Here is a 56,492-nt window from a genome sequence, read left to right as displayed (position 1 = left end):
CCGCAACATGGCGACCGTCGGCGGCAATCTGATGCAGCGCACACGCTGCCCCTATTTCCGCGATCCTTCGAATTTTGCCGCCTGCAACAAGCGCGAGCCCGGCAGCGGCTGTTCGGCGATCGGCGGCGTCACCAGGGGCCATGCGGTGCTCGGCACCAGCGAGGCCTGCATCGCCACCTATCCCGGCGATCTCGCCACCGCGCTGGTCGCCTTCGATGCGGTGGTCCATCTCGGAGAACGCCGCGTCTTGGTCGACGACTTTTTCCTGCTGCCCGGCACCACGCCTCAGAAGGAACACGCGATCGAACCGGGCGAGATGATCACCGCCATCGAAATCCCGGGATCCGCCGCCGCCCGCCGCTCGAGCTACGTGAAGGTCCGCGACCGGCAGTCTTACGAGTTCGCCGCCGCCAGTGCCGCCGTCGGCCTCGAACTCGAGGCCGACGGGCGCACCGTCCGCGACCTGCGCGTCGCGCTCGGCGGCGTTGCCACGAAGCCCTGGCGGGCGCGCGCCGTGGAAGAGGCGCTGAAAGGCAAGGTGCTGGAGCCTAAGGCTGTCCGCGCGGCCAGCCTGCTCGCCGTCGAGGGCGCCGTCGACCATGGCGCCAACCACTACAAGATCGAGCTCGCGCCGCGCGTCGTGGCCAGAGCGATCCTCAAACTGGGAGAAGCGGCATGACCGTTCACATCGCAAGACATGGCGACGCCTCCGACGGCGTGCTGGCACAAGCCGTCGGAGGCCGGCTGTCGCGCGTCGACGGCCCGGCCAAGATCACCGGCGCGGCCAAATACGCCGTCGAACAGCAGCTCGAAGACCTGGCCTATGCCGTGCTGGTCGACAGCACGATCGCGTCCGGCAAGGTGCGCGCCATCGATACGGCGCAGGCTGAGGCGGCGCCCGGCGTGCTGCAAGTGCTGACGCCGGACACCATCATGGCCCTGAAAACCGCGTCGGACTGGTTCGGCACGCCCCCGCCCGACAAGCCTTATTGCCCGCTGGCGCGCGACATCAGCTTTTCGGGCCAGCATGTCGCCGCCGTGGTCGCCGAAACCTTCGAACAGGCGGTTGCGGCAGCGGCCCTCGTCAAGGTCGGCTATGACGAGACGCCGGCCATCGTCGACCTCAACGATGCCAAGGCCGGCGACGGCATTCCGATCGAGGCCATGACCAAGGAATGGGGCGACGCGCAGGCTGCCTTTGCGTCCGCCCCGGTCCGGATCTGCGCCGCCTACAACACGCCGCGCGAATACCAGGCGCCGATGGAGCCGCACGGCCTGATCGCCCGCTGGGAGGGCGACCGGCTCACTGTTTGGGAGCCGAGCCAATGGCTCGACGGCATGGCGCGCACCTATGCCGAATGGTTCGGTGTGCCGTTCGAGAATGTGCGGCTGGTCTCGCCCTATATTGGCGGCGGGTTCGGCTCCAAGGCGCTGGCGCTCGGCCACGGCGCGGTTGCCGCGAGTGCAGCCAAAATGCTCGGCCGGCCGGTGCGCCTGGTGATGACGCGCCCGCAGACCTTCACCGGCTATGGCGGCCGCGCCGCGACGCGCCAGACGGTGGCGCTCGGCGCGGATGCGGAAGGAAAAATCCAGTCGATCGTGCATCGCGGCGTCAATGAAACGTCGATCGATGGCATGTGGGTGGAGCCGTTGGCCTCGGTTACCTCGATCATGTACGCGACGCCGAACTTTTCGTCCCGGCAGAACGTCGTGCGGGTGAATTCCGTGGTGCCGGGCGCCATGCGCGCGCCGGGCGAGAACCCTTCGGCCTTCGGCATCGAAAGCGCCATCGACGAGCTCGCCTATGAGGTTGGCATCGACCCGCTGGAGATCCGGCTGCGGAACTATGCCGAGCAGGACCCGGAAGTGAAAAAAGCCTGGTCCACCAGGCAGTTGCGCGAGGCTTTTGCCACGGGCGCCGAGCGCTTCGGCTGGGCCAGGCGCTCACCGGAGCCGCGTTCGATGCGCGACGGCAACCAGCTGATCGGCTGGGGCGTGGCCGCCGGTACCTATCCGGTGCGGCGCGCCTATGGCGAGGCGATCGTGCGCATCCTGGCCGACGGCTCGGTGGAGGTCGAAAGCTCCTCGATCGACATGGGCCAGGGCACCTACACCATCCTGGCGCAGACGGCGGCCGAGACGGTGGGCGTGCCGGCCGACGACGTCGTGGTGAAGCTGGGCGATTCCCGCTTTCCCCGCGCCGGCGTCGCAGGCGGCTCGCGCCTGGCCGGCGTCATGACCGGTGCCGTCTACAAGGCCGCGACCTCGGCGCTCGACCAGTTGGTCGGGTTGGCGATCAGCGACCCGCGCTCGCCCTTCCATGCGCTGCAGGCCAACACGCTGGTCGTCGCCAATGGCCGCATCACCGCACCGCGTGGCGACGGTCCCGATGTGTCGATCGCCGAGCTCCTCAAAAGTATCGGCCGCGACCGCATCGAGGCGACAGGCGACACCATGCCGGCCAATTCGAGCGCCGAGGACCGCTACAGGAACTACACCACCATCGCCATGGCGCTGCCGCACACCGAAGGCGACTATTCCCGTCACTCCTGGTGCGCGCATTTCATCGAGGTCCGGGTCGACGAGGATTTCGGCACGGTGCGCGTCTCGCGCGTCGTGTCGGCGCTGGATTCGGGACGGCTCTACAATCCGAAGCTGGCGGAAAGCCAGTGGAAGGGCGGCATCATCATGGGCATCGGCCAGGCGTTGCTGGAAGAAGGCATCATCGACCGCCGCCACGGCCGCATCGTCAACAACAACCTCGCCGACTATCTGGTGCCGACCAATGCCGACATTCCCGACATCGAGGTGATTTCGGTCGGCATCCCCGACCCGCACTCCTCGGTGCTCGGCGGCAAGGGCGTCGGCGAACTGCCCATCGTCGGCGTGGCGCCGGCGATCGCCAACGCGGTGTTCCACGCGACGGGGAAAAGGGTGCGCGACTTGCCGATCACGCTGGAGAAGCTGATCTGAGCGGTGGAAGCGAGTAATCTCCCCCCTTGAGGGGGAGATGGCCGGCAGGCCAGAGGGGGGCGGCCAGGCGCGATCCCGGCGAGCGAGCGCTTCGCGCCGGAGCCGCTCTGGAGGCGGTGAGCCGATCTCGCGCTGCGGACTACGCCTTCAGCCTCAATGCGCTGCCAGGGGCGTGCCTATGTCCGAGACGAGCTTGACGAGGTCGGCTTGGCGTCTCGTCCCGGTTTTGGCGAAGATACGATTGAGGTGTGTCTTCAAGGTGTTTTCGCCGATGCCGAGCGACAAAGCGCTCTTCGACGCCGACAATCCGCTGCCGATCCGCAGCAGGACCCGCGCCTCCGCGGGCGTAAGGTCGAACAGCGTGGTCAGGACGGCCTCCGGGAGAGGAGAAGCCGACGTTGTGGTCGATATGAAGACAGCCGCGCATGCCGGCCGGAAAGCCGCGCGCGCGGTTCCTTCGGTCAGCGGCAGCACATAGGCGACAGCGGGCGGCCGGCCTGGGGCCGAGACCGGCAGTCCTATGCCCCGGGCGCCAAGCGAAGCATCTGCGTTCGCGGCGCTGGCGATCGCTTCCAGCAGGGCGCGGGCGACCGCCGGATTCTGCGCCTGGAGCAGGCCGTTCCTGGAAAGAATCGGACCTTGCGCCGACAACATCCGTTCGGCAGCGCCATTGGCATGGAGGATGGCCCCGTTGGCGCCGGCAAGCACGACAGGCACTGCGAGATTGTCGAGCGCCTGGCGGTAAAGGCTGGCGGTAACGCGAGCCTGGTCGAGCAGGTCTCCGATCAGGGAAGCACGGCGCAGATGCGGCGAGAGCAACGCCAGGAAATGTTGGTCTTCGGCTGATATGATCCCCCTGTCGGCCCATGTGGTGCAACCCATGAGCCCGATCCGGTCCGATGTGTGGACGAACTTGGTGATGCAGGCTTCGCGCAGTCCCTGAGGTTTGGCCCAGTTCTGAAAAAATGCCGTCTGCCCGAGTTCGGCTTCGCTCATCAGCGACAGCGTCGCGACAGGCGTGTCGACATCGCCGACGACCGCCGTCTTCAGACCGGGAATTGCGTCAAAGTCATAATCTTGGAGCACGCGCATTTGCACGGGATCCCAGGGCGATTGAGCGGCGAAGCGGCCATGATTGTCGGCGGTGCTGGCGAGCGCGATGGTCGTATAGGCCGCGTCCATGGCGATCGTGATCCGGGTCATGACGCCGGCCCAGCCTTCCGGGTTCAAAACGCAATCGTAGATATCGCCGATAACGGAACCAAGGACTTCGCTGCTCAGCCTCTCCACCACGCCTCCAGACACACTGCGATCTCGCCTCGGAGAATTTTGTGGCGTCATACTTTTGGATGACGCCACTCCTGGCCGATCTCGATTAGGATTCAACTCGATTGCTTGACGCCAGCCGCCACTGTTGCCGGTTATTCTGCCGATTGAAAGTATGGCGATCGGTATTTTTTAAGCGCGGATACTTTATCGAGGTTTTCCATTGTCGCGAAAGACGGTGTTTTCATCGGCTCAGTTGCCGCCGCATCTTGGCGAACGCGAGCGATTTTCCCTGTGGCAGGACATCCACGTCGCGGAAATCTGGTCGGTGGAATACGGCATATCGGAAAACCTGCCCTTCGAGGCCTCGATCGAAGCCACGGCTGTCGGTTCACTGGTTCTCGGTCAGATGTCCGGAACGATCAAGCAGGCGACAAGGAAGGCGAGCAACATCGCCGAGGACGACAATGACGGCTATTTGCTGTTGATCAACAAGGCCGACACCCTCTTGTCGGGCGTGCAGGTCGGCCGCGAATATGCCGTCGGTCGGGGAGAAGCGGTCCTCGTCACGGCCTCGGAGGCGCTGAAAATGACCGGTGCCGACAGCAATATCTGGACCAATGTGGTGGTCCCACGCGCGGTCCTCATGCGCGCCTTCCCGCAGATCGACGACCGGCTGGGATTGAAGATCGGCGCCGACAACGAAGCCCTCGATCTTCTCAAGCGCTATTGCGAGCTTCTTGAAAGCGGCAGCCCGCTCGCCTCGGCCGATCTCATAACCCATGCGACGGACACGATCGTGGACCTGATCGGCCTGGTGACCGGGGCGAAAGGCCGGGCTGCCGAATTGGTCGGCCTTCGCGGCCTGCGCGCCGCCAGGCTGGAGGCGATCCTGGCAACGATTGCCGAGGATTTTGCCGATCCTGGCATCTCCGCCCAAGGTGTCGCGCAACAGCTCGGCCTGTCGGCGCGCTACGTCCATGATCTCCTTCAGGAAACCGGAGTGAGCTTCTCCGAGCGCGTTCTCGAACTGCGGTTGCAGAGCGCCCATAGGATGCTCTCTCAGAGACACAGCGACATGCGGGTCAGCGATATCGCGATGACGAGCGGGTTCAGCGATGTATCGTATTTCAATCGCTGCTTCCGTCGCCGTTTCGGCTATACGCCGACCAGCGCCAGATAGGTTGCGGCATTTTCTGTGGCCGGCCCTGGCGCGGCGTCCGATTCTCTCTTTGAGAGGCCGGTGGAGCGGCACCTGCGCGATCGTGGCGCAGAACTGCCACAGTGCGCGCAAAAGGCTCGGCTTTTCGCTCCAGTCCAATTCCAGTGCGGCCCTGCCCAAGACAAGCCCGAGCTCCAATGACATGTCAGCCTCAGGGTGAAATGACTATCATGTCAGGGGTTTGGATGCCGCAGAATGGTTTTGGTGGCCGCAGGGCTAACGCATGGAAATATCTGGCGCTGACGTCGACCGCGCTGGTCGGACTCGGCCAGCCGATCGCCGCGACGGCGGCCGATGCCTGGACCGGCACCACCTCCACGGATTGGTTTACCACCGGAAACTGGAACGCTGGGTCAGTGCCGACGGCGGCCGATATTGTATATATCAGCAATTCGACACCGAATCCGACTGTTATCAACGCTGGCAACGCTTTTGCCGACGATATTTACCTTGGCTTTGTAGCTTCTTCGGACGGCAGCCTTGTCATTTCGAACGGCACGTTGACGACCGACCGAGCATTCTTATCCTGGGGGGATAACTCCACTTCTGATGTCACCGTAACAGGTGCGGGTTCCTCGTGGACCAGCAGCAGTTTGGTGGTTGGTAGTTTCGGGCTGGCTACGCTCGATATCCTCAATGGCGGTGTCGTGACGGATGCTGTGGGTATTGTTGCGGGCGGCAGCAACGTTCAAGGCGTCGTAAAGATCGATGGCGCCGGCTCAACGTGGCTTAACACTGATAGCCTCACGGTCGGCAGTTCCGGCGTTGGTGCGGTAACGGTTTCCAACGGCGGCAACGTCATCAGCGACAGCGCCTATATTGGCCAATATTCAGATTCGATCGGCTCGGCGACGATCGATGATGCCACCTGGACAAACAATGGAACGCTCTATGTCGGCCATGATGGCGACGGCGCGTTGATAATCACCAACGGCGGTGTGGTTAGCAATGCTGATGCCATGGTGGGCTACAGCACCGATTCAGCCGGTAAGGTGATGGTCGATGGCATCGGCTCAACCTGGCTCAACAGCGGGAACTTGTCCGTCGGCGTCGACGGGACAGGTACGTTGATGGTCTCGAACAGCGGAAAGGTCAGCAATACTTCAGGTTATATTGGCGCCTCCGCGGGTTCGACCGGCAAGGTGTTCGTCGACAACTCGACCTGGACAAACAGCGGATCGCTGAGTGTCGGCGATTTCGGCACCGGCATTCTGGCGATCAGCCATGGCGGCGACGTCAGCTCCAATGGGGGGACTATTGGCGCGAATGCCGGCTCGACCGGCAGCGTGTTCATCGAAAATGCCGGCTCGACCTGGACCAACAGTTCCGACCTGGCTGTCGGCGATTTCGGCACCGGCACGCTAGCGATCAGCAACGGCGGCGCTGTCAGCAATAACAAGGCCTATGTTGGCAAGTCGGCGGGCTCGACCGGCATCGTGATAGTCGTCGACTCAACCTGGACAAACAGCGGGTCGCTGATCGTCGGCGATTTCGGCAAGGGCGCTCTGCAGATCACGCAAGGCAGTGCGGTCAGCAACAGTTGGGCAACTGTTGGCGCGAAGGCGGGCTCGACCGGCATCGTATTCGTCGACGGTGCCGGCTCGACCTGGACAAACAGTTCGGACCTGATCGTTGGCGATCAGGGCACAGGTACGCTGACGGTTTCGAACAAGGGCACGGTCAGCAATCAGAACGGCATTTTGGCAAATGTTGCGGGCTCCACCGGCACGGCGACGGTCGAGGGTGCAGGCTCGACCTGGGCCAGCGTAGCCCTTTTCGTCGGTTTCGCCGGCACGGGCGAACTGAACATCCTCAACGGCGGCGCGGTCAACAGTGGCCTGGGCTTCGTTGGTTTCGGTTCGGGTTCCGCCGGCACAGTGACCGTCGACGGCGGGGGATCGACCTGGACAAACAGTTCCAACCTGTTCGTCGGCGATCAGGGTACCGGCACGCTGAATATCTCGAACGGCGGCAAGGTTAGCGATACCACAGGCTATGTGGGCGCATTCTCTGGCTCGACCGGCACGGTGACGGTCGACGGCGGGGGTTCGGCCTGGAACAACAGCTCGGACCTGTTCGTAGGCGGTTTCAGCACGGGTACTCTGACGATCTCGAACAGCGGCACGGTCAGCAATGGCTGGGGCTATATCGGCTACGTTGCCGGTTCGACCGGCATGGCGGCGGTTGACGGCGCGGGATCGAAGTGGACGAACAGCGGGGACCTCTATGTCGGAGGCTTTGGCACGGGCACGGTGACGGTTTCGAAAGGCGGCGTGGTCAGCAATGGCTTGGGCTTGGTTGGCTACGCCGCAGGTTCGGTCGGCACGGTAGCGGTCGACGGCGCCGGCTCGACATGGGCCAGCAGCGGAGATCTCGATGTCGGCGTTAGTGGAACAGGCACGCTGACGATTGCCAATGGCGGCGCGGTGTCGAGCGGCGGCGTGGTCAACATCGCCGCCATGGCGGGCTCCGTCGGCACGCTCAACATCGGTGCGGCGAGCGGATCGCCAGCGGCGGCCGCGGGCACGCTCAATGCGGCGAGCGTCCAGTTCGGGCCGGGCGCGGGTGCGATCAACTTCAACCACACCGATACGAACTACGCCTTCGCGTCGGCGATCGGTGGCGCAGGCACGATCAACCAGATCGCCGGCGCGACGAACCTTACCGCCGATTCGAGCGGCTTCACCGGTGCCACCAATGTGGATGGCGGGCGGCTGGCCGTAAATGGTTCGCTGGCCAATTCGCTGGTGACGATCTTCGGTGGCACGCTGGGCGGCAACGGCACGGTGGGCGGTGTCATGGCGCGGTCGGGCGGCATCATCGCACCCGGCAATTCGATCGGCACGCTCAACGTCGCGGGCAATCTCGACCAGGCGGCGGGCTCGATCTATCAGGTCGAGCTGACCTCGACCGGCCAGTCCGATCTCATCCACGCGACGGGCACGGCGACGATCGCCGCCGGTGCGGTCCTCGACGTGATCAAGACCGACGCAGCACCTTACGTGGCGGGCACGCATTACACCGTGCTGCAGGCAGACATGGGCGTCACCGGCACCTACACGCTCAGCGGCCTAGGCCCGTTCACCGGCCTTTTCGCGAGTTACGACCCGACGCATGTCTATCTCGACGCGACGCAGGCAAAATCCTTCGCCGAGGTCGGCCTGACGCCAAACCAGATCGCCACCGGCGGTGGTGCCGAAAGTCTTGGCAGCGGCAATCCGCTGTTCGATGCGATATTTGCTTTGCCGAGCGAAGCAGCCGCCCAGGACGCCTTCGACCAGCTTTCCGGGGAAATCCACGCCTCGGCCAAGAGCATGCTGCTTGAAGACAGCCGCTTCGTCCGCGACGCCGCCAGCAATCGCATTGCTGCTGCCTTTGGCGATGGCGGCGCGGCGGCGCTGCCGGTCATGGCCTATGGCGAAGGTGGACCGGAAATGGTGGCGGCCGATACCGACCGCTTCGCCGTCTGGGGCCAGGTGTTCGGTTCGTGGAGCAACACCGACAGCGACGGCAATGCCGCCGCCTTCGATCGCTCGACCGGCGGCCTGCTGGCCGGCGCCGACACTTTGGTCGGCGGCTGGCGTGTCGGCGTGCTCGGCGGCTACGGCCATTCCTCCTTCGATGCCGACGACCGCGATTCGTCAGGCAAGAGCGACAGCTACCATCTCGGTCTCTATGGCGGCACGAACTGGGGCGCCATCGCCTTCCGCAGCGGTGCAGCCTATAGCTGGAGCAGCATCTCGACCAGGCGCTCGGCTACTTTCAACGGCTTTGCCGATCAACTGTCGGCGGACTACGACGCCGGCACCGCGCAAGTGTTCGGCGAACTCGCTTACAAGGCTGATGCCAGTGGCTTCCATTTCGAACCCTTCGCCAACCTCGCCTATGTCAGCGTGCACACCGACGGCTTCACCGAAACGGGTGGTGCCGCGGCGTTGACCAGCGCCAGCACAAACAACGACGCCACCTTCACCACGCTCGGCCTTCGCGGCGCGACCGACTTCGCGCTTGGCGGCATCGATGCCACCGCTCGCGGCATGCTCGGCTGGCGTCACGCCTTCGGCGATGTCACGCCGACCTCCGCTTTCGCCTTCGCCGGCCGCGATCAATTCACCATCGCCGGCGTGCCGATCGCCAGGGATGCCGCGGTGATCGAGGCCGGCCTCGATCTCAACATGTCGGCCAATGCGACGCTCGGCCTGTCCTATACCGGCCAGTTCGGCAGTGGCACGGTCGACCAGGGCGCGAAGGTCGATCTGGGCGTGAAGTTCTGAACGACGGTGACGAAACGGCTTTGCAGCACGAACCTGCACGCTGATCCGCCCTACTCCGGCGACGGCACCGGCGGCTTCGAGGTCAGTGCGGTGCCGGCGGCCGCGACGATGACGGCGGCGATGCCGGCCAGTTGCGGCGCGGTCAGGCTCTCCTGCAGGAACAGGAAGCCGGCCAGCGCGCCCAATCCTGGCTCCAGGCAGGTCAGCGTGCCGTAGATGCGGGCCGGCATCCGGGTCAGCGCCACCATCTCCAGAAAGAACGGCAGCGCGCTCGAGAACAGGCCGACGAGCAAGGCACTGACCAGGATCGACGGCGCGAGCAGGCCCGCTCCCGCCTGCGCCACGCCGAAAGGAAGCACCAGCACGGCGGCGATCGCCATGCCATAGGCGGTGGTGCGGGTGCCGAGTTCGGCGCCCGCCTTCTGCGCCAGCACGATGTAGAGGGCCCAGAAACCGCCGGCCGCCAGCGCCAGCATCACCCCGGTCGGATCGAGCGGCTGGAGCGAACGGATGAAGGGTGACAACAGCACGATGCCGGCGACCGCCAATGCGATCCAGGCAAAGTCGCCCGCCCGCCGCGAGGTCAGCGTCGCCACCAGCAGCGGTCCCGAAAACTCCAGCGCCACCGCGACGCCGAGCGGAATCGTGGCGAGCGCGGCGTAGAACAGGAGGTTGAGCGCGCACAGCGTCACGCCATAGGCGACCAGCCACGGCATGGTGGCGCGCGAAGGTCGTATCTGCCAGGGCCGCAGCACGGCGATCAGCATCAGCGCGCCGACGACCAGCCTCAGCGTCGTCGTGCCCTGCGCGCCGATCACCGGAAACAGGCTCTTGGCGAAAGTGGCGCCGATCTGGATCGACACCATGGCGCCCAACAGCGCCATCACGGGCAAAGGCGCCGCTTCGCGACCGGCAACCGGCGTCGATGTCACTTGATCCCGTCCTCCGTGCGCCATCAGGCAAACGCTGCGTCATGGGAGATAGGGCGAACCGGCCCGCTCGTCGTGAGGCAGGGCCGGCATGTCGATGGGGCAAGAAAGGGCCGGACGAGCCGGCCGCCCTCAGACGCGGCCGTTGCGCGCGTTCGGCAGTCTCGTGATCGCTGTCAGGACCAACAGCGCGGTGCCGCCCAGAAACGCCATGGCCCCCAGCGACCAGGCAATGCCGACATTGACGATGGCAAAGGCCAGCGCAAAGGGCGCGACGGCCGAAACGAGCAGCCGGGCCGATGTGACGCGCCCCTGCAGACGGCCATAGTCCGCACTGCCGAACAATGTCAGCGGCAGGGCGCCGATGACGATGCTGAAAAGCCCGTTGCCCATGCCGAAGACGACGGCGAAAACCATCGCGCCTGCAACGGAAGGCGCCGTGCAGTTCAGCACGACGACCCCGCTCGTCATCAGGCCGGCCGAGATGATGGCCAGCGTCAATGGCGGCAGGTTGATGCCGAAGATCATGTTGATGAAGCGGCTCAACACTTGTGACGGCCCGAACAGCGTTCCGACGACGGCAGCGGTCGCCCCGAGGCCAAGTCCGGAAAGCAGCGGCACCATATGCACCAGGACAGCGGCGCCAAGCAGGTTCTGCAGCGAGAAGGCGATGACCATCAACGCGAAGCCGAGCGGCCGCGCCGAGGCCGGAAGCGATCCCTGGACATGCCGTGGCGGCTCGGTCGCCGAGCGCCTGCTCTTGGCCAGCCCGTGCGAGAGCCAGGCGTGCAGCGGCAGGCAGACGAGCAGGTTCAGCCCCGCGAAGACGAGATAGACGGTTCGCCATGACATCTGCGCGTGCAGGGCCGAGGTGATCGGCCAGAACACGGTCGATGCGAAGCCGGCGATGAGGGTGAGATAGGTGATGCTGCGTTGCGCTGCACGCGGCCTTATCTGCACAAGGAGCGCGAAAGCGGCGCCGTACTGGACCAGGTTCGATGCCACTTCCAGCACGATCAGCGCCGCCACGAAGGCCCCGGCCGCCGGCGCGTAGGCACAGGCGGCGAGCGCAGCCGCGGCAAGGATCGAGCCGACGGTCATGATCTTGCCGGCGCCGAAGCGGTCGATCCAGTTTCCGAGCCAGGGCGCCGTCAGCCCGCCAACCAGCAGAGCCGCCGAGAGCGCGCCGAAAATCCATTCGGTCGGCCAGCCCAGATCGCTGGCCATATCGGCGGCGAGAATGCTGAAACTGTAGTACAGCGTGCCGTAGCCGATGATCTGGGTGACGCCGAGGGCGGCAATGGCGGCCAGCGGCGAGCGCTCCGGGACTTCGAGATCGGAAAGGCTTCGATCACTTGATGCCACGGTCATGGTTCACTACCTCGCCATCTTCCTTGGTGAAGCGGACCACCGGATGGTCGAGCAGATCGAGCACGAGCTCGGACGGACGGCACAGCCGCGTCCCCTTGGGCGTCTCGACGATCGGCCGGTTGATCAGGATCGGATGCCTCAGCATGGCGTCGATCAGCTGTTCATCGGTCCATTTGGCGTCACCCAGGCCGAGTTCGGCATAGGGCGTACCCTTTTCGCGCAGCAAGGCGCGCGCGGGAATTCCCATGGCGGCGACAAGCTGGCGCAAGCGGTCCCGGCTGGGCGGATGTTTCAGATACTCGATGATGTCAGGCTTCTCGCCGCTCGCCTGGATCATGGCAAGCGTGTTGCGCGAGGTGCCGCAGTCGGGATTGTGGTAGATCGTAGCGGTCATGGCTTGGCCTCGACGGCAAGAGGTTGGATTTCGGATTGCTGATGCGGCGCGGTCGGGACGATCGCCCGGGCTGTCGGCGCGACGATCACTGAACCGGTCCCTTCACATCGGCGGCGCAGCAGTCTGGAGCCAACGCCGAAGCGCGGATCTCCAGCCGGCCGGAGCAGCAATCCTCCATCAGGAAACGGATGAGGCCGCTCAACGTGTCATATTCGGCGCTGTAGACCATGGAGCGCGAAGCGCGCCGCACGCTGATCAGCCCTGCCCGCTCGAGCTCCTTCAGGTGGAAGCTCACATTCGAGGCCGAGACCTCGACTTTTTCGGCGATGGCGCCCGCGGCAATCCCGTCCGGACCGGCGATCACCAGATGCCGCAGGATGCGCAGGCGCGTTTCTTGCGAAAGAGCCGCAAAGGCGGAAAGGGCTTGACGTTCATCCATATTTCAACAATCCTAAAAATGTTGAAACAAGGATTACCGCACATGCTCGTTTCTGACAATCGGGAATTTGAACCCGCTGACGTCGTTGATCCCGACGACATCACCATCGCTGGCTTGCTGGAGTTTCTGGCGGGCTACGAGGACCGGCGCCTGGTGTTCTTCTACGACGGCCGGCCGGTGAGGCCTGGTTACCACGTCACCGAGGTGAAGGCCGGCCAGTTCGCTGCGCTGGACTGCGGTGCAAACCCGGAATCCTGGGCCGAGATCTTCGTGCAGCTCTGGGACGTCGAGGAGGACCGCACGCATATGCCGGCCGGGAAATTCTCGGCGATCATCCGCAAGGTGACGGAGCATGTCGGCCTCGACCATTCCGCCAAGCTTACTTTCGAAGTCAGCGACGGCGTGCGCCCGATGCAGCTCTACCGCGCCGCGCTTCCCCGGCTCGCCGGTGATGCGGTGCATGTCGAGCTTTCGCCGCGGCCGGCAAGCTGCAAGCCGCGTGACCGCTGGCTGGAGGAAGAGAGGAAAGCCAAGGCCTGTTGCGGACCTTCGGCCGGACCGGAACCTTGCTGCGGCTGACGTTTCGCAGCCAAGCAGATGGCTTGGCGCCGTCTTGACGGACGGCCTTCCGCTCCCTCAGTTCAGCGATTTGCGCCGCGGCGGCGGCGTGCGATCGCGTTGAGGCAGCGGGCGCGGAACGCTGCCCCGCAGCGGGACCTGCGGCCATGCCGGCGAAATGAGCTACGGCGTGGCGCGGAGGTTCCTGCGGATGCGCCGCCTGCCCGTTCCACGGGCTTTCTCCGCCACCACGGCGGCGATGTCGACCACGTCGGCCTCGCGCGATCTGCCGTTGGTGGCCTTGTGGAGCCGTTCGTAAGGCAGCAATTCCTTGATCCGGGCATTGAGCGACGCGATTTCAGCTTTGAGGTCCTCGCATTCCTGCCTCTGGACATCCAGCTGTATCTGTTCCGATGCTTGTTGCAGCGCAAGCTGCGAAAGATTGGCGTTCGCTTTCGAAAGGCTCGTCTTGTCGTTTTCGTTCTCGTCGGTGAGCGAGGACAACTTTTGATCGGCGATTTTCTTTTCGGCCAGGGTGTCGTTCAAGTCGGTCTTGAGCCTGGCGATCTCGGCTGTGGCCTCGCTGTTCTCGTGCGAGGCCCGCTCCAGCCGTGATTGCAGGTCCTGGATCTCGGAACGCAATCCGCGCATTTCCATCTGGCTGCGCGCGAGTTCAGCTTGCCTGTCGCCTTCCATCATGCTGGCCGCTTCGGTCATTTCCGACAGCTTTGCCTGGGCAGTCTCGAGTGACTTCTGGAGCCTTATCTCCTCCTTCTCGCTCTTGCCGAGCGCGGCCAGCAGTTCGGCAAGCCGCGCTGCTTCGCTGGCATGGATCGTCGAGAGCTCGTCGAGCCTGTGGCGCGTCTGGGTTTCCCGCTTCAGCGCCTTATCAAGCTCGATCGACAGGCTGACATGTTTTTCCCGCAGCATCTTGCTCTCGCGCAGGCGCCTGTTGGCCTCGACCGCCCTGGCCGTCAGCCGCTTGGCGATGTCGCCGAACTCCGCGTCGCGTTTTGCGCCCGCATTGGCCGTTTCGGCAAGTTCCAGCCTGGCCGCTGCGAGCGCTGCGCGAAGCGCCTCCCTGTCCTGGACCAGGCTTGTCTCGCGCTGTTGCAGCAATTCGCAGGCGCTTTCACGCTCGCGCAGCTTTCTTGCCGTGTCGTGCAGCTTTTCCGACAGCGTTCTTTGTTCCGCGACCAGGTCGCCATTTGCGAGCTCCAGCTCGTTGGCGCGAAGAATATCGGTGTGGAGGATGTTGAGGAACTCGCGCGTCAAATGGTGTGAGGTAGCGATCTCCGACAATTTGCCGTTGATCTCGTCCATATAGTTCCTGGCGTCATGGAACATCCCTTCGAAGGCACTCAATGCCGCCATCCGGGTCTGGGTATGGGGCGTCAGTCGTGGTGCGGTTTCGGTATCGTCGGCGTTGCCCGCGCCGTCCGGATTATCCGCATCATCCGCATTGGCCTCGGGTGCCGAGGCCTCGGCTCCTGGCGCGGAATCTGGGATATAGCCGCTGTCCGGCGGCGCGTCGTATTCGGTATCGAGGCTGGCATCCAGAGCGTCCGCCAGATCGGCCTGCAGCTCCTGGAGTGCATCATCTACGTCTTCGGCACGCTTGATCAGACCCTTGAAATTCATAACGAATGCCCTTTACGCATACCCCATTCAGTATTTAATAATTGGCTAATATGTATGCTTACATCCACTGATTGCGCAGGGGAAGCCCCCCATTAGGGGGAGCGTAAAGTTGGACATTTGGGGTTGGGATGCGGCGGGCGACCAGTGCCGCGGCCGTCTTTTTGCAGAATTGACGCACCCGATTTCTGGGTGGAATCTGATGCGGAAAATCCTGGATCCTACCTTCCCCTCGTGGAAGGTAGGACTGAGGCGCTGGCGCTGAAGGATGCTCGTCCTGTAGCGCCGCGCCAACTCCGCCCGCTGCTTGCAGCGACCCTCCCCACAAGGGGAGGGTAAAAGTCAGCCCGCCATGGCCAGCGGCACGGCGCTTTTGTTGGGGATCTGGATGTCGATTTCCAGCGTCGACATGGTCTCGCCGCGGTCCATCGAGATTTGCAGATAGTCCTGGTCGATCTGCACGTGCTTGGCGATGACGGCCATGATCTCCTCGCGCAGCACGGAGACGAGATCGGGCTGGCCACGGCTGCGGCGTTCGTAGGCGAGCAGCACCTGCAGCCGCTCACGCGCCACGGGCGCGCTGGAGCGCCGCTTGAAGAGGTCGAGAATGTTCATGCCGCCCTCCTTCCGAGCAGCCTGTCGAGGAAGCCCTTGCGCTCGAAGGGAACCACGACCGGCAGGTCTTCGCCTTCCAGTCTCCGCGCCGCTTCGATATAGGCTTTGGCGGCGGCGTTCAGCGGATCGCTCAGCGTCACCGGCGAACCGAGATTGGAGGCCCTGAGCACATCCTGGCTCTCCGGGATGATGCCGAGCAGCGGCACCGACAGGATTTCCAGCACGTCGTCGATGGACAGCATCTCGCCGCGAGCCGCGCGGCCGGCATCGTAACGCGTCACCAGCACGTGCTTGGCGATTTGCTCGCCCTGTTCGGCACGCATGGTGCGGGCGTCGAGCAGGCCGATGATGCGGTCGGAATCGCGCACCGACGACACTTCCGGATTGGTGACGATGACCGCCTCGTCAGCGAAGCGCATGGCGAGCTGCGCGCCGCGCTCGATGCCGGCCGGGCTGTCGCAGAACACATAGTCAAACACCGAGCGCAGCTTCTCGATCACCTCGCCGACGCCTTCTTCGGTCAGCGCGTCCTTGTCGCGCGTCTGCGAGGCCGGCAGCAGGAACAGCGTATCGACGCGCTTGTCGCGGATCAGCGCCTGCGACAGCTTGGCCGTGCCCTGGATGACATTGACGAGGTCGAACACCACGCGCCGTTCGGCGCCCATGATCAGGTCGAGATTGCGCAGGCCGACGTCGAAATCGACCAGCGCCACTTTCTTGCCGGTCCTGGCGACCGCGGCCCCCAATGCGGCCGTCGAGGTCGTCTTGCCGACACCTCCCTTGCCTGAGGTGACCACCACTACCTTGCCCATGAAAAAAGCCTCCGTCGCCTGATGTTGTCGTTTGTTATTGCTCCGTGCATCGCACGGCTATTGTTGGAACCTGCCATCATCCCACGCGAAACCGGTCCCAACCTTGCGGACCTGAACGTCCTGTTCGCGGTCGCGCAAAACAAGAACTGGTCCGGCGTTTTCATCCCGGCGCCCTAGTTCAGTGGCACGACGCGCAGCACGCCGTCTTCGAGGAAGGCCTGCACCGGCTTGCCGCGCGAGGCGCCTTCCATGTCCTCCGCCGTGGTGTACCAGCCGTCGATGGCGAGCAGTTCGGCCTCGTTCCTGCGGCAGAAGATGCGCGCCGAAATATTGCCTTCCGAGCCCGCAATGGCGCGGCCGCGCAGCGTGCCGTAGACATGGATCGAGCCCGCCGCAATGATCTCGGAACCGGAAGCGACCGATCCAAGCACGATGACATCGCCATGCGGATGAAAGATCGACTGGCCCGAGCGAAGGGGCGACTTGACCATCAGCGTTCCGGCCAGGGCCGGCTCCGCCGCGCCGGCTTGCTGTTCTGTCTTGGCCGCCTTGGCCGCCTTGACCCTTCCAGCCTCGGCCCTGCCCTCGTCGGGCTTGCCCGTTTCCTTGCCGCGTTCCGAAGACACCGCTTCCGTCTTGCCGGCCTCTTCCGCCAGGCCTGCCTTGCCGTTGCGGCCGGGCTGCGCCAGCAGGCCATCTGAAGTGGCCTCCTTGGCGCCGGCCAGCAGCGGCGGCAGTTCGGGCCCGAGCGAGGCCCCTTCGAGCTCGATGGCATAGACCCGGATGCCACGCGTGCCGAGCGAAGCGACCAGCGCCGCGATCTCGTCGGCCGCAGGCTTCAGCGCATTGAGATCGAGCACCACCGGCCGCCCTGAGAAATAGCCCGGCGAATTGCCGATCCAATGATCCAGCCCCTCCAACCAAGCACCGATCGGCGCCTCCGGCGTCAGCGTGAAAGCGACGAACGAACGGGCGCGAAAGCGAATGGATTTGGTCTCCAGGGGAGCGGCAAAGGTCACGGCTGGCGAATCCTTACTCAATGGTTAAAGGGTGCCGGCCGAATGGTTAACAAATGGTTAATAAAGACGGCTGGCACCTTGGAAGCCGCCAGAAATTGGAGGGTCGGCTAACCGCCAGTTGCGGATGCCGGCTGACAACACGCGGAATGTGTTGATAGCGCCGCGTCAGCAAGCGGATTACCGCCGTTCAATCGACAAGCTAGATCTCAAAATGCGCCATGACGGCAACAGCGGGGGAGCCACCGCCAGCGACGACCGATCCCCTCCGAAAGGCGCGCGCAGGTTGACAATCCTTGGGTTGATGCAACATCCTGCCGATCTTTGACCGGGAGGTAGTATGACTGTTTCGATCAACCGTCGCGTCTTTTCCGTCGGCGCGGGCACTTTGGCGCTGGCCGCGGCAGGGTTTTCGCCGGCGCGCGCGCAGCAGGCTTTTTTCCGTATCGGCACCGGCGGCACGTCCGGCACCTACTATCCGGTGGGCGGGCTGATCGCCAACGCGATCTCGGCGACGGGGCCGGCCGGCGTCGAGGGCCTGGTTGCCAGCGCCACGTCCTCCAACGGTTCGGTGGCCAACATCAGCGCCATCCAGTCGGGCGCTTCCGAATCGGGCTTCACGCAATCCGATGTCGCCTACTGGGCGCATTCGGGCACCGGCCTCTACGAGGGCAAGCCCAAGGTAGAGGATCTGCGCCTCATTGCGACGCTCTATCCTGAAACCATCCATCTGGTCGCGCGCGCCGACGCCGGCATCAAGACGGTGGCGGATCTGAAGGGCAAGCGCGTCTCCCTCGACGAGCCGGGTTCCGGCACCATCGTTGATGCGCGCCTGGTGCTCGGCGCCTACGGTCTAACGGAGAAGGACGTAAAGCCCGAATATCTCAAGCCCGGCCCGGCCGGCGAGCGCCTGCAAGACGGCGCCATGGACGCCTATTTCTTCGTTGGCGGCTATCCGACCGGTGCCATCGTCGAGCTTGCCAGCACCAACAACATCACGCTGGTGCCGATCACCGGCCCCGAGGCCGACAAGCTCCTGTCCGAACAGAAGTTCTTCTCGACCGACATCGTGCCCGCGGGCACCTACAAGAATGTCGGCGAGACCAAGACCATTTCGGTCGCCGCGCAATGGGTGACCAACGCCAAGCAGACCGATGACCTCATCTACAAGATCGTCAAGTCGCTCTACAGCGACGAGACCCAGAAGGCGCTGCAGGCTGGTCATGCCAAGGGCAAGCTGATCACGCTCCAGAACGCGGTCACCAGCGCCGGCATTCCGTTCCATCCGGGCGCGGAGAAATTCTACAAGGAAGTCGGCGCCCTGAAATAAGAGGCCATCAACAGACTGGCGACAACGAGGCGGAAGGCGTGCTTTCCGCCTCGTTTGTCTGGGGATTCAGGATACGGAACCGACTATGAGCGACGACGACAAAATCAGGCTTTCCGGCATGGAGTTCGACGAGGAAAAGGCTCGCGAACTGGAGGAGAAATTCGACTCCGAGATCCGGTTCCGGCCGCTGACCCGGGCCGCCGGCTGGCTGGTCGGCTTCCTCCTGGTGGCCTTGTCGCTGTTTCACTATTACACGGCTGGATTCGGCTTGCTGCAGGAGATGCTGCACCGGGGCATCCACCTGTCGATGGTGCTGTCGCTGATCTTCCTCGTCTTCCCTCTGGTGAAGAAGGGCTACGACCAGCCCGCCCAATCCAGCTTTCTGCGGCCCCTCGGCATACCGGTTTTCGACTGGCTGCTGGCGCTTGCCGCGGTGGTAGCGGTCCTGCACGTGCCGATGATCCCGCTCGACGATCTTGCCTTCCGCGTCGGCAACCCCACGACGACGGACGTGGTGCTCGGGCTGACCCTCATTTTGCTCCTGCTGGAAGCGACGCGCCGGTCCGTCGGCATCCCGCTGCCCATCATCGCCATCCTCTTCATGGCTTATGCGCTGTTCGGCCCCTATATGCCGAGCATCCTGGTGCATCCCGGCGCGTCCGTCTCCCAGCTCGTCGACCACCTCTACCTGACGACGCAAGGCATCTACGGCATCGCGCTCGGCGTCGTCGCCACCTACGTTTTCCACTTCGTCCTGTTTGGCGTCTTCGCCACCCGCATCGGTCTCGGCCAGCTCTTTCTCGACTGCGCGGCATGGGTCGCCGGCCGCTACGCCGGTGGTCCGGCCAAGGTATCGATCTTCGGCTCGGCCCTGTTTGGCATGATCTCTGGCTCGTCGGTCGCCAACACCGTCACCGTCGGCTCGCTTACCATCCCGGCGATGATCCGGCTCGGCTACAAGAAGCATTTCGCCGCCGCGGTGGAGGCGGCTTCCTCCACCGGCGGGCAGGTGACGCCGCCGATCATGGGAGCCGCCGCCTTCCTGATGATCGAGTTCCTCGAACTGCCCTACACGACCATCATCCTGGCAGCGATAGTGCCGGCCTTCATGCACTTCTTCGGCGTGTTCATGCAGGTGCATTTCGAGGCCAAGCGCACCGGCTTGCGCGGCCTGCGGCCGGACGAGATGCCCGACGTGGTCGAGGCATTGAAACGGGACTGGCCGACCATCATCCCTCTCGTCGTCCTGATCGGCGTGCTTCTTGCGGGTTATACGCCTTACATGGCTGCCTTCTGGGGCATTACCCTGTGCATCCTGGTCGGCCTGTTTAACCCGCGCCGGCGCATGTCTGTCGCCGACATCGTGGTGTGCCTGCGCGACGGCGCCAAGTATGCGCTCGCCGTCGGCGCTGCCGCCGCCACGGTCGGCATCGTCGTCGGCGTCGTCACCCTGACCGGCGTCGGCTTCAAGCTGTCCTACATCGTCACTTCGACGGCAGGCCATCTGTCGCTGCTGTTCGGCACCTTTATCCCCGAAGCGATCTTCTCGACGCACGGGCTGACCCTTTTGTTCACGCTGATCATGACCGGCGTGGTCTGCATCCTGATGGGTTGCGGCATCCCGACGACAGCGAACTACATCATCATGGTGACGATTGCCGCGCCGGCACTGGTGATGCTCGGCACCGAGCCGATCGTCGCCCACTTCTTCGTTTTCTATTATGGCCTGCTGGCTGACATCACGCCGCCGGTTGCGCTGGCTGCCTACGCTGCCGCCGGCATGGCGGGAGCTGATCCATTCAAGACCGGCAACACTGCCTTTCGGCTCGGGCTCGGCAAGGCGCTGGTGCCCTTTGTCTTTGTCTTCTCGCCGTCGCTTCTGCTGGTGACGAAAGATTTCACCTGGCCGAACTTCTTCCTGGCTTTCTTTGGCTGCGTGCTCGGCATCACCTGCCTGGGGGCCGCCCTCTCGCGCTACCTGCTCGTGCGCACCCGGCCATGGGAAAACGTGTTGCTGGTCTTGGCCGCCCTGCTTCTGGTGGCGCCCGAACTCTATTCGTCCCTACTCGGCCTGGTTCTGACCATTCCCGTCATCTGGCGCCATTGGAGCGCGCGCAACGTCGAAGAGGCGCGACCGGCTTGATCAGCGCCGCCCCAACGATCCCTCCCCGAGAACTCAAAGGGGCCGGAAACGTTTTGGGGACTTCAGGAAGTCAGCGTGCTCTCAACCTGAATCTGACGCGAACCGCCAGGATCGGTTCCGCGGGGGAAAAGTTCCCCGAGAGCTGACAGACAGCCTTCGACATCAGAAAGCGACAGCCGGAGTTTCAAGTCATTGAGGGTCAGTGACGAAAGGCATGATGTCCACGCCGTCTCCCGGGAAGACGGTGAAATGCGGATGGCTTTCGAACAGGCGGGCGGCGGCATCGATTGTATCGGCCTCGACGACAATGTAGCCGCAGAAAGGGTTCACGGCGTCTGCGACCCCATCCTTGGTAACGCGCGTCGTCCTCCCGACCATGCCGCCGCGATCGGGGAAAGATGCGGCATTTCTCTCCTCCCAGTCCGTCCACTGCTGTAGGCCGACGCTATCAATCGCATCTTGCTCGGGCTTGGGCAGGCTGCGAAAGCGGGCAAGGTCTTCAGGCTTCATGGTGTAGACGGCAAGAAAGCGGGGCATGTGACGGTCTTCGCGCTGACAGAACCGATGCCAGCCTAGACTCTCGGTTGGCCGAAGTCACTAAGCACTACCACCCTCAGGCACGGCGAATTGCCCTTGTCCGGGCACTTTCGGATCATCTCACTCTCCTTTCGAAAAGGGCCACGGTCGGGCCCTTCAGTCTCGGTGCTCCGGCACTCCTTTCAGCTGGTCCTTGGTCCATTGGGTCACGGCGTGGCGCCGTCCTCGTCGCGCATAAAGTCGAGCTCGGTGACGGCCACCGGGCTCGGCGAAGGACGAGGAACGCCAGCCGTTCAAGTTTTCTCCGCGTCCGCGCAGGTCACTAAACACCGCTCTTGGCGCTGCGATGGAGTCGTCATCGCATCGTCTCTGGCCAGCTTCAGGCCGGCGCCTGGTCGGATGTGGGTGACCCCATGCCAAAGACATGGGGGCACATCGCTCTCAGACACTTTGATACGACTGCCCGCCAGTCAGTGAATGTTGATACGTCGCGTCACCTGACCGTTGCTTTCCCAATAGGTATGCTTCTTGGCAATGATGGGATCGTCCATTGCGGGTTGGACCTGCCCTCCCGTATCAACCGCGCGCGAGGTGACGGCGTGCTCTCCGGCGGAAGGCTTGGGCCAGTCGACGGACCATAGTTTCCAGGCAAAGTCCGCCTTGTCGGTTTCGTCGATGGCCGCCGGCATCCATGGCCCGTCATCGATCTTCACCTCGACCCGGTCGACCGGTGCGCCCCAGGCGGCCCCGACGATCCGGTAGTCATCGCCGATATGAGTGACCCGGGCCGGTGCCGATTTCAGCCTCGCCCGCCCGACCGAAGTTTCCACCCATACTGTCTCGCCGTTGTGGTCTTCCTCGCGCAGCGTGACATAATCGCGTCCCATGAACCGGTTCTCGAAGCGCTGATCGTTCACGTCTATGCGCTTGATCCATTTGACGTTCGCGATCCCGTACCATCCCGGCGCAATCAGCCGCAGCGGGAAGCCGTTGTCAGGAGGCAAGGGGGACCCATTCATCTCGTAGCAAAGGATGTTTTTGGGATCCATGGCGTCGGGAAGTGACATGCTGCGCGCAAAATTCTGCGTGAACTTGACGTCGTCGGCCCGCTTGATTTCCCCTTTATCGGTGCCCCAGAAGACGACCTCGATACCAGTGTCGAGGACTCCGGCCTCCGTGAGGATCGGCGCGAGCGGCGTGCCCGCCCAGCGCGCATTGCCAATGCCGCCATTGAAAAACGGCAGACCGGTATTGCCCGAACATTCGACCGTGAAGGTGACTTCCTGGCGCGGTCGAGCCTTGATGTCGGCGAGCGTCAGGGTTGTCGGCTTTTTAACGGAGCCGCCGATTTCGAGTTTCCAGGTGCTTTCGTCGATCACCGGCCGGTCGAAATGCGCGATTGAAAAGAACTTGTCGTTGGGCGTCACCCAGGAATCGAGATCCTCCCACACCAGCTGATTTTTGATGACTTCCGGAACCGGGTTCGGCGGCAGCTGATCCAACCATTTGATGACTTCCTCGCCGGCCCGGCTTGGAAAGGCAGAGGCAATCCGCGATTGAAAGGACGCCAACGCTGCGAGGGCTGCCCCGCCTTGAACGATGAATTCACGTCTGGGAAGGTAATGCATGACGACTTCTCCTCCAGTGAAAAGCTCAGTTCTCCTTCAGTGATAGATGCAATAGCGACCGGGATCGCGCAAAGCAGAGGCCGGCCGCGGCGGGCAATTATGAGAGCGTGTGAAACAACCCGAGTTAGAAGCGCGCCGTAGTTAAAGCGACGTCTCCGCTCTCAATCGCCAGCTTGTCAGGTCCGAGCCGGCGATCTTCAACTATATGCCCTATATGTCCTCGTGGCGAGGGCAAGGGCCGCATCTTCGCATCACGATTGGCATCTGCCTCGTGTTCCAAAATCCAATGCAGCCTACAATTGGTGGGTCGGATTTTGTGAGCGGCAGGGACAACGCCGAGAATAAAGGACCAACGAGTCGATTTCCTCAATGGCGCTTGAAATACTGCACCTCGCGCTCATGCTTCTCCGCCGCCTCGCGGCTATCGAAAGTCCCCAGGTTCCGTCGCTTGCCCGTCTTCTCATCCTTCTTGCGCGAATAGAGCCGGTATTTTCCGTCCTTGAGTTTGCGGATCATTTGGCCTCTCCCTGACCGGGATTTCGCCGCCGCTTGCCCTTCAGCCCGAGTGCTGCCTGTTCGATCGCGGCGCGGTCGTTGCCCAGCCTGTCGATCAGGTCCTGTGCCTGCTTGCCTGATATGCCGGTGCGCATGGCCAGCTCCTCGACCGTAAGCACGTCGGTGCTGGCAATCTCGCGCGGCGGCGCGTTGCCCGCCGCCATCGACAGCTCCCTGTCGATCTCGGCCTCCGCGCGATGCCAGTGCTGCTCGGGGTCGCCGCCGCCTTCGCGCTCCCAGATCCGATAGGCGCGCTCCCGGATTTTCCCATGCCGTTGGTCGTCGCCCATTTCTCAAATCCTCCATTGGGTAGCATCTGAACGCCGCCCGCCTCCGAACGATCCAAAGAATTTGCGTGATCGCCGGGCCGGGTCGTTGGAGATTGGGATGACACGAGGCGCGCCGGGCAGAGCCCGGTCATGGAGCGAAATGATCCAGGCGGCGGGTCCCCCCGCCGCCTGGATGCCGGCCGCGGCGGCCGGCTTTGTTGTCAGCGTCCCCAGACGCCCTGACCATAGCCCTGTGCAGGCATGTCGGAGTTCGAGTTTGCCCCCATTGCGCTGTCAGTGATGCTGTTTGTGACGCTCGGGACAACCGCCTTGGCGCCGCCCGACATCATGGCATGGGCGGTTGGATAGCTGCTTGCGGCAGGGATGAAGTCGGAGCCAAAGTGGTCGCTGCCGGCAAAAGCCATGCCGGAGGCGAACAACAACGAGGCAACGGTCAATACGATCTTCTTCATTTCGGTTTCCATCTTTTGAAGTTGACATTTGGCCCCGACGCGCCGCCCGCCCGCGTTCATGGGACCGTGTTTGTTGTTTCAGGCGAAACCGGCCAACCGCGATCCCACTGGATCTTGCAGTGACAGGTCGTTCAGCGCACGACCGTCTCGGTCCGTTGTTGCGCTGTTGGCGGCTTGATAAGGGCGTGGTGTTTGTGTGGGCGTGGTAGGCAGCGTGGTAGAAACCCTTGCCGGAGTGGAATTTTGCGTGGAATGCAGCCGGAAAGCGCAGCGCCCGCTATTGGCATTGCCGCCTCGGCCCGCCGGAATAGGGCTGGTAGCTGTTGTCTTCCGGGCGGTAGGAGCGGTAGCGGCTGAAGCAGGAGGCGACATGGTCATCATCGCCAGCGGCCGCATAGGCGCCCGGCCCAGTGCCGTTGTCCTCGACGTAGCTGGCCTCGGCGGCGGGCGGCGCGGCACGGTCGGCGTCGAGATAGGGCGAGATGCAGGGGCGCTGCTGCCCGCTATAGGACATGTAGCTGTTGTCCTGCGGCCGGTAGGAGCGGTAGCGGCTCGCGCACCAGGCGACATGCGGCTGCGGCAGTTCGGCCGTGGCGGGCGCGATGGCGCCGGTGGCGGTGGGATCGGTCTCCCCGGCCTGGCGCTTGGGCTCGATATTGGCGGGCGCGGGCTGCTCGGCCGGCAGGCGCTCGAGATTCTGCGCCGTTCTGTCCACCGGCCGCGCCGTTTTGGTCCAAAGCTCCGCCATACTGACGGTGGCCGGTGCCTGGCGCGGTGGGTTCGCGGTGATTAGCCAGACGGCGAAGGCCAGACCGCTACCGAACACCGCAAGGGTCAAAACGAAACCGCAGACCAGTCCCAACAATGCTTTCACGCCGCGCTCCTTGAGCCCCTGCTAAAGCAATGCGGGGGGTCAAGGCTGGTTCCAGCAAAGCGCGGGAAATAGGCGCGGCGCTCCGCTGGGCGAATGCGAAGGCGGCGCCGTTCAAACCAGCTGCTTCACGTCCACTGGCAATTGGGTCTCCGCTGTGGGCAACGCGGCCGGCATGTCCTCGCCGCGCTGGCGCTGCCGCAGATGGAGCGCCAACAGCCGGTCCAGCGAGACCCTGCCGGCCCCGGCAACGGCCAGCACGAACATGCCGCCCGATATCGCCAGGTCCTTTTCGAAATGCAGCAGTTCGTTCTGGCTGCCGAAATTGGTGTGGAACAGCATGGCCGTTGCCAAACAGAACAGGCCGAGCGCGATGGCGCCAAGCCGCGTCAGCAGGCCTGACGCGAGGGAGAGCCCTGCCCCCAGTTGCAACGCTACGGTGGCGACAAACAGCGGCAGGTTGACACCAAGCGCTGCCATGGCTTTGGCGGCGGCATTGAAATGGGCGGCCAGCGTGGCGCCCTCATGCAAAAAGATGAGAGACAGAAGCAGGCGGCCGGCAAGCAGGCCCACGTCCCCGAGGTGGTATTTAGCGGCAAGACCCTGCAGCTTCGCGGAGCGTTCGGTCAATGTCATGGTCAGCCTCCGATCTTTTTGGCACGGGCAGGCGCCAAGCGCCTGATGTTGAAAAGGCCGGAGCCGGCGCGAGGGAGAGGATGCCGGCTCCGGCAAAGCGCGCCAGCCACGAGCGCCCAACCGTGGTGGACGAAGGGGCGAGTTCGGTGCCAACGCCCCTGCTCCGTCTCGGCTACGCCGAGCCAGCTCTCCCCATTTGTGGGGAAGAGAAAAGGTCCTACTTCGTCACCTTGGTGTCGATGGCCTGCCGCAGGTCGGAAAGCTCGTCGCACCCGGCCGGGCACAGCTGCTGCAGGGAGGCCAGCTGCTCCTTGGCCTTGTCCATGTCGCCGGTCTCGACATAGAGCTCGCCCAGATATTCGCGGGCGGCTCTGTGGTCGGGCTTCAGCTCCAGCGCCTTGGTGTAGTAGGTGAGCGCGGTCTTGTAGTCGCCGGTCTTGCGCAGGGTGAAGCCGAGCAGGTTGTAGACGTCCGCCTGCTGCGTGTCCTGCGCCAGATCGCGCAGCTCGGCCAATGCGCCGGAATAGTCCTTGGCATCGATCTTGGCCTTGATGGCGGTGAGATCCGGCGCGTCGGCGCCTTCGATGTCGTCGACCGCATGGGCCGGCATGATTGTCGCAACGGGAAGCACGGTCAGCACGGCAATGGCGCCGAGCAGGCCGAACAGGGCATGTCTGCCCGACAGGGCATTTCTGCTCAAAAGGGATCGTTTCATTGTCTTTCTCGCTTGCGTTGGAAGCTCGTGCTCAGATCTGGACCGGGGTAAATCCGTATGCCTTGCCGTCCTTGACGAAGGTGCCGGTGCCCGGGAACGGGAAGTGCGACCCGGAAATGCGGATATTGTCCGATATCACCCGGTCGATGATCTTGTGGCGCGTGGCGATTGCCGTCGGTCCGTCCTGGTCGTAAGCGCCCTGCCACTCCGGATGCGGCGCCAGCAGCGCCGGCACATACATAGTGTCGGCCGAGATCATGATCTGCTCCTTGCCGGAGTTGGCCAGGTAGACAGAATGGCCTGGTGTGTGGCCGGGCGCGGCGATGATCTGGATGCCGGGCGTGACCTCGGCGCCGTCCTCGACCAGCTTCCAGTTCTTCCATTTCGGAAAGTTCTCGGCGATGCGCTTGCCCGCCGGCTTGCGGCCCTCGGGCAGCTTGGCCAGCCGGCTTGGGTCGGTCCACCACTTGTATTCGGTGGCGTTGACGATGAGCTCGGCATTGGGGAACACCGGCGCGTTGGTGCCCTTTTCCATCAGGCCCCAGACATGATCGGGGTGGAAATGCGAGATCATGACGGTGTCGATCGCGTTGTAGTCGATGCCGGCCGCGGCCATGTTGGCCGGCAGATGCGTGGCATTGGCCTGCCACTGGCCGACGCCCGAGCCGGCATCCATCATGATCAGCTTGCCGCCCATCTTGAGCACGACGACAGTGAGCGGGATGGGCATGAAGTCGGTGGTCAGCCCCGCTTTGGCGAGTGCTGCCTTGGTGTCCTCGACCGAGACATCCTTGATGAAGGCCGGGTCGTGCGGCTTGCGCCAGATGCCGTCATAGATGGCGGTGATCTCGATATCGCCGACTTTGTATCCGTAGAAGCCGACGGTGGGCTCCACCGGAGCTTGCGCGAAGGCCGGACGGATGAATTCAAGCTTGCCGGCAAGGCCGAAGGCAGCAGCAGCGGCGGCGGTGCCAAGCACTGTGCGGCGTGTCATGGTGAACATGGTGATCTCCTGTTCGAGGTGGTGGCTAAAGTCGCGAATGGCCAAAGTCCTGGAAGGAACGACGAGGAGAGGCCGGTACCCGTCGGGAGCCGGCCCGGCCCCATGAATTCAGCGACCCCAGAGGCTGTCGTTGTTGTGTCTGGTGATGATGTCCTGCACCGACCCCTGGCTCGGCCCCGTCTTTATCTTGGTGTCGGCGCCATTGGGGCGTGCGGTGTAGGCGATCGAGCCGGTGGCATTGGTGTCGACCGGAGCGACCGGCTGGTTGGCGTTGTTGGCGCCATGATCGCTGCCGGCGAAGGCAGCGCTCGAGGCAAGCATCATGGCAGCCACGCTGAGAGCGAGCTTGGTCATTTTGGCTAGGTCCTTGTTTCGTTTCCTCGGCGCGGGTCGTCAGATTGGCCCGCTACAGTGAAGACCCTGCAGCCCCGCGCTTTATTCCCGGGCGCGATGAGATTCTTTTGAAGGAGAAAAATCAGGGGCTCGGCGGCCAGGACTGAAGTCCTCGCCCACGAATATTAGCGAGAGGAACCAGGCTGGGAATGCCGCCGCGTTCCGGCACGCCGACCGCGTGCACGCACGAAAGGCGCCGGCGCAGCGCGCCGGCGCCTCTGATGATACGCCGAGTCCGTTCTGGTTACGGACAGGTCTTCTTGCCGCAGACCGCGATGCAGATCGCCGGGTTCGAACAGGTGTAGGTTTTTCTCGAGCTGGTCCCGGACGAAGACCCGCTGCTGGAAGCGGCGATCTGCCCGGACGCGCCTTTGGACAGGTCCAGCGCCTTCATGTCGGGATCGCGCGCGGCGATCTTGCCGCATGTTTCGCTGCCGCAGACCGCCCTGCAGATTGCCGGATTCATGCATTTGTAGGCCGCGAAGACCTCGGTCGGAAGAATTGCGCAGAAAACCGTAATGCCCAGTATCAAGCTTCTCGCCGCACGCATTTTTATCTCCAGGGCCAGCTTTCCGATGTCACGGAGGCCTGGCCGCTCGCCCCCGCTCCCGCGCATGCCGTTGCACCCGCGTCCGCCGGCGCGACCATGCCCGCACCGTGGATAAAGGCGTATCGCACTGGCGGCACAGGCAAGTGGCACTGACGGAACAGGTGACCGGGTTTGCCATGCGTGAGCGGCCGCATGAGTCTCACGGCGCGCGGCCGGCGCGCACCTCCGATGGGGTCATGCCATAGCGGGACCGGAACTGCCGGTAGAAGGTCGAGGGTTCGACCAGCCCCGCCTCGAAAGCGAGGTCGGCGATCGGCCTTGCTGAAAAAAGCGGGCTGGCGAGCTGCCGGTGGACCCGCTCCAGCCGTCTTTGCATGACATAGTCGGAAAACCCCTGCCCCTCTTCGGCGAAAAGGCGCCTGATGTAGCGCGGGCTGAGCCCCAGCCCCCGGCCCGCCGTCTCTGCCGAGAGGCGCGCTCGGTGCAGGTTCTCCTCGATATAACGCTTGATGGCATGCATGCGGGCGGTACGAACGCCGCGGCCGGCGACCACCTGGTCAACCTCGCGGTTGGCGCCGACCGCCGCGGCGAACAGATCGGCAATGTGCTGGGCGGCCAGCGGCGCCAGACCGGGGCCGATCGCCCCACCCGCCACCGCCTCGACATAGGCCAGCAGAAGCCGCGCTTCAGGCGTGCCGGGATTGATGGCATCCGGCCTGAGATCGCCGACATGGCGAAGGAGAGGAGTGAGCGTCGATCGGGCAAATCGCGCGCAGATCGTCCAATCGCCGTTCTGCGCCCTCGCTCGCCAGCTCCGGTCCATCGGCATGATGCAGGGCGCACCGGGCGAGGTCTCAACCGCCTCGTGCCGTGCCGTATCGAAACGCCACCCGCCCGCGATCCAGGACACCACCAGGTCGTCATTGGCGTCCTGCTGGAGCGCGGGCGTGCGTTCCCAAGCCATGGGCGCGACCTGCCCGTGGGCCACGCTCACCCCTGGCAGGATGGTGGTGGAGGCGCTTAGCCGCAACTCGCCGCGTTCAAGCGGCGCAAGGTCCAGCCGCATGCAGATGCGGCCATAGAACTCGCGCACGGCAGCTTCGCGCTCTCGGGCCGCGATCGCGTCCGTGGACAGAACTATGATGGTGTCCTGGTCGGCCACCTGCGTTCGATCCCCGCTCAGAACCTCACGGGGTGCCGCCGATGGCGGGCGCCGTTTGCTGCCTCTCCGCTCTAGACAGTGCCATGAACCCCTCCAGTGCCCTCGACGTGGTGTGAGCCTTCGGCCGCTTTTCGCGCGGGCTGCGGCAGAATTTCAAGACCTATGTGAGGGCTCCGCGCAAATGTGGCATGAGGCGCAGGGAATGTGGCCGCTGGTGCAACCGATCGGGGAAATCGCCTCGGAAAGCACGGGAAGGCTCTTCACATGCCTGCTGATCGGACACCGCTTGTCCATTGATTCATTTGCCTTTCGGCTGGCACGCCGCCTCTATCGCAGTTCGCGGATCCAGTGCCACATGGTGCGGTTCTCGCCATGGCCGAGGGACTGGCTGCGCCCATGGGCGGCATGTGCCCGCATCTCCCGCGGGGTCATGTCGAAAGAGCGGCGGAAGGCGCGCACGAAGCTCTTGCGGTGACCGAAACCATAGCGATCGGCGATCTCGGCAATGCTTTCGTGCCGGCGGCCGGGATCGGCGAGTTCGGCGCGGCAGCGGCGCAGCCTCTCCTCCTGGATATATCTGGAAAGACCGCCATGAGGTTCGAAGAGGTAATAGAGCTTGCGCATGGAAATGCCGAACATGGCGGCGATGGCCTCGGCGGTGAGGTGCCGGCTGCGGATATGCGCGTCGATGTGGCGACGGATCTCGCTGGTCAGCGCCAGGTGGACCGAGGCGGCGTTTTCCTCCGCCACGGCCGAATTCACGGCTGCGGCGGCGAGTTCCAGCGTCGGCCCGATCACCGCCTCGGCGTCCTGACGGCTCATTGCGGGCGCGGCCCCGTAGAGGCCCACAAGATGCCCACGCAACAGCGCCGCCAACGGCGCGTTGCCGGAAATGACGCGCATATTGTGCTCGTCCGGCGCCTTTAGGAATGGCGCCAGCAGGCGGCGCGGCATGGTCAGGTTGAGGCTGTCGAAATCGGACGTACCCGTCGACTGGGCCTGTGCCAGGTCGGCCACGATCAGGTCCCCCGACGAGGCCTTTTCATCCGATGCGCCATCGCGCCGTCCATGGCTTCCGCGCAGGCAGACCTGCACAGTGATGTGATCGAGGCCGTCGCGGCTGATCCGGGCGCGCGAGCGGTCGAAGCTTTGCGCGATGCACCCATACGAGGTGAGAACGATCTCGCCGAAGTGAAAGGCATCGGCGTGGAAATGAAACCGGTCATCGCCGGCGTTGCGCAGGCGAACGTCGTAGAGCAGGCCGATATTCTCCTGCCACAACGCAAGGGCTTGCCGAGGCGCCAGGCCTGCCGTGTCCAGCACGCAGTGCTGAACCCCGGTGTCGACGAATTGCCGTTGGGACACAACGCCTTGACTGCTGCCTGCCGCTGCCACCGCCCATGCTCCGCAACCGCGAACCGCTCACAATATGCATTTATGCCGGGGCGCGACAACGCCTGATCGCACGGACGCCGCCGGGAATGTGGACTCAGAGCTGGCTCACCACTTCTGTATATTCCCTCACCTTTCCATCCTGCCCACGAATGCGCCAGTTGCCGCCGTCGCGGTCTTCCACGTAACCCGGCCCGATCGGCACCTTGCCGCCACCGTCGGGCAGGTCGAGCACGTAGATGGGATTGCAGATGCCGGACAGGCGCGCGCGCAGCGCGGCCACCAGCGCCTGGCCTTCGGCGATCGTGGTGCGGCGGTGCGCCATGCCGCGCGCGAGGTCGCCGTGGTGAAGGTAATAGGGCTTTACCCCCAGGCGGTACATCAGCTCGCGGCAGAGTTCCTCCTGCACCTCGACAGTGTCGTTGACGCCCTTGAGCAGGACGCTCTGGTTGAGCAGCACGAATCCCGCCTGCCGCAAGCCGCGGCAGGCCGCCTCGGTCGCATCGGTGATCTCGCGCGGATGGTTGAAATGGGTGACGACCGTGATCATCAGCCGGCCTTGCAAGGCAGCGATCAGCCCTGGCGTGATGCGTGAAGGCAGCGCGACCGGCACGCGGGTGTGGATGCGCATCAGCCGCACATGCGCGATCGCCTCGATGCGGGCGCGGATTTCGTTGAGCGCCTTGTCGGGCAGCGAGAGCGGGTCGCCGCCGGTCAGGATCACCTCGCGGATCTCGGGGTGGGAAGCGATATAGGCGAGCGCCGGCTCCAGGGCTTCGCGCGTATAGCCGCGTCCGATCGAGGTCAGGGACTCCTTGCGGAAGCAGAAGCGGCAATAGACCGCGCATTGATAGGTGGGAAACAGCAGCACCCGGTCGGCATGGCGATGCGTCAGCCTGGGCACCGGACTGAAGGCGTGGTCGCCGATCGGGTCGTCGAGCTCGCCTTCGCCGGTCACCAGCTCGTCGGGAGACGGGATGACTTGCGCCCGGATAGGATCGGCGGGGTCTTCCCAGTCGATCAGGTCGAGATAGGATTTGGGGATACGCACCTTGTGGCGGGAGGCTGCTTCCTGGGCCGTCGCGCGTTCGCCTGGCGACAGCGGCTGCACGGCCAGATCGCGCACATGGCGCACGCCGGCGCGGATGTCGTCCTGCCAGGCGGCGTCGGCATCGGAAACGGGCTCAGCTGCGGCCGTCGTCGCATCGTGGAGCTGTGTGGTCATGGGGTTCTCGAGGTTTTTAGCGGACCTATCGGCCGGATGGCCTGCCGGGTCAACCGCCTTGCGCCGGCCTTCCCCGTGTAGCAAGGAGGGTCTGTGCTCTCGAAAATGCCGCGGAGAAGACCCGGGATGAGACTTGTGGTGTTGGTGGTGCTAGCCACGGTGGCAACTGGATGTGTGAGCTCTCCGGTGGATTATGGGGCCTCGCTTTCGACGCAAGACCCGAAATGGATATCGCCGGAATGCCAACAGGCCCGGGTCGAGGCCTCGAACTATGATGCGCGTGAAAAAGAGCATCCCGGTTGGGGGACCGGTGTCTTCCTTGGCCCTTACGGATTGGGTCTCGCGGCAGCCATCAAGGAGCACGAGCAAAAGGAGCGCAAGATGTTCGCCCGCAGGATACATTTGCAGTGCTCGAGTTTGCCGCTGCCGAACGAACTCGCGGGCGAGCCGAGCCCCCCGGCCACGACAAAATATCCATAGATGATATGCTTTGATGCTTCTGAAGGCAGGCCAGCGTTTGATGGGATCGCAGAAGCGGAAGCAGGCCTGAACTTGGGAACGCCGGCGATGACGACCATTTACGAATTCGCGGTTGTCGAGGGCCAGGAATGGGTGCTTCCGGTCGACGAGGCCTACTACGAGGTCTTCTCCTCCCTTGACGGAACACCCCTCGAGAACTGGGATCCACCGGTCATGCGCCGCGTGTCGGAGGGCGACCCCCTCTATTCGGACTTCCCTTGGCTTGGCGAGCATGCGCCGCTTTTGCGCAAGCCTGCCGTCGACGCGCTGAAGGCATATCTGCTGCCCTATGGCCAGCTGATCCCGTTGCGCGGGGAAGAGGTCTGGCTTTTCAACGTGACCACCGTGATCGATGCGCTGGACGAGGAGCGGTCTGGAATCGTCTATTTCGATGACGGCGCCATTCTCGCGATCGAGCGATACGAATTCGATGCGGACAAGATCGGCACCGCCGAAATTTTCAAGCTGCCGATGCGCGCGTCCCCGGTGTTCGTCAACGACGCATTCGTCAATCGCGTGCGCGACGCCGGACTGCGGACGGTATCGTTCAAACCCAGGTGGCGTCGCATCGAAGCGTGACGTTTGACGACCCTGCGATGCCAACTAGATCAGGTTCTGTCCGCCATCGATGCGGATCGTCTCGCCGGTCGTGAATTCGCTTTCCATGAGGTAGAGATAGGCAGGGGCGACGTCGGCGGGCGTAGCGACCTTTCTCGCGGGCAGGCGGGCGGCTATGCCGGCGAAAAAACCGGATTTGGCCTCACCGACGAGTTCGTCCCACATCGGCGTGTCGACCCATCCCGGCGACACGATATTGACGCGCGTCGGGGCCAGCTCCAGCGCCAGCGCCCGGGCGAAATAGCTGAATGAACCGGCGATCGCGGAAACAACCGAGCCTCCGGGAACCGGCGGGCGGTCCTTGTTGATGCCTGATGTAAAGGTCATCGACCCTCCGGCTTTCAGCGTGCGCACGCCATGTTTGGCGAGCATCACGGCGCCGATCAGCTTGTTGTCGACGAAGCGCCGCACGTAGTCCATGTCGGTCTGGCCGATCGGGTCGTTGGGCGGCGGCGTGCCGGCCGTCGAGACGAGGTGGTCGAAGGCACCGGTTTCGTCGAACATCCGGGCAATGTCCGCTTCCTTCGTCATATCAGCCGAAAGGCTTCGCACGCGACCGCCTGGGCCGAGCGTCCGTTCCGCGGCCTTGAGCTTTTCGCCCGAGCGGCCGACGATCACCAGCTCCGCGCCGCGCTCCAGCGCGGCTGCCGCTACGCCGAGCCCTATGCCGGAACTGCCTCCGACGACAATAATTCTCTTGCCTTTGAGCGATGCCATGGGAACCTCCGTCTTCAGGATGGACTGCTGGATTACGCCTTGCCGGCGTGGGCCGCCTCAATGTCGGCGACAATGATCTTGCTCATCTTGTACATCGCCTGCCGCGCCCGCCCCGCCTTGTCGCGGTCCGGGTCGTTCATCAGGCGCAGCGCCGCTTCGGGGATCACCTGCCAGTAGACGCCGAATTTGTCCCTCAGCCAGCCGCAAGGCTTTTCAGCGCCGCCGCCCGCCGTCAGCGCGTTCCAGTAATAATCTGTCTCGGCCTGGTCCTTGGTCTCGATGTAGAGCGAGATCCGCTCATTGAACGGCGGCATCGAGCCGGCATTGAGCGCGGTGAAGCGCTGGCCCTCGAGCTCGAAGTCGAAGATCGCGTGCGGCACCGTTTTATTCGTGCCGCCGACGAAATCGGTGAATTCGATCGCCTCAAGCGCCCGGCCATTCTTGAACACAGACAGATAGAAGTCGCGCGCCTCTTCGGCGTTGAGATTGAACCAGAGGAAGGGGTGAACGGTAGCCATGCTGCTCTCGTGACGTTTGATCACAAATCCTGCGAGCATTCTGTCCAGCATGCGCTGGACAGACAATCCAAACTTTGGCAAGGATTTGTGATCAAATCTCACAGATTGGCCATGATCCGCAGACTTCCCCCACTCAACGCGCTGCCGGCCTTCGAGGCCGCCGCGCGGCATTTGAATTTCTCCAGGGCAGCCGACGAGCTCAACGTCACGCACGGCGCCGTCAGCCGGGCGATCAAGCACCTTGAGGAACAGCTCGGCGTGCTTTTGTTCGAGCGCGCGACGCGCTCGGTGCGCCTCACCGCCGTGGGCGAGCCCTATGCGAGGGCGGTCCACGAGATGCTCGACCAGCTCGCGGCCGCCACCCAATCGGCGACGGCCGCCCATTCGGGCTCGACATTGAACGTCTCCACCTCCGACGGCTTCGCGGGAAAATGGCTGGTGCCGCGGCTCTATCGCTTTCATCGCGCGCATGGCGACATCGACGTCAGGATTTCGACGACGGGCAGGTTGACCAATTTCCTTGGCGACGGCATCGACGTCGCCATCCGCTATGGCGCCGGAAACTATCCGGGTCTCACATCGGAATTCCTCACTGGCGAGGAGGTGTTTCCAGTGTGTAGCCCGAGGCTCATGCAGGGCGCCTGGCCGCTGGAGAAGCCCGACGATCTCAGGCACCACACGCTGATCCATGATGGTTTCCCGATCGGCTGGGCGGCCTGGCTGTCCAGCGCGGGAGTGGAAGGCGTGGATCCGCGGAGCGGGATTACCTTCGATTCCGCCACTTTCGCCGTCGAATCGGCCGTGCAAGGTGAAGGCGTGGTACTTGGCCGGACCATGCTCGTGGCGGCCGACCTCGCCACCGGAAGGCTTGTCCGCCCTTTCGGCCACGCGCTGAAATCGGTTTCCAGCTTCTACCTGGTCTACCCTCCGGACGCGGTCCGCCGGCGCAAGGTGAAGGCTTTTCGCGATTGGCTCTTTTCGGAAATGACGGCGTAGCGTTCCACGGCCGCTTCCGGAGAGTAGCCTCTGTGCTTATCCCCTCAGCCCCGGTGCCTCCTGCCCGGTGCGCTCGACATATTCGGTGTAGCCGCCGCCATAGGTGTGGATGCCATCCGGCGTCAGTTCCAGCACGCGATTGGACAGCGCCGCGAGGAAATGGCGGTCGTGCGAGACGAACAACATGGTGCCCTCATACTGCGACAGCGCCTCGATCAGCATCTGCTTGGTGACGATGTCGAGATGGTTGGTCGGCTCGTCCAGCACCAGGAGGTTGGGCGGGTCGAACAGCATCAGCGCCATCACCAGCCGCGCCTTTTCGCCGCCCGAAAGCACCCGGCACTTCTTCTCGATCTCGTCGCCGGAAAAACCGAAGCAGCCGGCAAGCGCCCGAAGCGGCGCCTGGCCGGCCTGCGGAAAATTGTCCTCCAGCGTCTGGAACACGGTGCGCTCGCCGTCGAGCAGTTCCATGGCATGCTGGGCGAAATAGCCCATTTTCACGCTAGGCCCGCGCGCCACCGAACCCTGGTCGGGATCTGAGGCTCCGGCCACCAACTTCAACAACGTCGATTTGCCCGCGCCATTGACGCCCATGATGCACCAGCGCTCGCGGCGGCGGACCTGGAAGTCGAGCCCTTCGTAGATCGAACGGCTGCCATAGGCCTTGTGGACGTTCTTCAATGTCACGACGTCCTCGCCGCAGCGCGGCGCCGGCTGGAACTCGAAATTCACCGTTTGGCGGCGCTTCGGCGGCTCGACGCGATCGATCTTGTCGAGCTTCTTCACCCGGCTCTGCACCTGGGCCGCATGCGACGCGCGCGCCTTGAACCGTTCGATAAAGGCGATCTCCTTGGCCAGCATCGCCTGCTGGCGCTCGAACTGCGCCTGCTGCTGCTTGTCCGCGATCGCGCGCTGCTGCTGGTAGAATTCGTAATTGCCGGAATAGGCGGTGAGCGAACCGCCATCGATCTCCACCACCTTGTTGACGATACGGTTCATGAACTCGCGGTCATGCGAGGTCATCAGGAGCGCGCCGTCATAATTCTTCAGGAACTGCTCGAGCCAGATCAGGCTTTCCAGGTCGAGATGGTTGCTCGGCTCGTCGAGCAGCATGGCGTCGGGCCGCATCAGCAGAATGCGCGCCAGCGCCACGCGCATCTTCCAGCCGCCGGAGAGTTTTCCCACGTCACCGTCCATCATCTCCTGCGAGAAACCGAGACCGTCGAGCACTTCCCGCGCCCGGCCGTCGAGCGCATAGCCGTCGAGTTCCTCGAAGCGGTGCTGCGCCTCGCCATAGCGTTCGATGATCTCGTCCATCCGGTCCGCCTGGTCGGGATCAGCCATACCCGCCTCCAGCGCCGCCATCTCGGCCGCCACTTCGCTCACCGGCCCGGCGCCGTTCATCACTTCGGCCACCGCGCTACGGCCGTCCATATCGCCGACATCCTGGCTGAAATAGCCGATCGTGACGCCGCGATCGACCTGCACCTGGCCCTCGTCGGGCTGTTCCTGCCCGGTGATCATGCGAAACAGTGTTGTCTTGCCGGCGCCGTTGGGGCCGACGAGCCCGACCTTTTCGCCTTTCTGCAAGGCGGCTGACGCCTCGATGAAGACAAGCTGACGGCCGTTCTGCTTGCCGATGTTTTCAAGTCTGATCATGAGTGGTCCGGGAGGCTGATGTGAGGGTGCGGGAGTTGCCCCGGCCCATACGCGAATGACAGCGGCGGGGAAAGAGGCAGAAGCGCCGCAGCGGGCGCAGCGCTCTTACGTCTTCCCACAGCGGAGGAGGGAGAAGCGCCCTCCAGACACACTTTAGAACAAGATTCAACGTCCGGGAAAAACTGGAGAAAAGCGGTGCTGCGATAACCACCCCCGCGGCGGCCGGAACCGCTCGCGGCGCAACGCAAAGGGATGGTCCTGAAAATGCAACGACGTCCGACCGGATGGATGAGTGCCCTGCTTGGCATTTCGTTTGCCATCAATGCGGTCGCATCGCAAGCACGCCAGCCGGCATGTGAAGAAGCCTGTACGCAAGCACACCCACGTCGCCAGGAAGCACGCCGTCAGGAAGCACAAGGCCGCGGCTTGACCTTCTCAAGCCCGAACAAGGAGATAGAACGGTATCTTGAATCCCTTGATCGTCTTCTTCTTGACGTCCTCCCAGGAAAAAGCCGCCCTCGCGCAAGCGACGGCGGCTTTTCTTTTTGGACTGGGCTGAAGGCTTTCCTTCTCTGCTGTCGAGAAGGTAACGCGCTCACTGCAATTGCGGCTTCTTCAGGAAACTCTCGCGGTCGGCGGATTTGACGCGCAGCCAAGTTTCGCGGCCGTCGCGCAGGACCCGCATCGGGATCTCGGCGCCGGCCGAACCGCTGTCCCATAGCTTGCGATAGAAATCGGCCAGCCCGTCGACCGCGCCGTCGCGTATGTCTGAGATGACGTCGCCCTCGCGCAGGCCCGCCTTGGCGGCCGGACCGCCTTCGGTCACGCTCATCACCACCACCCGGCCGTCGCTTTCGGCCGAGAGGGCGCCGAGCCATGGCCGTGGCGGCCGCGCCACCTGGCCGCGCGTCAGGAGATCGTCGAGGATCGGCGGCAACAGGTCGATCGGCACCACCATGTTGATATCGGCGACCTCGCCGTTGCGGCTCATCTGCAGGCGCAGCGACCCGACGCCGAGCAGCGCGCCCTTTGCATCGAACAGCGCCGCGCCGCCCCAGGAAGGATGCGCCGGCGCGATGAAGATCGCTTCCTCGAGCAGATATTCCCAATAGCCGGCGAATTCCTGCTTGGTGACGATCCTGGCCTGAACCGACTGGCCGATGCCGTCGGCGAGCACCACGCTATCCCCGATCCTGGCCCTGCCGGCGTCGCCCAGCGCCACCGCCGGCAGGCCAAGCGGCGCCAGCGCCTGAACCAGGCCAAAGCCCGATTCCTGGTCGTAGGCCAGCGCATGCGCAGGCACGACGCGGCCGTCATGGGTCGTAAGCCACACCTCTTCCGCCTCGGTAATGAGATAGCCGATGGTCAGCACCAACCCATTGTCGCGGATAACGACGCCGCTGCCTTCGCGCAGCGTGCCTAATGCCCCGGCAGTAAAGGCATCGTCTGGAATGGTGGCGCGCACCGCCACGACGGAGCGTCTGTTGGGATTGATGGGCATACTCTTGTCCTGGACGGGCTTGGGGGTCACGTTCCTATAGGTATGGCACGCGAACCAAGGCGCAAGGGGTTGGGGGGCATCCCCTCCATCCTTTCGAAGCCCGAAGGGAAGATGAGAGGCATGGTCATTGACAATAGTTCAACGCAAGTTGAACTTTCCCGTTTGCAGCCCTAGCTGTAGGTGCAACTGCCAGTCCCGCTTCCAACCTGTCTCTCCCCCACAATACGAGGCCCTGCGATGACCGAATACACTCCGCCGAAAGTATGGACCTGGAATAAGCCGAGCGGCGGCGCCTTCGCCAGCATCAACCGCCCGATCGCCGGCCCGACGCATGACAAGGTGCTGCCGGTGGGCAAGCACCCGTTGCAGCTCTATTCGCTGGCGACGCCGAACGGCGTCAAGGTGACGATCATGCTGGAGGAACTGCTGGCGCTTGGCCTCAAGGGCGCCGAATACGACGCCTGGCTGATCAGGATCAACGATGGCGACCAGTTCGGCAGCGGCTTCGTCGAGGTCAATCCGAACTCCAAGATCCCCGCACTGATGGACCGCAGCGGCGCCACGCCCATCCGCGTCTTCGAGTCCGGTTCGATCCTCACCTATCTCGCCGAAAAGTTCGGCGAGTTCCTGCCGACCGACCAGCCGGCGCGCGCCGAGACCCTGTCCTGGCTGTTCTGGCAGATGGGCTCTGCCCCTTATCTCGGCGGCGGCTTCGGTCATTTCTATGCGTACGCGCCGACCAAGATCGAATACGCCATCGACCGCTTTGCCATGGAAACCAAGCGCCAGCTCGACGTGCTCGACCGCCGCCTGGCCGAAACCGAATATCTTTCCGGCGCCGGCTACTCGATCGCCGACATGGCGGTCTGGCCCTGGTATGGCGGACTGGCGCTCGGCCGCATGTACAATGATTCCGGCGAGTTCCTTTCGGTGCAGGATTACAAGAACGTGCAGCGCTGGGCGAAGGCGATCGACGAGCGCCCCGCGGTCAAGCGCGGACGCATGGTCAACCGCGCCTTCGGCGAACCCGCGATGCAGCTGCACGAACGCCACGACGCCAGCGATTTCGACACGAACACGCAGGACAAGCTCGCGGCTGAGTGAGCTGCGAGGGCGGGCAGCGGCGCTGCCCGCCCTCCGTTTGATTTTGCGAAAGCGTCGATAACGGCAACGTCTCACCTGGAGGCGTGGATATCGCGCCGATCCGCTCCGCGCCGTCCAAGACGGCAATGCGTCTTCTTCTATCATCGTCCGACGTCAACAGCGGTCCTCTCACACAGGCCCCATAGAAATCTGTTGCGCAAATGCCGGCCGGGGCGCAACGTGTTGCCAGCAGATCGATGCAAGCGAGCAAATCGATTCTGCAGCGCGGCGTCCTTGTCGCGCAGGGCATGCCTAGGGTTGCCGCGGCGTCCTTTTTTGGCGCGAGCACGCGGCCTTGGTTTGGTCGGGGGAACAAATGACGCTCACGCTGATCGGGGCCGGCTTCGGGCGCACCGGTACATGGTCGACCTTCGTCGCGCTGAACAGGCTCGGCCTGCCCTGCTACCACATGCAGGAAGTGATCCTGAACAAGGCCAACAAGGGCCATCTCGATTTCTGGCGCAAGGTGGCCAACAGCCCGCCCGGCACGCAGCAGGACTGGAGCCGGGTATTCGGCAATTACAAGGCGACGGTCGACAATCCAGGCTGCTGCGTGTGGCGCGAACTGATGGCCGCCTATCCCGACGCCAAGGTGCTGCTCACCTTGCACCCGCGCGGCGCGGAAGCCTGGTACGAGAGCACCATCGACACGATCTACTTCACCGAGAATGTCTGGCAGTTCAAGATCCTGGAATGGCTGACGCCGTTCGGCCGGAAATTCGGCGACATGTCACGCAGGCTGATCTGGGGCCGCACGCTAGCCGGCGTCATGGGCAACCGCGCCAAGGCCGTGGAGCGCTACAACGCATATGTCGAGGAAGTGAAGGCGGCGGTGCCGCCGGAAAAGCTGCTGGTGTTCAAGGTCAGCGAAGGCTGGGCCCCGCTCTGCCACTTCCTCGACGTGGCGCAACCGAACGAGCCCTTCCCCAATCTCAACGACCGCGAGGCCATCAAGAAGATCATCGCCGACATCATCAAGGGCTCCTACATCATGCTGGCGCTAAGCGTGGCGGCCGTTATCGCGGTGATCGCGGCGCTATGGTGGTGGCTGGGGTAGTTGGGCGCCGTTCGTCGATCCCTCGGTGCAGCGGGAGCGAAGCGACGCGAAGGCTTTGCGATCCAGGCCACGCGATTGCGAAAAAGCGCTACGGTCAAAACAAGGGCGTCGTTGTCGATACCGCCAAGCAGGCTGAATCGCGCGATCACCGCGTTAATTGGTGCCGCCGTCCGAGGACCGTCGTACCCGAATCTCGATACGCCGGCGTTCCCGAACATCGCCAACGCGGCTGCCGTCGGCGATAATGTCTCCCGGCATTACGAGCTGTGCCGCTGACAACGGAATGATCTTCACACTGCCCAGCCGTCCCGTCTGGATCAGCGCGTTCGCTACCGCGATAGCGCGCGAGAGCCCCAGCCCCGCATTGTCGGCCGGGGTCAAATCGCTGATAGCGCTGGCTCCGTTCATCGCCGAGATCGCAACCGCATCGAGGTTGGACGGCTTGGCCGGATTGATTTTCTGCTCATCCGTGTGACCGACGATCTCGACGACATCGACTTTGTAGCGTGTCAGCAAAGACAGAACGTCGTCCGTGACCTTGGTCTGCAAACGAGCCCGGAACGCGTCGGTGAGAGCAGCGCTGCCACGTTCAAATGTATAGCCGTCGTCGCTCAACGTTATCATCGGCGGCCACTGCATCGACGATTCAGCGTCCGCGCTCCTGTCGTTGGAGGCCGAGAGCGTCTTTTCAAGTCGGTCCAGCAGACGGGGGTCGGCGGCTTTGGCTTCGCTGATTTCGAGCAGCAATTTCCGCAGCGTCGGGTCTGACGTCGGCGCGGCATCGATGCCCTTTTCCGTAAGCCCGTCGATCACCGCTTTGGCCGCAACGAGCTCGGTCCAGTTGGCTGGCGGCAAAGGAAGCGCCGCTTTTGGAAACAGCGCCTGCAGGCGCGCCAGTTCGGCACGCATGTCGGCAAGCTGGCCCACCGTGATGTCCAGGTTCGCGGAGGCCTGCAGCTCGGCGATCCTCTCATCTTTTCGCTGTGCGATGCTGGCCGAGACCAGAAGGAGGCAGAAAAGCAGAAGGAGGAGAAGCTCGGCCATTGTGAGCCCAAGCACCACGCCTCGGCGATGGCCGCGTTCCCCTTCGGCGATAAGCGAGGAAGGCATCTTCATCGACATCGTCCCACACTGACCATGCAACGCGCTTTAGCCGCCACGCCAGAGCCGTCTGAATAGACCCTGCCGCGTCGGCGCTCGATCATAACCCTCAAATGTCGCCGCAAGTTTGTCGAGCACATCGCTGGCCCGAAGCGCTTCCGCCGTGGACTGTTCCAGCCCGCGCCGAAGCTCCGCCACATCGCCAAGACGGGAAGAGAAATCGCTCATGGCGGTTTCGATCGCCCGCTGCAAACCGGCCACGACCGGCTCCAGCCGAACCTCGATGACCTTGTCGGGTGTCGACATGCCAGCGAGCTTGTCGGCCATCATCTGTGTCGCGGTCGCAATCTGCGTGCTGGCGCTGGTCAGGATGGCGTTGATATCGTGAACTGCCTTGGCTGTCTGGTCGATGCCGCCCCGCAGCTCCTTGGTGTCTATTCCGCTCTGCATCGCCAGCGAGGATGCCCTGATGTGCTCGGAAGCTTCCTTGGCGAGCAGGTCCAGAGACTGGACCAGGGATTTCGCCGAGGTTTCCACTTGCGTTCGTATCTCGTGATAGCCCTCTTGCAGCATCTGCTGGTTGGAGCGTTGGAAATGGTTCATCTCGCTCAGGATGCCATCGAGTTCCCGGCGCACCTTGCGGGATGTTTCTGCGAGCTCGAGACGTGACACGCGTTCCACTTCCATGGGGTCGCGTCGGAGCTGATTGAAGACGATGCGAAATGCAATGCCGGCGATGGTGGAGGCAACCGCGATGCCGAAATTGCGCACGATCTCGTCGACTGCGCCACCGCCTCCATACTGGTAAAGCGAAACGGCGAGGCTGGTGAGCGTGAAGATGAAGCCCATATAGTAGAAGTTGTCCCCGGTTTGGTCGTCGCGCAGCCGGAGCCCGCGCGCGATCATGATCATCGCCGCGTAGCCCATCATCAGCGCGATCGGCACGAAGGTAACGACGAATGCCGACACGGAAAGCGATTTGGCCACGACTATGTAGGCGGCGCCCAGGCCGGTAAAAACGATAAAGACCAGTGGCGCCGCAGCGTCCAACTGCCGGCTGGCCACGCGCGGCCGCCTCACCCTTCAACTCCTTGCAACGACTTGGCAGAGCTGAAAACGCCGTGATTGTAATCAATCCACTGCTGCCAGAATGCCATCAACGCGACGCTGTCGACGGGCGACTTCGCCCGGCGTATGAGCCAGATCGACACATCGCTGCCAGCGAGATCCGTAGCGAAGCGGTTTGCCGCGGGCGACTTTTTGAAGGCATCGAAATCTGTGGCGCCGCGGTAGTGAGAGAAGAATTCGGTATTCTCGAACATGTCCGAAACGACAATCAGCCGCGAGGGGACCGCACGCGTTTTCTGGGCGACCAGATGGCTGACGGCTATCGACTGAATGCCGGCCATGATCGGCGAGCTGTCGGCCTTGTTTGCCTCGACCGCTTTCTCAAGCGCAACCAGCAGCGGCTGGCCGAATCCCGCTTGCCAACGCTCTCGCGCCAGCGCCGCATTGCCGGTGAAAGCACTGAGGTCGCCGCCATTGCCGGGGTTGCACAGCGAGAAGAGTTCTTTCGTATAGGGTACCGCTGATGTAAGGGCCCTGATCTCGAGCAAGCCACCGCGCTGGATGCCGGAGGCGGTATCGCGCAGCAGGGTCTGGATGTTCAGTTTGGTGACGTCAGCGATTGCATCCGTGGTATCGATCAGGATGATGGTTTGCGACGCAGCTCCGACGACCGGGCAAAGCCGATCGTCAAGTTCGACGAGTTGCGAGCGCGCAGAGACATAGACGTAGGTAAAGCCTATCGCGGCGGCAATGAGGCCGAGCGCGAATAGAATAATCCAGCCCCAGTTGACAAGGTTGGAAGGCGAGCGCCGGGACCGTCGACCGCTCATGGGGCTTCAGGCACCAGCACATCCAGTTCGCGATACTGCTTCAACGCAGCCTCGAACTGTTCACCCAGGACGACCAGCATCTTGTCGAGGTCGCCTTGCGCATCCTTGATGGAAGCTTGCAATTCGTCGCTGTTCCATTCCCCGTCGCGGAAATACTGGACGCCGATGCGGCCGAGTTGGTATGGCCGCGAAAAGCGCTCCGGCGCGGGTGTCGTGCGTACAGCGATATTGGCGTCCCTGTAGATTCGGAACAGGCTGTTTGCCGCACGTTCAAGCTGAGCTTGGTGGGCGTCGAACAGCCCAACCAACCGAGAGCGATGGGCCACGATCGCATCGTGTTCTGTCCGCTGCTTGCTGAGGTCGGCGCGCGCATCGGCGAGTTCGTCCTCATAACCACTGCGAACATCGGAAAGCTCGCCGATCAGGCCTTGCCGCTTGTTTCGATAATTTGCCCGCGCCTCGTCAAGCCGGTGATCAACCGTGGCGTAGCCTGGATAAGTGTCACGCATGCTGAGCCCATCGATCAGGGCAAAGAGTGAAAACATCACACCGAGGAAGAAGAGTATCCAGGAGCGAAATTCGTTCAGCGCGAATGGCGCGCTTAGCAAGCGTCGCATCACCTCGTCGCCATTGGTCGCGATCGTTCCGGCAACCTCGCGGTAATGCGCCAGACCAAGATTGATGGCAATCGCTGCGCCGATATAGGCCGCGATGGCGAGAATGCCGACAAACTTACGGAAAATCGAGCGATGCGCGATCTCGCGCACGCCATAGAGGGCGAACATCAGCGCGACGCCGACATTGAGAATCGCGAAGATCAGCGCCTCGACGATGCCGCCGACCAGCCCGAGCTCGTTTCGCTTTGCAAGCAGTTCGCCATTGATGACGAGCTCTGCCATCACCAGCGCCACCACAAAGAGCCATTTCAACGTCGTACCGATGGCGGTGGTCTTCTTGCAGGGCCGGCGAAGCCCGTTCTGATCCTTGAAATCACGATGCCAGGACTCTGCCTCCTTCAGATCGCGACGCAGCCCATGCAGATCATCGATTCCCATCTGCAATTCGGCTTTCAAGTCGGAGAGACCAGCCGTGGATGCCGCTTTTATATTGGCAAAGCGCGATTCAAAGTCGAGGTCGATGAGACGCTGCCTGAACCCCGCAAGTTGGTTCTCCAGATGATCGTGGGATTGTTTCTGGGCGGCTCCGACCAATTCGACGATATCGTTTTCAACGGCATCGTAAGGTAGGTCATCGCTTTGAGGCAGATTCTCCCTGCCCCGCTTCTCGCCTTTCTCCGCAAGCCGCATATCCGTTGCAATGCGCTGGACGTCGATGTCGGGGAATGACTCTGTCGTCGGCCTATAGGCATGCGGCGGCCGCAACAGCCGTTGCTTGAGCTTTTCCAGTGACCCGAACATTCCACCCCACGTACACTCTTCCGACCACCCGGATCGAGGCTAGCGGTAAGCTCCGGATTCTTCAACGAGTTTCGCCCAATCGAAAGTGGAGCTTTTGCGGACGCAAAAGCACGGCAATTCCATCAGAATGACTGTCTACTGCTAGGGAGCCGTATTTTACTCTGCGCCGTATACTGTATGGTCGCTGTCGCCGAAGGGCGGAGAAAAAGAGAGCGGGCATTCTGCTTCGCCAAACGCCGCCCCTCACCGCAACTCCACCCACACCGGCGCGTGGTCGCTGGCGCCGTCCTCACCGCGCACGTCGCGGTCGATGCCGGCAGCCTTGAGCTTGCGGGCGAGCTTCTTCGACAGGAGGATATGGTCGAGCCGCAAGCCCGCATCGCGCGGCCAGCGGTTCCGCCGGTAATCCCAGAAGGTGTAGAGCGTCTCTTTGGGGTACACCTTGCGCAGTGCGTCCGTCCAGCCTTGCTCGATGAGCGCCGCAAAGGCTGCCCGGCTTTCCGGCTGTACCAGCGCGTTATCGTCGTAGGAGCGCGTGGCATAGATATCGCGCGGCTCGGGCACGATGTTGTAGTCGCCCGCCAGCACCACCGGCAGACCGGTGTCGAGCAGTTGTGCCGCATGCGCGGCGAACCTGTCATGCCAGGCGAGCTTGTACTGGAATTTCGGTCCCGGTCGCGGATTGCCGTTCGGCGCGTACAGGCAGCCGATGACGATTCCGTTCACCGCCGCCTCGATGTAGCGGCTCTGCCTGTCGGCATCGTCGCCGGGCAGCACACCGCGCGTCAGCACCGGCTCGGCGCCCCGCGCCAGTATGGCGACGCCGTTCCAGGTCGGCTCCCCCTTCCACACCGCGCCGTAGCCGGCATCGGCCAGGGCACTGCGCGGAAAATGCATATCGCGCGCCTTCAACTCCTGCAGGCAGACGACATCGGGTCTTGCCGCCGCCAGCCAGGTCAGCAGATTCTTCAGTCGGCTGTTGACGTTATTGATGTTGAAGGAGGCGATTTTCATCGGCGGGTCAAGAGACGAGCTTGCCCGTCCAAGCCTTCACCGTTTCGGCCAGCGTCTTCAGATGATCGGCGGTCGAAAACCCCGAGATGCTCTTGCGCGGCTTCAGATCGTGATCGCCATCCTCCAACCATACGATCTCGATGCTGTCGGAGAGCCCATAGCCGGCAACCTCGTCGGGCGTGCCGAACTCGTCGCGCGTGCCCTGGAAGATCAGCGTCGGTATCGTCAACCCGGCCAGATGCTTGGTCCGCAACTGCTCGGGCTTGCCGGGCGGGTGGAAGGGATAGCCGAGGCAAAGCAGGCCCGAGATTTCGCCCCTGGCAAACATCTCGTCCGCCACCATCGAGGCGACGCGACCGCCCATCGATTTGCCGCCGATGATCAACGTCCCGGTCACGCCCCTCGCCCTGAGGTCGGCGATCGCCTTGATGTATTCCGGGTTCACTGTCTCGGCGCGCGGCGGCGGCTTGCGGTGGCCATAGCGGCGGGACGCCATATAGTGGAACTCGAACCGCGCGACCTGAAAGCCTACTGCCGCCAGCGCCTTGGCGGTGGCGGTCATCGAAGGAGAATCCATCGACGCGCCGGCGCCATGCGCGAGCAGGATGGTGACGGGAGCTGTGTCGTCGCCGTCGAAGAGGAAGGTGGTCATGGAATAGGGCTCCCGTGGCTCGGCGTTGGTGACCCCTTCTCCCCTTGTGGGACCCGAAGGGCGGGCGAGACCGTTGGCTCGCCCCGGGGGTGGTCTCGCGAAGCTCGGCCGGATCACGGGTGTTCCAGGAAACGCAAACGCCTCATTCCGACACGCACCCCTCAACCGTCTCGGCGCTGCGCGCCGATCCACCTTCTCCCAAAACGGGAGAAGGAAAGAGCTTTACCCCGCCGATTTCGCCAGCTGCATGTCCACGAACTGCACGCCCTTGGCCGCAACTCCAGCCCACTCCGACTCCGCGTCGAGCTCCAGATACCGCGCCCACAGCCGCCGCGCTTCCAGCAAATTGCCGGCGTCGAATTCGAGCCGGGCGAGATTGAAAACCGGATCGGCGTAATTGCCGTCGAGCGCGATCGCCTTCCACAAGTGCCTTCGCGCCGACGCCGTCTTGCCCTCCTCGCTCATCAGCCCGGCGAGATTGAACCAGGCCTCGACGAAAGCCGGATCGAGCTTGATCGCGCGCGCATAGTCATGGGCCGCTTCCGCCGGGTGGCCGCCGGCGCGCAGGCAGTTGGCGCGGTTGAAGGCGGCGATCGCGTCGCCTGGATCGATGGCAAGGCAGCGCTGGTAGAGCGCGGCGGCACCATCATGGTCGCCGCCCTCCTCCGCCGCTTCGGCCTCGGCGAACAGCTCTTCCAGCGGATCGTCGTCGGAGGCGCCGAGATCGAACAGCAATTGCCCGTCGAGCTCGCTCTCGCCGCCATCCAGATAGATCGCATCGGGCCGCCCGGATGCCGAGCCGACCGCGAGCGACTTGGCGGTGAGCGAAGCCACCGGGCCGGAACGATGCACCGAGCGCGCGATCGCGCCCCATGTCGCGCCGCCGGCGACCAGCCCGGCATATTTGCGCGCCAGGATCAGGTCGCGGAAGGAATAGGGTTCCGAGTCATGTTCGAAGGCATCGAACAGCGACAAGAGATCGAGGTCGGCGCCGGATAGCTGCGACTGATCGATCAGCGATTGCCGCGACAGCGAGGAGGCCTCAGGCGCCTTCATCAGTCCGAGCAGGCGCAGAAAACCGTTCTCGCTGAGCAATGTGCGCCCGGCGCCGCGCTCGGCGGCGACGCGGCGTTCGACCTCGACATCGCCGGTCTTCGTGAGCCCGGCTTTGACCAGCCCGGCCTTGAGCAGCAGACCGCGACCGAACACGACATGCGTGGTGCGCCGGATGACACCGCGCCTGAGTTCGCCATGCTGGCGCGCGACCTCGCGCGCCGCCAGCCTGAGCGGAAACGCCGCCAGCGCGCCGATCGTGCCGAATATGGCGCCGGCTGGTGCCGTCACTTCTTGCTCTTGCCGACCGCCTTCAGCAGGTTGGCTTTCAGCGGATTTTCAGCAGCGCCGCCCGCGGCCGCCTTGGCCTTGGCGGCGGGCTTCTCGTCGGCCTTGCTCTTCGATTTGGCCGGCGGCTTCGACTGCGACTGCGACAGGCTCGCCTTCAGCGCATCCATCAAATTGATGACGTTGCCGCGCTCGGGTGCCGCCGCGATGATAGGCTTGTGGCCCTTCAGCTTCTCGCGGATCATGGCCATCAGCGCGATCTCGTAGCGGTCCTCGTAGTTCTTCGGATCGAAGGTGGTTTCCTTCTGCTTGATCAGCGCTTCGGCCAGTTGCAGCATTTCAGGATCCGGGTTGCCCGCAGGGATGTTGCCGAAATATTCAGCCGTGCCGCGCACTTCGTTCGGGTTCCTCAACGTACACACGAACATGCCGTTTTCGCGCGCGCCGATCGTCACCACGCGCTCGCGGCTGGACAGGACCAGCCGGGCGATCGCCAACTTGCCGGATTTGCGCATGGCTTCGCGCAGCACGGCGAAAGTCTCCTCCGCCATCGCGCCGTCCGGCGCCATGTAATAGGGCGCATCCTGGTAGATGACGTCGACCTCGTCCTCGTCGACGAAGGCCTCGATGTTCATCGTGTGGTTGGATTCGATGCGCACCGCGTCGAGGTCGCTATCGTCGATGATGATGTACTGCTTGTCCTCGTACTCGTAGCCCTTGACCAGGTCCGAACGCTCGACCAATCCGAGTTCCGGATCGACCGGCTTCATGTTGATGCGGTTGTGGGTCTTCTTGTGCAACTGGTTGAACGAGATGCGCTCGCTGGCGCTGGTGGCGGGGTATAGCCGCACCGGACAGCTCACCAGACTGAGCTTGAGGTAACCTTTCCAACTTGCCCTGGGCGCCATGATGAACTCCTACGCGGCCATGCACTGAAACTTTTCGCAGCGCTTTCGTCCGAAGGACGAACAAGGCTGCGCAAATCCTACACCGACCCCGCACCTTACCGGCAAATCCTGACGAAATGTTTTAGGACGCCGAAAGGGCCGCGAGTAGAGAATAATTCAAATTGTCAAAAGCGTCGATGGACTTGGGTTTCCTCGCCCCCGCGAAGCGGGGGAGAGGAAACCAATTTATTTGAACGTGGGCAAATCCCGAGCAAACTCGTCGATCTCAGCCCACGGATCGCCCGACGTTTCCAAGAGTCCCGGCAGCGACGCATAGTTCAGGTCCTGCGGCGCGTCGATCGTCTCCAGATCCGCCCAGCTCACCGGCGTCGAGGCCGGCAGGTTGGTGCGGGCGCGCAGCGAATAGGGTGCGGCGGAGGTGTGGCCGCGCGCGTTGCGGTGATAGTCGATGAAGATGCGCTTCTTGCGGTTGTCCTTGCCCATTGTGGTGGTGAAGGTGTCAGGCGCGCTTGCCGCCAGATGCGTGGAAATAGCGCTGGTCGCCTGGTGCAGCGTCTTCCAGTTCTGCCTGGCGGTCACCGGCACGGTGATATGGATGCCCTTGCCGCCCGAGGTTTTGGCGAAGGGCACCAGCCCCAGCTCCTCCAGTTCGCCCTTGATGTGCACGGCGGCCTCCACCACTTCGCGCCAGGAGATCCCTTCGCCCGGATCGAGATCGAAGACGATTTGGTCGGGCCTGTCGAGGCTGGTGCGATGCGTACCCCAGGTGTGGAACTCGACCACGCCGAACTGCGCCAGCGCCAGATAGCCCTTTGCGCCCTCGACCGAGAGGTAGGATTTGGTCTCACCCTCGGAATTGGTCGCCTCGAAGGTGGCAACCGAAGGCGGCATGCCGGTGAAGGCATGGCGCTGGAAGAAGCAGTCCTTCGGCAGGCCGGTCGGGCAGCGCACCAGCGACACTGGACGCCCTAGAATATGCGGCAGCATGAAATCCCCGACCAGCGCGTAGTAGACGGCGATGTCGAGCTTGGTCGGCCCGGTCTTGCCGAACAGGCGCCTGGTCGGGTTGGTTACCCAGATCGTGGCGAGGTCAGCCTCCGCGATCAGCCGCTTGCGCTTGGCCGAAACCGGCGTCGAGAGGCCGACATCCCTGAGGCCGCGAAACACCGCATGGCGCAGAGCATTGTCCGCCGTGCGGTTGGCGTAATGGATATGGGCTGAAAACAGCGGCTTCACCCAATGCATCTCGCGCATGATTTCGCGCGGCGCGCCTTCGGGCGCCATGGCGCCTGATGTGAGCGGCTCCAGCCGGGCCAGAAGATCGGCCGCGGTCTCGGCGTCGAAGCCGGTGCCGACCTTGCCGCGATAGTGAAGCTCGCCGTCCTCGAATTCGGCAAGGCCAAGCGCCGCCAGCCCCTCGGCTGCATCCGAAACCGTGTAGCCGGCGATGACGAAATCGCCGGTTTGCAGCGCCTTGGTCTTGGTCCAGCTCTTCGTGCGGCCGCTCTGGTAGGTCGCGGTTGCGCGCTTAGAGACGACGCCTTCCAGGCCAAGCTCCGAGGCTTGGTCGTAAAGCCCCTGCCCGTCGCCGCCCACGTGATCGCTGTACTGGATCGCGGAGTTGGCGCGCAGGCCGGCGAGCAGTTCGGCCAGCAGCGCCTTGCGCCTTTCCAGCGGCGCCTTGCGCAAATCCCAGCCGTCGAGATGCAGGAGATCGAAGGCGTAGAAATGCAGCTTGCTGCCGGCGCCCTCCGCCAGCGCGTCCTGCAGAAGCGCGAAACGGGAAATGCCCTTGCCGTCGAGCACGACGATCTCGCCGTCGATGATGGCCTCCCGGCACGGCAGCTTGGCGAAGGCATGCGGCAGATCGCCATAACGCTTGGTCCAGTCGATGCCGCCGCGGGTGATCAGCCTGACCTCGCCACCTGTCAGATGCGCCATGGTGCGGTAGCCGTCGAACTTGATCTCGTGCAGCCAGGACTCGCCGGTGCGGTCGCCAGGATCGTCATCGCCCGGCGGTTTCGGCACCTGTGTCGCCAGTTGCGGCTCTATGCGGGCGGCGGGCGAGGTCTTGACCGCGCCGGGCAAGGCGCCGGGCTTCAGCGTACCGGGCCTTGGCGCAGCCTTGGCCGGCGGCGGCGCCACCAGCTCCTCGATACGGCGGCCGGATTTCACGCTCTCCGGCCGCTCTTCGAGGATGTCGAGCGTGGGATTGGAAGCGAGATCGCGCTCCTTGAACAGAAGCCAATTCTTCTTGCCCTCCTCTTCGCCGGGCTTCGGCTTCAGCCTGGTCAACATCCAGCCGCCATTGAGCTTTTTCCCGGCCAGCCGGAACTTGAAGGCGCCGGTGCGCAAGCTCTTCTCGACATCGTCCATCGGCGCCCAGCTGCCCGTGTCCCAGACGATCATCGGCCCGCCGCCATACTCGCCTTCGGGAATGACGCCCTCGAAGTCGATATATTCGAGCGGATGGTCCTCGGTCTCGACCGCCAGCCTTTTGTCGGCCGGATTGAGCGAGGGTCCGCGCGGCACCGCCCAGCTCTTCAGCACGCCGCCGACCTCCAGGCGCAGATCGTAGTGGTCCGCCGTGGCATGGTGCTTGTGGACGACGAAGCGGTTGCCCTCCTCGGCGATCAACCCACCCGCCGGTTCCGGCGTCTTCGAGAATTCGCGCTTGGCGCGGTAAGGTTTGAGCTTGGAGGGCGTCGTCATGGCATCGACCGTCGCAAGCCAGCCAATTGCAACAACAGAGCGCCATGCCTGCTCGAACGGTCCGATGCGGCATGTATCAGGGTGACTAGCCGAAACGTCGCTGCCAACCAGTCACCACGCTCAATCGTCGGCCGCCGGCGTCAATTCGAGCTCAGCGGGCGACAGGCCCTGCCGCAGCTGGCTCAAGCGGAATTCGTCGACCCAGTAGGCCTCGCCATCGACCAGCACCCGCGCCCTATAGGTGCCGCCTGAAAAACTCTGCGCGGTGATGTAGACCTTGTGGCGGTCGAGCGCCTTGCGCACCGCGGCACGCTTGGAGTTCTGGCTGTTCACGGCACTGGACATGCGCTTCGCCCTCGGTCGCCCTGACACGGAACTCGACCGCTCTTCGCGGTCCGGCGACTGGCCCCAAGGATGGCGGAGAGCGGCGCGGGTGTCAATTTCCTCGCCGCGGCGTCTTCCCTGCAAGACGCAAGCATAGCCGACGGCATCGGCTCGATTATGTCCGCGAACCTGTGGGCTGGAACAATATGACATCTTGTTTGGCATATGCGCCGAGGCGGCTCGGCGCTTCTGCTTTCCGCATTGTTAACCTCGGCGCGCCTAGGAATAGGGCGGGCTCCGGCCGCGGCGCCAATGCGTCAGAGCGGCGCGGGGATGGCGCGGCCATCCAGGAGAACAAGGTTCATGACCGCTTCCGTGCGAAGCAATGACTGTGAAGTGGCTGTTGTCGGCGCCGGACCTTTCGGACTTGGCGTCGCCACGGCGCTCAGGGCAGCTGATGTAGACGTGCTTGCCTTTGGCAGCCCGATGGGCTTTTGGCGCGAGAACATGCCTCGGGGCATGCGGCTTCGCTCGCCCTGGCGCGCAACCTTTATCGGCAACCCGAACGGCCCGCTCTCCCTCGATTCCTACGCCAGCGGCCAGCGCGTCCAATTGCGCGAGCCATTGCTGCGGCAAGATTTCGTCGACTATGGAATGTGGGTTCAGGCTCAGGCGGTTCCGGATCTCGACACGCGCATGGTGAGCCGTGTCGAACGGACCAATGCGGGATTCCGGCTGATCCTTGCCGACGGCGATGTGGTGCGCGCCGGCCGCGTCGTCGTCGCCATGGGCCTGAAGAACCAGGAACTGGTGCCCGCCGCCTTCACCGGCCTGCCCTCCGAATTGGTCAGCCATACCAGCGCGCACATTGGATTCGAAGCCTTTGCCGGCAAGCATGTCGCCGTTGTCGGACGCGGACAGAGCGCCTGCGAATCCGCCGTCCTGCTGAGAAAGGCGGGAGCCGACGTCGAACTCGTCTGCCGGGGCGACATCCATTGGCTGGGCGCGCCGTCCAGCAGCCGGGGCCGCAATGTGCTCGGCGCCGCCGAGGAACTCCTGGCGTCGCCCTCGCGCGTCGGCCCGTTCCCGCTGTCCTGGCTGATCGAGGCGCCGGGTCTCGTGCATGGTTTGCCGGCGGCGGCGCGACGCTGGGTCAATGCGCGTGGCCTCAGGGCCGGCGCGTCGGGCTGGCTGCTGCCGGACTTCGGCGGCATCAAGGTCAAGGCCGGCCGCGTGATCGTCGGCGCCTCCGCCAGCAACTCCGGACTAGACTTGCGGTTCGAGAACGGCTCGACCGCTTACGATCACGTCCTTCTCGCGACCGGCTATCGCATAGACATCGGCAAGCTCGGGCTCTTCGCCCCCGATTTCCTCGATGCGATAGCCTGCCGTGACGGATCGCCTGTCCTTTCCACGGGACTGGAATCGAACATTCCCGGCCTGCATTTTGTCGGCGCCAGCGCGGTCGCGAGTTTTGGCCCGTTGATGCGTTTCACCGCCGCCACCCCGTATGCGGCGCAGGCCGTCACCCGTTTCATACGCACTGCCAGAAGCAAGGGGCAGAACGCACGGCGCTCCACCATGAGACTGGGCGAAGCCTCGGTTCCCGCCGGCCCGAAGCCGCGTTGAGCGTCGCCGGCCCCGCCATGTATCAGCGCGATCAGGCGGGGCTCTCGCCTGTCAAAGCGGAAGAGCTGGGCAACCGGCCGTGCCGGACAGCATGTGAGGATGTAGGCTTGGCGACGTCAGGCGCAGTGTTTCTTGGGGGCGCGCACGGCACGCTTGCCCTGGCGCGCAGCCTCGGCGCGCAAAAAGTGCCCCTCACCTACATCACCAATGATTCGCCGCTGCCGGGCTGGTCGCGATTTGTCGGAGCCACCATCCGCTGGCCCGGCCCAAACGATGAGCGGGCGCTGCCGTTTCTGCTGGAAGCGGCGCGTAAACACCGGCTGGAGGGATGCCTCATGATCCCGGCCGCCGATCCAGAGGTTCGCCTGGTCTCGGAAAACCTCGCCGCCCTGTCGGCGATCTATAAGATCTTGCTGCCTTCCTGGGATGCGTTGCAGTGGGTCTGCGACAAGCCGTTCCTCTACAGGCGGGCAACCGAGTTGCGGCTGTCCATTCCAAGGACCTATGATATCGCATCCATGGCGCAGGCCTCATCCCTGGACATGGTTTTTCCGGTCGTTCTCAAGCCTCACATGGGCGGCGGCAACACCCGCATCGCCAGGGCCAAGGTCGTCCAGGCCGACGACAAGGCCTCGTTTCTTGCCGCCTATCGCGGCGCGGCCGAACAGATCGGCGGCCAAAACGTCGTCGTGCAGGAGCGCGTGCCGGGCGGGGGAGAAAGCCAATTCTCTTACGCCGCGCTCTGGAACGAGGGCAAGCCGATCGCGGAGTTCACCGCGCGCCGCTCGCGGCAGTATCCGGTCGACTTCGGCTATACCAGCACCTTCGTCGAGATCGTCGACGAGCCCCGCGCCGTCGCTGCCGCGCGCACATTGCTGTCGTCGATCGGCCATAGCGGCCTGGTCGAGGTCGAATTCAAGCACGATTGTCGCGACGGCACGCTCAAGCTTCTCGACGTTAATCCGCGCCCTTGGTCCTGGTTCGGACTTTGCGCGCCCGCCGGCGTCGACCTGGGCGCGATGCTGTGGGAAACAGTGAACGGCCGGGCCACCGCAGCCGCTACCGCTCGCCCGGGAACGGCATGGATGTATCTGGCCCGCGACGTTGTTTCATCCGTGACGCTGATGTGGCGCGGCAGCCTCGGCATCGCGGCCTATCTCAACTCGTTCGCGACGGTTCGATCCTGGGCGGCGTTCGCCTCAAACGATCTGCTGCCGGGGCTGATCGAACTGCCGCTGACGGCATGGCGGGTGCTGACGAGACGGCTGCTGAACCCGGCCGGCCGCCGGCGCTGACAAGATCGCCCTTTATGATGGCCGGTAGTCGAAGATCGCGTAATCGATGGTCCGCACCGCGTCGAGGAAACGCGGCATGGGCGGCGTCACGCGTTGCTGGAAAGACCCGGCATCGTGGATGGCGGGCTTCGCCCATTCGATGGCCCTGTGGCTCGAACTGCCGTAAACGACGAGGCAGGGCCGCGGGTGCCGTTCCAGCGACGACATGAGATTGCCCAGCACGATTTCGAACACGTCCCTGGAAAAGGGATTGTAGAAATAGACCAGCAGCGGCGTCGGCGGGAACTCATACGTCGCGGCATCCGCTTCGATGACTGCAATCTGGCGGCATTTCTGGGCCGGGCTCTTGTATCGCTCGATGTTGCGCCGGGCGATTGCGACGAGCTCCCGCGCGAACTCCACACCGACAATCGCGGCGAACGGGTAGTGCGAGGCCAGCAGGAGCGTGCGCGACTTGCCCGAACCGATATCGATGAAGGTGTAGTCTGCAAGATCGTCCGTCAGCCTGTCCATGATGAAGGCGAAGGATCTGGGCGACGTGCAGACACATTCATTGCCCTGGTCCCGGTGCGGTCCGACGACATCGAGCGCGTCGAGCCGGATCGAACCCGCCGTATCGACGCCATTGTCGCGATCCCACTGGCGCGCCAGCCGGTCGGCAACGAGATGGCGGATGTTGCGTGCGACGAAGCGGCCGCTGTCACCGAGGCCATGCCGCCGGACGAGCCGGAACGGTTCGAGGATTCCTTGCTGCCGGACGAACCGCAGCGCCCTTGCGATGCGTCCCCTCGAGCGGTCCTGCAAATTGATGCTGTGCGTTTCACGGTTCATTGCGGATCGGCTCGGTTGCCTGTCAGCGCAAGCGGCGCAGGCCGCGCACCAGGCCTTGGCCCGCCTTGAGCAGCCGCGGTTTGGAGCGAATGAAAAGCTCGATCCGGCAGCGCAGCGAAATGTAGGCGGTAGCGCCCCATCCCCGCAGTGTCATCGACTGGCACAGTTCGGCCAGCACCGAACTGGTGGCGCCGATGTGCTCCTTATAACCCTGGCTGCCGACCGAAAGGTCGAAATAGTCGAACCCGTGCC

At 63.8% G+C, this 56,492-nt stretch carries 52 protein-coding genes and 2 pseudogenes (1 of these 54 running past the window's edge); 14 read left to right on the top strand and 40 right to left on the bottom strand.

From position 1 onward, the window contains the following. Both FJ946_RS24775 and FJ946_RS24770 read left to right on the top strand, forming a co-directional pair. Positions 1-679, top strand: the 3' portion of a protein-coding gene (locus FJ946_RS24775) for a xanthine dehydrogenase family protein subunit M (RefSeq protein ID WP_140565295.1). The gene continues 305 nt to the left of window position 1, outside the view; only the last 679 of its 984 coding nucleotides appear in the window; its start codon lies beyond the left edge, outside the window; it ends in the stop codon at positions 677-679. After that, on the top strand, positions 676-2,973 hold the full coding sequence (locus tag FJ946_RS24770) for a xanthine dehydrogenase family protein molybdopterin-binding subunit (RefSeq protein WP_140565299.1): 2,298 nt from the start codon (positions 676-678) through the stop codon (positions 2,971-2,973). The genes FJ946_RS24775 and FJ946_RS24770 overlap by 4 nt, the downstream gene beginning before the upstream one ends. Positions 2,974-3,126: 153 nt before the next feature. Here FJ946_RS24770 and FJ946_RS24765 read toward each other — a convergent pair whose 3' ends face one another. Further along, the gene (locus tag FJ946_RS24765) at positions 3,127-4,263 is read right to left on the bottom strand and encodes a helix-turn-helix transcriptional regulator (protein WP_140565302.1); all 1,137 of its coding nucleotides are present in this window, start codon (positions 4,261-4,263) and stop codon (positions 3,127-3,129) included. A gap of 199 nt (positions 4,264-4,462) precedes the next feature. On the opposite strand from FJ946_RS24765, the gene FJ946_RS24760 reads away from it, so the two are divergent. Together FJ946_RS24760 and FJ946_RS24755 are read left to right on the top strand one after the other, a co-directional pair. Further along, on the top strand, positions 4,463-5,422 hold the full coding sequence (locus tag FJ946_RS24760; RefSeq protein ID WP_140516087.1) for an AraC family transcriptional regulator: 960 nt from the start codon (positions 4,463-4,465) through the stop codon (positions 5,420-5,422). Positions 5,423-5,598: 176 nt separating this feature from the next. Then, positions 5,599-9,735, top strand: a complete 4,137-nt coding sequence (locus FJ946_RS24755; RefSeq protein WP_140565306.1) for an autotransporter domain-containing protein — start codon at positions 5,599-5,601, stop codon at positions 9,733-9,735. A 50-nt stretch (positions 9,736-9,785) separates the two neighbouring features. Here FJ946_RS24755 and FJ946_RS24750 read toward each other — a convergent pair whose 3' ends face one another. The 4 genes from FJ946_RS24750 to FJ946_RS24735 form a co-directional block, all read right to left on the bottom strand. Beyond that, positions 9,786-10,667, bottom strand: a complete 882-nt coding sequence (locus tag FJ946_RS24750) for a DMT family transporter (RefSeq protein WP_140565309.1) — start codon at positions 10,665-10,667, stop codon at positions 9,786-9,788. 129 nt (positions 10,668-10,796) lie between these two features. Continuing rightward, entirely contained in the window at positions 10,797-12,035 is a 1,239-nt protein-coding gene (arsK, locus tag FJ946_RS24745; protein ID WP_140565312.1) for an arsenite efflux MFS transporter ArsK, read from the bottom strand. Continuing rightward, on the bottom strand, positions 12,016-12,429 hold the full coding sequence (gene arsC, locus FJ946_RS24740) for an arsenate reductase (glutaredoxin) (RefSeq protein ID WP_140500131.1): 414 nt from the start codon (positions 12,427-12,429) through the stop codon (positions 12,016-12,018). Before arsC ends, arsK begins: the two co-directional genes overlap by 20 nt. 85 nt (positions 12,430-12,514) lie before the next feature. After that, complete coding sequence (locus FJ946_RS24735; RefSeq protein WP_140500133.1) at positions 12,515-12,868, bottom strand: metalloregulator ArsR/SmtB family transcription factor; 354 nt, start codon at positions 12,866-12,868, stop codon at positions 12,515-12,517. Positions 12,869-12,910: 42 nt separating this feature from the next. Between FJ946_RS24735 and FJ946_RS24730 the strand changes: the two genes are divergently transcribed. Next, complete coding sequence (locus FJ946_RS24730) at positions 12,911-13,447, top strand: DUF6428 family protein (protein WP_140565315.1); 537 nt, start codon at positions 12,911-12,913, stop codon at positions 13,445-13,447. A gap of 162 nt (positions 13,448-13,609) precedes the next feature. Here FJ946_RS24730 and FJ946_RS24725 read toward each other — a convergent pair whose 3' ends face one another. The 4 genes from FJ946_RS24725 to minC all read right to left on the bottom strand — a co-directional run bounded on the left by FJ946_RS24725 (position 13,610) and on the right by minC (position 17,510). After that, positions 13,610-15,067 carry a hypothetical protein gene (locus FJ946_RS24725; protein ID WP_140500135.1) on the bottom strand — a complete coding sequence of 486 codons (1,458 nt, stop codon included), beginning with the start codon at positions 15,065-15,067 and terminating at the stop codon, positions 13,610-13,612. A 339-nt stretch (positions 15,068-15,406) separates the two neighbouring features. Beyond that, positions 15,407-15,679 carry a cell division topological specificity factor MinE gene (gene minE / locus FJ946_RS24720; protein WP_140500137.1) on the bottom strand — a complete coding sequence of 91 codons (273 nt, stop codon included), beginning with the start codon at positions 15,677-15,679 and terminating at the stop codon, positions 15,407-15,409. Further along, positions 15,676-16,491, bottom strand: coding sequence for a septum site-determining protein MinD (gene minD, locus FJ946_RS24715; RefSeq protein WP_140500139.1), 816 nt, complete (start codon positions 16,489-16,491; stop codon positions 15,676-15,678). The genes minE and minD overlap by 4 nt, the downstream gene beginning before the upstream one ends. Positions 16,492-16,664: 173 nt before the next feature. Continuing rightward, a complete protein-coding gene (gene minC, locus FJ946_RS24710; RefSeq protein WP_140500141.1) occupies positions 16,665-17,510 on the bottom strand; it encodes a septum site-determining protein MinC in 846 nt (281 codons plus the stop codon). A gap of 337 nt (positions 17,511-17,847) precedes the next feature. Here minC and FJ946_RS24705 point away from each other — a divergent pair, with 337 nt between their 5' ends. Both FJ946_RS24705 and FJ946_RS24700 read left to right on the top strand, forming a co-directional pair. After that, positions 17,848-18,837 (top strand): TAXI family TRAP transporter solute-binding subunit, encoded by a 990-nt coding sequence (locus FJ946_RS24705; RefSeq protein ID WP_140561125.1) that lies wholly within the window; start codon positions 17,848-17,850, stop codon positions 18,835-18,837. 85 nt (positions 18,838-18,922) lie between these two features. After that, positions 18,923-20,980 carry a TRAP transporter permease gene (locus FJ946_RS24700; RefSeq protein WP_140516105.1) on the top strand — a complete coding sequence of 686 codons (2,058 nt, stop codon included), beginning with the start codon at positions 18,923-18,925 and terminating at the stop codon, positions 20,978-20,980. 189 nt (positions 20,981-21,169) lie between these two features. On the opposite strand, the gene FJ946_RS24695 is transcribed toward FJ946_RS24700, so the two are convergent. From FJ946_RS24695 to FJ946_RS24625, 15 genes and pseudogenes are all read right to left on the bottom strand, one after another. Then, positions 21,170-21,517, bottom strand: a complete 348-nt coding sequence (locus FJ946_RS24695) for a hypothetical protein (RefSeq protein ID WP_140500147.1) — start codon at positions 21,515-21,517, stop codon at positions 21,170-21,172. Between the two features lie 156 nt (positions 21,518-21,673). Beyond that, positions 21,674-21,777: pseudogene (locus FJ946_RS31300) on the bottom strand (PRC-barrel domain containing protein); the annotation flags it as partial. 210 nt (positions 21,778-21,987) lie between these two features. Next, positions 21,988-23,145 carry a sulfite oxidase gene (locus FJ946_RS24685; protein WP_140516107.1) on the bottom strand — a complete coding sequence of 386 codons (1,158 nt, stop codon included), beginning with the start codon at positions 23,143-23,145 and terminating at the stop codon, positions 21,988-21,990. 366 nt (positions 23,146-23,511) lie between these two features. Beyond that, the gene (locus FJ946_RS24680; RefSeq protein ID WP_127204769.1) at positions 23,512-23,661 is read right to left on the bottom strand and encodes a hypothetical protein; all 150 of its coding nucleotides are present in this window, start codon (positions 23,659-23,661) and stop codon (positions 23,512-23,514) included. Continuing rightward, positions 23,658-23,990, bottom strand: coding sequence for a DUF2934 domain-containing protein (locus tag FJ946_RS24675; protein ID WP_140521455.1), 333 nt, complete (start codon positions 23,988-23,990; stop codon positions 23,658-23,660). Before FJ946_RS24675 ends, FJ946_RS24680 begins: the two co-directional genes overlap by 4 nt. Before the next feature lie 200 nt (positions 23,991-24,190). After that, positions 24,191-24,442, bottom strand: coding sequence for a hypothetical protein (locus FJ946_RS24670; RefSeq protein WP_140521454.1), 252 nt, complete (start codon positions 24,440-24,442; stop codon positions 24,191-24,193). A gap of 277 nt (positions 24,443-24,719) precedes the next feature. Continuing rightward, a complete protein-coding gene (locus tag FJ946_RS24665) occupies positions 24,720-25,316 on the bottom strand; it encodes a BA14K family protein (RefSeq protein WP_140521453.1) in 597 nt (198 codons plus the stop codon). 111 nt (positions 25,317-25,427) lie between these two features. Beyond that, positions 25,428-25,949 (bottom strand): DoxX family protein, encoded by a 522-nt coding sequence (locus tag FJ946_RS24660; protein ID WP_140521452.1) that lies wholly within the window; start codon positions 25,947-25,949, stop codon positions 25,428-25,430. Between the two features lie 217 nt (positions 25,950-26,166). Beyond that, on the bottom strand, positions 26,167-26,664 hold the full coding sequence (locus FJ946_RS24655; protein ID WP_140521451.1) for a tetratricopeptide repeat protein: 498 nt from the start codon (positions 26,662-26,664) through the stop codon (positions 26,167-26,169). 31 nt (positions 26,665-26,695) lie between these two features. Continuing rightward, positions 26,696-27,667 carry an MBL fold metallo-hydrolase gene (locus tag FJ946_RS24650; protein WP_140499010.1) on the bottom strand — a complete coding sequence of 324 codons (972 nt, stop codon included), beginning with the start codon at positions 27,665-27,667 and terminating at the stop codon, positions 26,696-26,698. A 108-nt stretch (positions 27,668-27,775) separates the two neighbouring features. Continuing rightward, entirely contained in the window at positions 27,776-28,021 is a 246-nt protein-coding gene (locus FJ946_RS24645; protein ID WP_140499012.1) for a DUF680 domain-containing protein, read from the bottom strand. A 283-nt stretch (positions 28,022-28,304) separates the two neighbouring features. Further along, complete coding sequence (locus FJ946_RS24640) at positions 28,305-28,610, bottom strand: hypothetical protein (RefSeq protein ID WP_140499015.1); 306 nt, start codon at positions 28,608-28,610, stop codon at positions 28,305-28,307. A gap of 199 nt (positions 28,611-28,809) precedes the next feature. Further along, positions 28,810-29,772 (bottom strand): AraC family transcriptional regulator, encoded by a 963-nt coding sequence (locus FJ946_RS24635; RefSeq protein ID WP_140516119.1) that lies wholly within the window; start codon positions 29,770-29,772, stop codon positions 28,810-28,812. Between the two features lie 327 nt (positions 29,773-30,099). Next, positions 30,100-31,167 (bottom strand): helix-turn-helix domain-containing protein, encoded by a 1,068-nt coding sequence (locus tag FJ946_RS24630; RefSeq protein WP_140559819.1) that lies wholly within the window; start codon positions 31,165-31,167, stop codon positions 30,100-30,102. Positions 31,168-31,261: 94 nt separating this feature from the next. Continuing rightward, positions 31,262-32,389 carry a KamA family radical SAM protein gene (locus FJ946_RS24625; protein ID WP_140565318.1) on the bottom strand — a complete coding sequence of 376 codons (1,128 nt, stop codon included), beginning with the start codon at positions 32,387-32,389 and terminating at the stop codon, positions 31,262-31,264. Between the two features lie 126 nt (positions 32,390-32,515). Here FJ946_RS24625 and FJ946_RS24620 point away from each other — a divergent pair, with 126 nt between their 5' ends. Together FJ946_RS24620 and FJ946_RS24615 are read left to right on the top strand one after the other, a co-directional pair. Continuing rightward, positions 32,516-32,869, top strand: coding sequence for a hypothetical protein (locus FJ946_RS24620; protein ID WP_140565320.1), 354 nt, complete (start codon positions 32,516-32,518; stop codon positions 32,867-32,869). 87 nt (positions 32,870-32,956) lie between these two features. Beyond that, entirely contained in the window at positions 32,957-33,487 is a 531-nt protein-coding gene (locus FJ946_RS24615) for a DUF1629 domain-containing protein (protein ID WP_140565323.1), read from the top strand. Between the two features lie 24 nt (positions 33,488-33,511). Here FJ946_RS24615 and FJ946_RS24610 read toward each other — a convergent pair whose 3' ends face one another. Both FJ946_RS24610 and FJ946_RS24605 read right to left on the bottom strand, forming a co-directional pair. Further along, entirely contained in the window at positions 33,512-34,243 is a 732-nt protein-coding gene (locus FJ946_RS24610) for an SDR family oxidoreductase (RefSeq protein WP_140499026.1), read from the bottom strand. Between the two features lie 32 nt (positions 34,244-34,275). Next, positions 34,276-34,761, bottom strand: coding sequence for a VOC family protein (locus tag FJ946_RS24605; RefSeq protein WP_140499028.1), 486 nt, complete (start codon positions 34,759-34,761; stop codon positions 34,276-34,278). A gap of 111 nt (positions 34,762-34,872) precedes the next feature. On the opposite strand from FJ946_RS24605, the gene gcvA reads away from it, so the two are divergent. Next, positions 34,873-35,757 (top strand): transcriptional regulator GcvA, encoded by an 885-nt coding sequence (gene gcvA, locus FJ946_RS24600; protein WP_140499030.1) that lies wholly within the window; start codon positions 34,873-34,875, stop codon positions 35,755-35,757. A gap of 36 nt (positions 35,758-35,793) precedes the next feature. Here gcvA and FJ946_RS24595 read toward each other — a convergent pair whose 3' ends face one another. Beyond that, positions 35,794-37,416 carry an ABC-F family ATP-binding cassette domain-containing protein gene (locus FJ946_RS24595; protein ID WP_140565326.1) on the bottom strand — a complete coding sequence of 541 codons (1,623 nt, stop codon included), beginning with the start codon at positions 37,414-37,416 and terminating at the stop codon, positions 35,794-35,796. A 595-nt stretch (positions 37,417-38,011) separates the two neighbouring features. Beyond that, positions 38,012-38,917, bottom strand: coding sequence for a S1C family serine protease (locus tag FJ946_RS24590; protein WP_140565330.1), 906 nt, complete (start codon positions 38,915-38,917; stop codon positions 38,012-38,014). 237 nt (positions 38,918-39,154) lie between these two features. Between FJ946_RS24590 and yghU the strand changes: the two genes are divergently transcribed. Further along, positions 39,155-40,021 carry a glutathione-dependent disulfide-bond oxidoreductase gene (yghU, locus tag FJ946_RS24585; protein WP_140565338.1) on the top strand — a complete coding sequence of 289 codons (867 nt, stop codon included), beginning with the start codon at positions 39,155-39,157 and terminating at the stop codon, positions 40,019-40,021. Positions 40,022-40,376: 355 nt separating this feature from the next. Further along, positions 40,377-41,117 carry a sulfotransferase family protein gene (locus tag FJ946_RS24580; protein WP_140499042.1) on the top strand — a complete coding sequence of 247 codons (741 nt, stop codon included), beginning with the start codon at positions 40,377-40,379 and terminating at the stop codon, positions 41,115-41,117. Positions 41,118-41,270: 153 nt separating this feature from the next. On the opposite strand, the gene FJ946_RS24575 is transcribed toward FJ946_RS24580, so the two are convergent. From FJ946_RS24575 to FJ946_RS24530, 10 genes are all read right to left on the bottom strand, one after another. Continuing rightward, entirely contained in the window at positions 41,271-42,233 is a 963-nt protein-coding gene (locus FJ946_RS24575; RefSeq protein ID WP_181165263.1) for an OmpA family protein, read from the bottom strand. Between the two features lie 33 nt (positions 42,234-42,266). Then, complete coding sequence (locus FJ946_RS24570) at positions 42,267-43,298, bottom strand: hypothetical protein (RefSeq protein ID WP_140565344.1); 1,032 nt, start codon at positions 43,296-43,298, stop codon at positions 42,267-42,269. Then, the gene (locus FJ946_RS24565; RefSeq protein ID WP_140499048.1) at positions 43,295-44,116 is read right to left on the bottom strand and encodes a hypothetical protein; all 822 of its coding nucleotides are present in this window, start codon (positions 44,114-44,116) and stop codon (positions 43,295-43,297) included. Before FJ946_RS24565 ends, FJ946_RS24570 begins: the two co-directional genes overlap by 4 nt. After that, a complete protein-coding gene (locus FJ946_RS24560; RefSeq protein ID WP_140565347.1) occupies positions 44,113-45,534 on the bottom strand; it encodes a hypothetical protein in 1,422 nt (473 codons plus the stop codon). The genes FJ946_RS24565 and FJ946_RS24560 overlap by 4 nt, the downstream gene beginning before the upstream one ends. A gap of 243 nt (positions 45,535-45,777) precedes the next feature. Next, entirely contained in the window at positions 45,778-46,548 is a 771-nt protein-coding gene (locus tag FJ946_RS24555) for an exodeoxyribonuclease III (RefSeq protein WP_140565350.1), read from the bottom strand. Between the two features lie 7 nt (positions 46,549-46,555). Continuing rightward, a complete protein-coding gene (locus tag FJ946_RS24550; protein WP_140565353.1) occupies positions 46,556-47,200 on the bottom strand; it encodes an alpha/beta family hydrolase in 645 nt (214 codons plus the stop codon). 222 nt (positions 47,201-47,422) lie between these two features. Then, positions 47,423-48,544 carry a tetratricopeptide repeat protein gene (locus FJ946_RS24545; protein WP_140499056.1) on the bottom strand — a complete coding sequence of 374 codons (1,122 nt, stop codon included), beginning with the start codon at positions 48,542-48,544 and terminating at the stop codon, positions 47,423-47,425. Continuing rightward, the gene (locus FJ946_RS24540; RefSeq protein ID WP_140499057.1) at positions 48,541-49,449 is read right to left on the bottom strand and encodes a Ku protein; all 909 of its coding nucleotides are present in this window, start codon (positions 49,447-49,449) and stop codon (positions 48,541-48,543) included. Before FJ946_RS24540 ends, FJ946_RS24545 begins: the two co-directional genes overlap by 4 nt. A gap of 225 nt (positions 49,450-49,674) precedes the next feature. Further along, complete coding sequence (ligD, locus tag FJ946_RS24535) at positions 49,675-52,161, bottom strand: DNA ligase D (protein ID WP_140565356.1); 2,487 nt, start codon at positions 52,159-52,161, stop codon at positions 49,675-49,677. Between the two features lie 120 nt (positions 52,162-52,281). Continuing rightward, positions 52,282-52,506, bottom strand: a complete 225-nt coding sequence (locus FJ946_RS24530; protein ID WP_140499061.1) for a hypothetical protein — start codon at positions 52,504-52,506, stop codon at positions 52,282-52,284. Between the two features lie 342 nt (positions 52,507-52,848). On the opposite strand from FJ946_RS24530, the gene FJ946_RS24525 reads away from it, so the two are divergent. Continuing rightward, complete coding sequence (locus FJ946_RS24525; RefSeq protein WP_140565359.1) at positions 52,849-54,114, top strand: NAD(P)/FAD-dependent oxidoreductase; 1,266 nt, start codon at positions 52,849-52,851, stop codon at positions 54,112-54,114. 107 nt (positions 54,115-54,221) lie between these two features. Further along, on the top strand, positions 54,222-55,409 hold the full coding sequence (locus FJ946_RS24520) for an ATP-grasp domain-containing protein (protein WP_140565362.1): 1,188 nt from the start codon (positions 54,222-54,224) through the stop codon (positions 55,407-55,409). A gap of 12 nt (positions 55,410-55,421) precedes the next feature. Here the strand turns inward: FJ946_RS24520 and FJ946_RS24515 are convergent, their stop codons facing one another. Both FJ946_RS24515 and FJ946_RS24510 read right to left on the bottom strand, forming a co-directional pair. Further along, positions 55,422-56,240, bottom strand: a complete 819-nt coding sequence (locus FJ946_RS24515; RefSeq protein ID WP_140565365.1) for a class I SAM-dependent methyltransferase — start codon at positions 56,238-56,240, stop codon at positions 55,422-55,424. Between the two features lie 22 nt (positions 56,241-56,262). Then, a pseudogene (locus FJ946_RS24510) lies at positions 56,263-56,492 on the bottom strand (GNAT family N-acetyltransferase); the annotation flags it as partial.

Origin of the sequence: Mesorhizobium sp. B2-4-7 (assembly GCF_006442685.1) — a bacterium.
GTDB lineage: Bacteria > Pseudomonadota > Alphaproteobacteria > Rhizobiales > Rhizobiaceae > Mesorhizobium.
The sequence above is the reverse complement of the archived record's forward strand: the minus strand, read 5'-3'. Positions and strand labels throughout refer to the sequence as shown.

Excerpts from the sequence above, each read along its gene's own strand:
- FJ946_RS24770 (WP_140565299.1), top strand. The coding sequence starts at position 676 with ATGACCGTTCACATCGCAAGACATGGCGACGCCTCCGACGGCGTGCTG.
- FJ946_RS24755 (WP_140565306.1), top strand. The coding sequence starts at position 5,599 with ATGACATGTCAGCCTCAGGGTGAAATGACTATCATGTCAGGGGTTTGG.
- arsK (WP_140565312.1), bottom strand. The coding sequence starts at position 12,035 with ATGACCGTGGCATCAAGTGATCGAAGCCTTTCCGATCTCGAAGTCCCG.
- arsC (WP_140500131.1), bottom strand. The coding sequence starts at position 12,429 with ATGACCGCTACGATCTACCACAATCCCGACTGCGGCACCTCGCGCAAC.
- FJ946_RS24735 (WP_140500133.1), bottom strand. The coding sequence starts at position 12,868 with ATGGATGAACGTCAAGCCCTTTCCGCCTTTGCGGCTCTTTCGCAAGAA.
- FJ946_RS24730 (WP_140565315.1), top strand. The coding sequence starts at position 12,911 with ATGCTCGTTTCTGACAATCGGGAATTTGAACCCGCTGACGTCGTTGAT.
- FJ946_RS24725 (WP_140500135.1), bottom strand. The coding sequence starts at position 15,067 with ATGAATTTCAAGGGTCTGATCAAGCGTGCCGAAGACGTAGATGATGCA.
- minE (WP_140500137.1), bottom strand. The coding sequence starts at position 15,679 with ATGAACATTCTCGACCTCTTCAAGCGGCGCTCCAGCGCGCCCGTGGCG.
- minD (WP_140500139.1), bottom strand. The coding sequence starts at position 16,491 with ATGGGCAAGGTAGTGGTGGTCACCTCAGGCAAGGGAGGTGTCGGCAAG.
- FJ946_RS24705 (WP_140561125.1), top strand. The coding sequence starts at position 17,848 with ATGACTGTTTCGATCAACCGTCGCGTCTTTTCCGTCGGCGCGGGCACT.
- FJ946_RS24700 (WP_140516105.1), top strand. The coding sequence starts at position 18,923 with ATGAGCGACGACGACAAAATCAGGCTTTCCGGCATGGAGTTCGACGAG.
- FJ946_RS24695 (WP_140500147.1), bottom strand. The coding sequence starts at position 21,517 with ATGCCCCGCTTTCTTGCCGTCTACACCATGAAGCCTGAAGACCTTGCC.
- FJ946_RS24685 (WP_140516107.1), bottom strand. The coding sequence starts at position 23,145 with ATGCATTACCTTCCCAGACGTGAATTCATCGTTCAAGGCGGGGCAGCC.
- FJ946_RS24680 (WP_127204769.1), bottom strand. The coding sequence starts at position 23,661 with ATGATCCGCAAACTCAAGGACGGAAAATACCGGCTCTATTCGCGCAAG.
- FJ946_RS24675 (WP_140521455.1), bottom strand. The coding sequence starts at position 23,990 with ATGGGCGACGACCAACGGCATGGGAAAATCCGGGAGCGCGCCTATCGG.
- FJ946_RS24670 (WP_140521454.1), bottom strand. The coding sequence starts at position 24,442 with ATGAAGAAGATCGTATTGACCGTTGCCTCGTTGTTGTTCGCCTCCGGC.
- FJ946_RS24660 (WP_140521452.1), bottom strand. The coding sequence starts at position 25,949 with ATGACATTGACCGAACGCTCCGCGAAGCTGCAGGGTCTTGCCGCTAAA.
- FJ946_RS24655 (WP_140521451.1), bottom strand. The coding sequence starts at position 26,664 with ATGAAACGATCCCTTTTGAGCAGAAATGCCCTGTCGGGCAGACATGCC.
- FJ946_RS24650 (WP_140499010.1), bottom strand. The coding sequence starts at position 27,667 with ATGTTCACCATGACACGCCGCACAGTGCTTGGCACCGCCGCCGCTGCT.
- FJ946_RS24645 (WP_140499012.1), bottom strand. The coding sequence starts at position 28,021 with ATGACCAAGCTCGCTCTCAGCGTGGCTGCCATGATGCTTGCCTCGAGC.
- FJ946_RS24640 (WP_140499015.1), bottom strand. The coding sequence starts at position 28,610 with ATGCGTGCGGCGAGAAGCTTGATACTGGGCATTACGGTTTTCTGCGCA.
- FJ946_RS24625 (WP_140565318.1), bottom strand. The coding sequence starts at position 32,389 with ATGACCACACAGCTCCACGATGCGACGACGGCCGCAGCTGAGCCCGTT.
- FJ946_RS24620 (WP_140565320.1), top strand. The coding sequence starts at position 32,516 with ATGAGACTTGTGGTGTTGGTGGTGCTAGCCACGGTGGCAACTGGATGT.
- FJ946_RS24615 (WP_140565323.1), top strand. The coding sequence starts at position 32,957 with ATGACGACCATTTACGAATTCGCGGTTGTCGAGGGCCAGGAATGGGTG.
- FJ946_RS24610 (WP_140499026.1), bottom strand. The coding sequence starts at position 34,243 with ATGGCATCGCTCAAAGGCAAGAGAATTATTGTCGTCGGAGGCAGTTCC.
- FJ946_RS24605 (WP_140499028.1), bottom strand. The coding sequence starts at position 34,761 with ATGGCTACCGTTCACCCCTTCCTCTGGTTCAATCTCAACGCCGAAGAG.
- gcvA (WP_140499030.1), top strand. The coding sequence starts at position 34,873 with ATGATCCGCAGACTTCCCCCACTCAACGCGCTGCCGGCCTTCGAGGCC.
- FJ946_RS24595 (WP_140565326.1), bottom strand. The coding sequence starts at position 37,416 with ATGATCAGACTTGAAAACATCGGCAAGCAGAACGGCCGTCAGCTTGTC.
- FJ946_RS24590 (WP_140565330.1), bottom strand. The coding sequence starts at position 38,917 with ATGCCCATCAATCCCAACAGACGCTCCGTCGTGGCGGTGCGCGCCACC.
- yghU (WP_140565338.1), top strand. The coding sequence starts at position 39,155 with ATGACCGAATACACTCCGCCGAAAGTATGGACCTGGAATAAGCCGAGC.
- FJ946_RS24580 (WP_140499042.1), top strand. The coding sequence starts at position 40,377 with ATGACGCTCACGCTGATCGGGGCCGGCTTCGGGCGCACCGGTACATGG.
- FJ946_RS24575 (WP_181165263.1), bottom strand. The coding sequence starts at position 42,233 with ATGAAGATGCCTTCCTCGCTTATCGCCGAAGGGGAACGCGGCCATCGC.
- FJ946_RS24565 (WP_140499048.1), bottom strand. The coding sequence starts at position 44,116 with ATGAGCGGTCGACGGTCCCGGCGCTCGCCTTCCAACCTTGTCAACTGG.
- FJ946_RS24560 (WP_140565347.1), bottom strand. The coding sequence starts at position 45,534 with ATGTTCGGGTCACTGGAAAAGCTCAAGCAACGGCTGTTGCGGCCGCCG.
- FJ946_RS24555 (WP_140565350.1), bottom strand. The coding sequence starts at position 46,548 with ATGAAAATCGCCTCCTTCAACATCAATAACGTCAACAGCCGACTGAAG.
- FJ946_RS24550 (WP_140565353.1), bottom strand. The coding sequence starts at position 47,200 with ATGACCACCTTCCTCTTCGACGGCGACGACACAGCTCCCGTCACCATC.
- FJ946_RS24540 (WP_140499057.1), bottom strand. The coding sequence starts at position 49,449 with ATGGCGCCCAGGGCAAGTTGGAAAGGTTACCTCAAGCTCAGTCTGGTG.
- ligD (WP_140565356.1), bottom strand. The coding sequence starts at position 52,161 with ATGACGACGCCCTCCAAGCTCAAACCTTACCGCGCCAAGCGCGAATTC.
- FJ946_RS24530 (WP_140499061.1), bottom strand. The coding sequence starts at position 52,506 with ATGTCCAGTGCCGTGAACAGCCAGAACTCCAAGCGTGCCGCGGTGCGC.
- FJ946_RS24525 (WP_140565359.1), top strand. The coding sequence starts at position 52,849 with ATGACCGCTTCCGTGCGAAGCAATGACTGTGAAGTGGCTGTTGTCGGC.
- FJ946_RS24515 (WP_140565365.1), bottom strand. The coding sequence starts at position 56,240 with ATGAACCGTGAAACGCACAGCATCAATTTGCAGGACCGCTCGAGGGGA.